Origin of the sequence: Aeromonas genomosp. paramedia (genome assembly GCF_023093515.1) — a bacterium.
Taxonomy (GTDB): Bacteria; Pseudomonadota; Gammaproteobacteria; order Enterobacterales; family Aeromonadaceae; genus Aeromonas.
This window is the reverse complement of sequence record NZ_JAAROG010000017.1, coordinates 1-57,671: the sequence shown is the minus strand read 5'-3', so window position 1 is coordinate 57,671 and position 57,671 is coordinate 1. Positions and strand designations below refer to the sequence as shown.

Below are 57,671 nucleotides of genomic sequence, written 5' to 3'. Positions count from 1 at the left end.
ACCGGCGTCTGGGCCCAGAGCGCCGTGGATGAGGCCCAGAAATACGGGGAGATCCAGACCTTCCAGGGGGTGGCAAAGAACGAGCAGGGGATAAGCCACCTGCTGCCGACCCCGGCGTTTCGCGCCGACGCGGCCTATGTGCACTACTGCCCGAACGAGACCATCGACGGCATAGAGATGTTCGACATCCCGGCCACCGGCGATGTCCCCCTGGTGGCGGATCTCTCCTCCACCATCCTCTCCCGTCCCATCGACGTGAGCCGCTTCGGCATCCTCTACGCCGGTGCCCAGAAGAACATAGGCCCGTCGGGCCTGGCCATCGCCATAGTGCGGGACGACCTGCTGAACCAGGCCCGTGCCGACGTGCCCTCGATCTTCGACTACCAGCTCACCGCCAAGAACGACTCCATGTTCAACACCCCGCCCACCTACGCCTGGTATCTGGCTGGTCTGGTGTTCGAGTGGCTCAAAGAGCAGGGCGGGCTGGAGGCGATGGAGGCGCGCAACAAGGCGAAGGCCGACTTCCTCTACGGCTACCTCGACGACTCCAGCTTCTACGGCAACAAGGTGGACGCGGCCTGCCGCTCCCGCATGAACGTGCCGTTCCAGCTGAAAAACGAGGCCCTGGACAAGCAGTTCCTGGCGGAGTCGGAAGCGGCCGGTCTGCTGGCGCTCAAGGGGCACCGCATCGTCGGCGGCATGCGCGCCAGCCTCTACAACGCCATGCCGCTGGAAGGGGTCAAGGCCCTGGTCAGCTTCATGGATGGCTTTGCCAAGCGCCACGGCTGAGGCCTGTTCCCCCGATAGCAAGGCGCCGGGGACTCCCCGGCGTCTGTTTTTCCAGAAGATCCTGACCGCCAGCCCGGTTGCCCCGGTTTTGTGCCACAGACGGTCTTGCCGCGCGGGGCGCGGGCTGTTAACGTCCGGTCAGGTGATTTACTTGAGATTGTACAGGAAGTCTATGAATTCGTTGCGTTTGGAACCCATTTCTAGCGTGGCCGGGGTGGTCAATCTGCCTGGCTCCAAAAGTGTCTCTAATCGTGCCCTGCTGCTGGCAGCCCTGGCACGGGGCACTACCCGGCTGACCAACCTGCTCGACAGCGATGACATCCGCCACATGCTGGCGGCGCTGACCCAGCTCGGGGTCAAGTACAAGCTCTCCGCCGACAAGACGGAGTGCACAGTGCATGGCCTGGGTCGCAGCTTTGCGGTATCGGCACCGGTCAACCTCTTCCTCGGCAACGCAGGCACCGCCATGCGCCCGCTCTGTGCGGCGCTCTGTCTGGGCTCCGGTGAGTACATGCTGGGGGGCGAGCCGCGCATGGAGGAGCGTCCCATCGGTCATCTGGTGGATGCCCTGCGCGAAGCGGGTGCCCATATCCAGTACCTGAAGAAAGATGGCTATCCGCCCCTGGTGGTAGACGCCAAGGGGCTGTGGGGCGGCGACGTGCACGTCGACGGCTCCGTCTCCAGCCAGTTCCTGACCGCCTTCCTGATGGCGGCCCCCATGGCGGCGGGCGACACCCGCATCCACATCAAGGGGGAGCTGGTCTCCAAGCCCTACATCGACATCACCCTGCACATCATGAAGCAGTTCGGGGTGGTCATCGAGCACGACGACTACAAGGTGTTCTACATCAAGGGCAACCAGACCTATGTCAGCCCCGGTGACTTCCTGGTGGAAGGGGATGCCTCCAGCGCCTCCTACTTCCTCGCGGCGGGTGCCATCAAGGGCAAGGTGCGGGTCACCGGCATCGGCAAGCACAGCATCCAGGGGGACATCCACTTCGCCGACGTGCTGGAGAAGATGGGCGCCCGCATCACCTGGGGTGACGACTTCATCGAGGCCGAGCAGGCCCCCCTGCACGGCGTCGACATGGACATGAACCACATCCCGGATGCGGCCATGACCATCGCCGTGGCTGCGCTGTTTGCGAAGGGGCCCACCGCCATTCGCAACATTTACAACTGGCGGGTGAAGGAGACGGATCGCCTGCACGCCATGGCGACCGAGCTGCGCAAGCTGGGGGTGGACGTGGAGGAGGGGCACGACTTCATCGCCGTTACCCCGCCGGAGCAGCTCAAGCATGCGGCCATCGATACCTACAACGATCACCGCATCGCCATGTGCTTCTCCCTGGTGGCGCTCTCCGATACCGCGGTCACCATCAATGATCCGGGTTGTACCTCCAAGACCTTCCCGGACTACTTCACCAAGCTGGCCAGCATCAGCCAGGCCTGAGTCCGTCGGGCCCGCCTTGTGCGGGCCCGTTCGTTTATGCCTCCCGTCTTCTCCCCGGTTTGCCAGCGCCCCTAGCAGCATTATCTAAACTTGCAAGGTGTGCAGATAAAATTCCTTGTCCAAGAATGTAATTTTCTATTTACACCGTCCCGGTCGCGGGCTAGATTGAAGTTTCTTCATCGCAGTCATTTAGCAGGAAACTTGGTCATGCAGCATCAAACCGACGACGTTCGTATCAGTGAAATCAAAGAGTTATTGCCCCCGGTTGCGGTGCTTGAGAAGTTTCCGGCGACCGAGACCGCATCAAATACCGTGTTTGAATCCCGTCAGGCCATCCACAACATCCTGGCCGGTGACGATCAGCGCCTGCTGGTGGTGATAGGTCCCTGCTCCATCCACGATCCGGTGGCCGCCCTGGAATACGGCAAGCGCCTCAAGACCCTGCGCGACGAGCTGAAAGATCAGCTGGAGATCGTGATGCGGGTCTACTTCGAGAAGCCGCGCACCACGGTCGGCTGGAAGGGGCTGATCAACGACCCCTACCTCGACAACAGCTGCCAGATCAATGACGGCCTGCGCCTGGGTCGCAAGCTCTTGCTGGATCTCAACGACATGGGGCTGCCGACCGCCTCCGAGTTCCTCGACATGATCACCCCGCAATACGTGGCGGATCTGATGAGCTGGGGCGCCATCGGTGCCCGTACCACCGAGTCCCAGGTGCACCGCGAGCTGGCCTCCGGCCTCTCCTGCCCGGTGGGCTTCAAGAACGGCACCGACGGCACCATCAAGGTGGCCATCGATGCCATCGGCGCCGCCAGCGCCCCGCACCACTTCCTGTCGGTGACCAAGTACGGCCACTCCGCCATCGTCTCGACCGCCGGCAACCCGGATTGTCACATCATATTGCGCGGCGGCCGCGAGCCGAACTACAGCGCCGCCCACGTGGATGAGGTGGTGAAGGGGCTGGACAAGGCGGGTCTGCCGCAGAAGGTGATGATCGACTTCAGCCATGCCAACAGCAGCAAGCAGTTCAAGAACCAGATGCTGGTGGCCGAGGACGTGGCCGGTCAGCTGCGCGCCGGCAGCAAGGCGGTGTTCGGTGTCATGGTGGAGAGCCACCTGGTGGAAGGTCGTCAGGATCTGGTGGAAGGGTGCGAGCTCACCTTCGGCCAGAGCATCACCGATGCCTGCATCGGCTGGGCCGATACCGAGGTGCTGCTGCGCAATCTGGCCGATGCCGTCGCCACCCGCAACGCACTCTGAAACCGGGGCGGGGATGCCCCGCTCACGGCAATAAAAAAGCGCGACTTCGGTCGCGCTTTTTGTTGGCTCGGGAAGAGGGCTTACTTGGCCCGCTCCTGGTGGCCACGCAGGCGGATGTTGATCATCTCCACCACCAGCGAGAAGGCCATGGCGAAGTAGATGTAACCCTTCGGAATGTGCAGATCCAGCCCTTCGGCCATCAGGGCGACCCCGACCAGGATCAGGAAGGAGAGGGCCAGCATCTTGATGGTGGGGTGGGTGTCGACGAAGTCGCCGATGGCCTTGGCGGCAAACATCATGACGCCGACGGCGATGACGATGGCCAGCACCATGACAGGCACGTGGTCCGCCATGCCGACGGCGGTGATGACGGAGTCCAGGCTGAAGATGATGTCGAGGATGGCGATCTGCACCAGTGTCGACATGAAACCGGCGGTCTTGCTCACCATGCCGGGCTCCTCGGCGGCGCCCTCCAGGCTCTGGTGGATCTCGTGGGTGCTCTTGGCGATGAGGAACAGGCCCCCCACCAGCAGGATCAGATCCCGGCCGGAGATGGCTTCATTCAGCACGCTGAACAGCGGCTCGGTGAGACGCATCACCCAGGCGAGGGAGAGCAGCAGCAGGATGCGGGTGCCCATGGCGAGCCCGAGTCCCAGAATGCGCGCCTTCTGGCGCTGGGCTTCCGGCAGGCGCCCCACCAGGATGGAGATGAAGATGATGTTGTCGATGCCCAGCACGATCTCGAGCAGGGTCAGGGTGGCGAGCGCGACCCAGGCGGAGGGGTCAGCAATCCATTCCAGCATGATAGAACCTTGGTTGAACTTTGATTGAGGGGTGAAGTCGCGCATTCTAGCAGGGGGTTATGGCTTGTCCCAGTGGCGGGAAAAGATAAAAATGGCAGCCATCCAACGGGAGGAAAACATGTTTCGATTAGGGCTCATCATCAACCCCATCGCCGGCATCGGCGGGGCCGTCGGTCTCAAGGGCAGTGACGGCATGGTGGCCGAGGCGCTGGCGCGGGGCGCCGTCCCCAAGGCCCGGGAGCGGGCCCGCCAGGCCCTGCTGCCCCTGTGCGAGCTGTCCACGCCGTTCGAGCTGCTGACGGTGGCGGGGGAGATGGGGGAGACACTCGCCGCCGAGCTGCATCTGCCTCATCGCATCCTCTACCAGCCAGCCGGGGCCCAGACGTGCGCCGAGGACACCCGGGCCGCCGCCCTGGCCCTGCGGGAGGCGGGGGTGGATCTGCTGCTGTTCGCCGGTGGCGACGGCACAGCCCGGGACATCTGCGCGGCTGTGGGGGAGTCCTGCCATGTGCTCGGCATCCCGGCGGGGTGCAAGATCCACTCCGGGGTCTACGGGGTGACCCCGGCGGCGAGCGGCCGGGTGGTGGCGCGGATGATAGCGGGTGAGCTCCTGAGTCTGGTGGATGCGGAGGTGATGGACATCGACGAGGAGGCGTTTCGCGCCGGCAAGGTGCGTGCCCGCCACTACGGCCAGCTGCTGGTGCCCGGGGATCTGCGCTATGTCCAGGCGGTCAAGCAGGGCGGGCGGGAGTCCGAGGAGCTGGTGCTCGCCGATCTCGCCGCCGGGGTGGTGGAGCAGATGGAGCCCGATACCCTCTACCTGATGGGGTCGGGGAGCACGGTGGCCGCCTGCATGGCCGAGCTCGGTCTCGAAAATACCTTGCTCGGTGTGGATCTGGTGGAAAATGGCCGGCTTATCGGGCAGGATCTCTCCGCCGCCGAGATCCTGACCCGGATCCGCGGCCGTCGCTGCCGCTTGATCATCACCCTGATCGGTGGCCAGGGACATCTGTTCGGGCGCGGAAATCAGCAATTGAGTCCAGAGGTGATCCGGGCCGTCGGGCGAGACCATATCCAGGTGCTCGCCACCAAGTCCAAGCTGGCGGCTCTCGAGGGCCGTCCGCTGCTGGTGGATACCGACGATCCGGCACTGAACCGGTCGTTACGTGGTTATCTGCGCATCACCACGGGATACAAGGAGCAGGTCATCTACCCGGTGGCCAACCCGGAATAGGACATCAAGGATGCGGCTGGCCTGGCGCCAGAGAGCCGCGATCAACCGGATCGCGGTTCCACTCCCCCGAATTTTTTGCCGGCAATCCCGGAAATGAGGCTGCGTTAAATGACGATTCACGATTTTGAACACAAGTTGTTGGGACTGATCGACGCCATGGTCGCCACGGCCAGCGAGGACGAGCTGTTTGCGGGCGGCTACCTGCGGGGTCATATCTCCCTCGCGGTGGCGCGCGCCGAGCTGGAGGGCAAGACGCTGGTGCGGGACGTAAAGAGCTATGTGCTGCGCAGCCTGAACGAGGCCATCCTGCAGGGGGAGCTCTCCGAGCAGGACGAGGTGCTGGTGCAGGAGATGTGGAAGCGGCTGCAGCAGCAGGCGGAAGCTTGATCCCATTCGCAATTCAAACAGAAGTTTAAGTAATCTGCTTCCCTGAGTGTTATCAAAAGGTTAATAATGAGGCTCGCCTTTTGTTTCAGGGATTAAACTATGGCCTCCACCTCACGCATTGCCACCAAACTGCCGCTCGAGATGCTCTATCACTGGGAGCGGCAGTGTCCCGACCGGATCTACCTTCGCCAGACCATCCACCGCGAATACGTCGACTTCACCTGGGGTGAGGTCGCCGACGAGGCGCGCCGCATGGTGACGGCACTGCGTCATCTGGGGCTGGTGCCGGGGGACAAGGTGGCCCTGCTCTCCAAGAATTGTGCCCAGTGGTTCATCGCCGATCTGGCGATGCAGATGGGGGGCTACGTGAGCGTGCCCATCTACCCGACCGCCAACGTCGACACCATCGAATACGTGCTGCGCCACAGCGAGGCCAAGGCGATCTTCGTCGGCAAGCTGGACGACTGGAAGAGCCAGGAGGCGGGGGTGCCCGCGGATCTGCTGCGCATCGCCCTGCCGTACGACACCATGCCGGCCGCCCATCAGTGGGACGCGCTGCTCGATGCCCATGAGCCCATCCCGGACAGCCCGGTGCAGGCGCCGGACGCCCTGCTGAGCCTGGTCTACACCTCCGGCAGCACCGGCAAGCCCAAGGGCGCCATGCTGAGCGTGGAGCGCTACGCCTGGTCCTGCGAGAAGCTGGTGGAGGCGGTCTCCCTGACGGCGGCGGATCGCGGCTTCTCCTACCTGCCGCTCGCCCACATCACGGAGCGGGTCTACATCTACGGCGGCAGCCTGTTCAGCGGCGCCACCATCGCCTTCCCCGAATCCCTCGACACCTTCATCGAGGACGTCAAGCGCTGCCGACCCACCGTCTTCATCTCGGTGCCGCGGCTGTGGGCCATGTTCCGCATCAAGATCCACGAGAAGCTGCCCCAGAAAAAGCTGGCGCTGCTGCTCAAGATCCCCCTCGTCTCCAGCCTCATCAAGAGCAAGCTGCAGAAGGGGCTGGGGCTGGATCAGGCGCGGGTGCTGGGCTGCGGCTCGGCCCCGGTGGCCCCGGCCCTGCTGGAGTGGTATCACAGCATAGGGCTCGAGATCACCGAGGCCTGGGGCATGACCGAGAACCACGCCTACTCCACCCTCAACTTCCCGTTCCGGGCCGACAAGATAGGCACAGTCGGCAAGGCCGGGCCCGGGGTGACCATCAAGATCTCCGACGAGGGGGAGATCCTCTGCCGCTGCGACGGCATGATGCTGGGCTACTACAAGGATCCCGAGCACAGCCGCGAGGCCATCGATGACGACGGCTGGCTCCACACCGGCGACATGGGCAAGCTGGACCGGGAGGGCTACCTCACCATCACGGGCCGGATGAAGGACGTGTTCAAGACCGCCAAGGGCAAGTACGTGGCGCCGGTACCCATCGAGGGGCTGCTGGGGCAGGAGCCCATCATAGAGCAGCTGTGCGTCATCGGTTACGGCATGCCGCAGCCGGTCGCCCTGGTGCAGCTGGCCGAGAGTGCCATGAAGGGGGACAGGGGAGCGGTCGACGCCCAGCTGGAGGCTGCCCTGACCCGGGTCAACGGCCAGCTCGAATCCCATGCCCGCCTGCGCGGCATCCTGGTGGTCAAGAGCCCCTGGAATATCGAGAACGGGGTGCTGACCCCCACCATGAAGATCCGCCGCCACCTGCTGGAGCAACAATACGCGGACATCGGGGAACGCTGGTCCGGTGTCAGGACCATCATCTGGGAGTCCTGACAGGGCCGACGAGGGGCCTCCCGGGCCCCTCTGGGCATTTGGCAAATCAATGCAAAGCGCCACACCATTAAAAAATCAAATGACAAAGGGGAGCCAGTGGCTCCCCTTTTTGCACTCAACGAACCGGTCTAGACGGCCTGGTACTCCAGCTCCACCAGTCCCAGCGCCTTGAGGGTCGACTGGGCCGAATCCCGCTGGCTGATCTGGCCATCCTTGCTCTCCAGCAGCACGGCGCGGCGCACTGTGGTGAGCTCCTCGCCATTCAGTACTGCGTGGGCACAGGCCATCTGCATGGGGGGCAGGCTGGGGTTGAAGGCGGCGTTCTCGGCGTAGCGGCCGCAGAAGATACGCCCGTCCTCGAACTGCAGCGCCACCGCGGCATAGCCCTGGCTGTAGGGGGCATAGCTCTGGCGGGCGGCGGCGAGCGCAGCCTGCCACAGGGGGTCGTCGCTCTCGAGCTTGAGCTCGTCGTGAGCCTGGGGGCTCATCAGGGCATCGGTGATGTCGAGATCGGCGGGGCCGAAGGAGTGGGGCAGGAAGGATTGCAGCTCGCTCAAGTCATCCGGCAGGGAGACTTTGAGGGTCTTGGCGGTGCTCAGCTCGTTCATGAACTGGCGGCAGTGACCGCAAGGGGTGTAGTTGACGGTGATCTCACTGATCCCGGTCTCGCCGCCGAGCCAGGCGTTGGAGATGGCGGACTGCTCGGCGTGCACCGAGTGGAACAGCCCCTGGCCCGCAAACTCCATGTTGGCGCCAAAATACCAGGCGCCGCTCAGGCCGCAGGCGATGGCGCCGACGAAGAACCTGGAGATGGGGGCCACCGAGCAGGCGGCCGCCAGCGGCAGCAGGGCCAGGCGCAGGGCCCGATCGTCGAGCCCGGTGGCGGCTTTCAGGGTCGCCACTTGCTCAGGGGTGAAACGGGCCTGGAAATCGTCCCCCAGCATGGGCAGCAGGGCGGCCTGGAGCGGGGCGGAAAGGGTCTCGAATGGCTTGGCAAAGCGGGGATGCATACTGTGTCCTCAAAGGCCAATTGGGGGGCCATTGTAGGGAGCAAGCGCGGCGAAATGTGTGAGCGCGCTCACGCCTTGATGGGCAAAGGGGCGGGGATGGTAAAGGAAACGTTTGTCTTTCGCAATCTGTGCGCTTGCTCGCAGCATCAGGGGAGTGGCTGTGTCCTATGGCTGTGATTGAAGGGCAAGGAGGCATGGCCGCAGGGGCGGCCATGGCAGGGGGGCGCCGGGCTCAGGTCAGCCAGTGATAGAGGGCAAACAGCAGGGGGGCGACGGCGGCGGTCAGCACGCCGCATACCACCATGGCCAGCGACGAGAAGGCCCCCTGGGTGACCCCCTGCTCGGCGGAGGCGGCGGTGCCGATGGCGTGGGCGCAGGCCCCCATGGCGAGTCCCTGGGCCTCGGGGTCGGTCACTCGCATCAGCCTGAGCAGGGGATAGCCTATCAGGGCCCCCAGTATCCCCACCACCACCACCACGGCGGCGGCGATGGCGGGAATGCCGCCGAGGGACTGGCTGACGCTCATGGCGAGCGGCGTGGTGATGGACTTGGTGGCGATGGAGGCGAGCAGCGCCGGATCCGCCCCCATCAGGTGGCCAATGCCCAGGGTAGTGCAGACCGAGATGAGCACAGAGGTGAGGGTGCAGAGGACGATGGGCTTGAGCTTGTCGCGGATCTGGCGGGCCTGCTGGTAGAGGGGCAGCGCCAGCGCCACCACGGCGGGCTCCAGCAGGGCCGTGATGGGGGCGGTGCCGCGCTGGTACTGATCCAGCGGCAGGTCCAGCCAGAGCAGCAGGCCTATGATGGCGGCGGTGGGGATCAGCACCGGATTGATGACGGGCCAGGGCAGGCGGCGGTAGAGGGCCCGGGTCATGAAATAGAGGGCCAGGGTGAGGGGCAGGGCGAACCAGAACATCATTCTCTGTTCATCCTCTGGTAGAGGTGGCCGACCGCCCCCAGGATCAGCACTATGCCGAGCACGACGCAGAGCATGATGAGGCCAAACGACTGGCGCAGGGGCTCGAGCCAGGCCACCAGACCGACGGCGACCGGCACGAACAGCACCCCCATGTGACGCAGCAGCAGGCCGCCCCCCTGCTCGACCCAGGAGAAGCGGATGAGCTGCAGGGAGAGCAGCACGAACAGCAGCAGCATGCCGAGGATGCTGCCGGGGAAGACGAAGGGCAGCAGGGCGGCCAGGGCCTTGCCCGCCAGCAGGCAGGCGATGATGACCAGAAAATCACGAAGGTAGCGCAAGGCGCGTTGCAACAACACGGGGGCCTCATCTTGGCAACTGTGAGCGAGGTCGCAGTTTAACAGGCACGGGGGGCATGGAACAGGGTCAACTGACCCGCAGGGGATACAATGGCCCCGGCATCATCCCCATTCACCAGAAGGAGTTCCCATGTCGTACACCTCTCTCCTGGCCAGGTTGCGCCAGTTGCCCGCCGATCCCGCCCTCCCTGACACCCTGCTGCAAACCCGTCAGTGGGACGGCCCCCTGTGCCGGGTGAGGCTGGACAACAGGGGGGCCAGCCCCGAGGCCGTTCGTCACTGGCGGCTGTTTGAGGGGAAGCTCGGTCTCTCTCCCGAGGCGGCCATCTACGGAGAGGGGTTCCAGATGCTGGCCCAGACCCTGGGTAGCTGGCAGGCCCCCGAGCCGGTGGGCCGCTGCCCCGACGCCGGCGTCTATCGCATCACCGACGACGACGGCTATCACACCGTGCACAACCTGCTGCTGGTGGCCTGCGAGGGGGGCTGGCTGCTGCTGGCGTTCGCGAGCTGCCAGCGCTTTGGCGGGGAGTTTCGCCTCTACCCGGACGGGCGCCTCGAGATAGTGATGAACGCCGAAGGGCGCACCCTTGCACCGGGAGAGCACTGGCAGAGCGAGGCGCTGATCTGCCTGGAGGGGCCGGACAGGGAGGCCCTGCTGGGGTCGCTGGCGGACTATATCGAGGCCGAACACCCTTCGCTGGTGAACGAGGTGCCCGCGCGCCCGAGTGGCTGGTGCTCCTGGTATCACTACTATGCGGACGTGAGCGCCGCCGACATTCGCGAGAACCTGGCGGTGCGGGCGATGCGTTTCCCGGCCCTGCGCTACGTGCAGATAGACGACGGCTATCAGGCGAAAATGGGGGACTGGCTCACCCCTTCCCCCAAGTTCGAGCAGGGGGTGGCAACCCTGGCCGGGGAGATCCGCGCCGCCGGCTGCGAGCCCGCGCTCTGGGTCGCCCCCTTTATCGCCGAGCCGGGCTCCCAGGTATTCCAGCAGCACCCGGAGTGGTTCGTGAAGGGGGAGGATGACCTGCCGCTCCCCTCGGAGCGGGTCACCTACGGCGGCTGGCGCTGCACCCCCTGGTATGTGCTGGACGGCACCCATCCCGAGGTGCAGGCCCACCTCGAGCAGGTGTTTCGCACCCTGCGCGAGCAGTGGGGCATCCACTACTTCAAGCTCGATGCGAACTTCTGGGGCGCCATCCACGGCGGGCGCTTCCATGACCCCGCCGCCACCCGGGTCGAGGCCTATAGACGCGGCATGGCCGCCGTGCTGCGCGGGGCCGGGGAGGGCGCCTTCCTGCTCGGCTGCAACGCCCCCATCTGGCCAAGCCTTGGCCTGGTGCACGGCATGCGGGTGAGCGATGACGTGGAGCGCCAGGGCCGGCGTTTTCGCCAGATAGCGCGGGAAGCCTTCTGCCGCGCCTGGCAAAACGACAGGCTCTGGGCGCTGGATCCCGACTGCGTCTGCCTGCGGGATATCCCGGGCCAGCACGCCAGCCGCGCCGAGTACGACTTCCACCTGGCCGCCCTGGTGGCGAGCGGTGGCATGGTGCTGGCGGGGGACCGATTGCAGGATCTGGACGAGGGGCAGGGGGCGCACCTTGGCAAGCTGCTGGCCCTGTGCGCGGCGCGCACCCCGGCGGCCCGCTTCGATGACATGGGGTTTGGCCGTGGTCGGGTGGCCCTGCCCGGGGGCGGCGAGCTGTTCTGTCTGTTCAACTGGGGCGAGCAAGCCACAAAGATGGCGCTGCCGGCGGGGGGCAGGGATTTCTGGAACGACACCCCCCTGGGAGAGACGCTGGAACTGGCGGGGGGCCAGGGGGCGGTGATCCGCTACTCCTGAATGCCGCGCGAAGCAAAAAGGCTCCCTCGGGAGCCTTTTTATCGGGTGGGGTTGACCCCTAGAAGTGCCACTCCATCCCGATGGCGTAGTTGGCGGAGCCATAGCCCGGGATCTCGTTGCTGGAGGCGAGCGCCTTGAGGGTCAGGCGGGCGCTGAGGGGAATGCCGAGCCCCATGCCGATGGCGACCTCGTCGCTCTGATCCCCCATCATGTCCACCCGCAGGGTGCGGTAGAGGGAGAGATCCTGGCTCATCTGGGCATAGATCTGGGACGACTTGTTGTAGAGCTGGCCGAAGATCTCCATCTGGAAGCCGTTCTGGGGCGTGATGGCCAGGGGAATGCCGGCGAAGCGATAGAGATCCGAGTGGTTGAAATAGCTGTTGGTGATCTGGGGGGTGAAGTCGGTCTGCTGGTAGAGGGTATTGAAGTTGCGCTCGATGAGCCGATAGGTCTGCTCCGGCAGACGCAGCAGATAGTCCGGCACTTCGAAACGTACCCCGGCCAGGGTGCTCTGGGGCAGCAAGGCACAGGCGACAAGGGTGAGAGCAGGCAGTACTGAGCGCATAAAACGTGAGATCCCCAACAGTCGAGGCGCGGCATCCATGCCGGCAGCGCATGTAATTATCAAACTATCAGGAGCTTGGCTCCCCTGCTCATTATGTCGCGAGCGCGGGGAGCCGACAGGGTTTTATGTGTGAAACGCCTCACATCTCATAGATCTTCCAGGTAGTGATAGAGACTCTTCAGAATCGCAAAGTTCCGTTCGTTACCCTGATTCTGCTCCGCCAGCGCCTCGAGACGGGGCACATAGTCCGGCAGACGGCGGCTGAAGTAGTCGCTGCAGTGCAGGCGCCAGCGCTTCTGCTCCGCCTCGCTCAGGGTGTGGGGCCAGTTGCGGGCGCGGTAGCGGAACAGCATCTGGGGCAGGCGCGGGTCGCTGAAGGCAAACTCCCGCTCACCCAGCAGCTCCGCCGGGGTGGCGCGCACCAGATCCATGGTGGCCTTGTCGCCGTGGCCGAAGAAACCGGCGTAGAGCTGGGTATCGGGATCGCTGTCGTTGCTGCCGGCAAACTCCTGATTGAACACCTCCACCAGTTTCTCCCGCACCTCGGGATGGGCCCGCAGCAGATCCAGGCTCTTGCGACACTGCTCCCGGTCGATGCCAAGCTGATCGGCCCGCTCCGGGGTCAGGGTGGCGGCCGGCGCCAGCACCGGGCACTTGTTGATGTGCACCAGCTTCACCGGAATACCCGCCAGATCCCCCAGCTCCTCTTTCCTGGTATAAAGGCGCTCGCGGATCTCCTCGCTGGTGAGCTCGATGAGCGGGGTGGGGTCACGGGTCAGATCCACCATGATCACCGCGTTCTGGTTGCTGGGGTGCCAGGCGAGCGGCGACACCCAGCTTGCGCACCCCTGCCAGGGGGAGAACATGCCGGAGACGTGGACCAGGGGCTTCATGGTCACCACGTCGATGAGGGCCTTCACCTTGTTCTTGTTGCGCAGGGCAAACAGGTAGTCAAACAGCTTGGGCTGGGCCTTTTTCACCAGCCTGGCCATCTCTATGGTGGCCAGCACGTCCGAGAGCGCATCGTGGGCGTTGGCGTGGGCCACCCCGTTGGCCACCGTCAGCCTCTCCAGCTTGAAGCTCGGCTTGCCCTCGTCGTCGAGGGCCCACTCTATCCCCTCCGGACGCAGGGCATAGCAGGCCCGCAGCATGTCGAGGATGTCCCAGCGGGAGTTGCCGTTTTGCCAGCTGTAGGCATAGGGGTCATAGAAGTTGCGATAGAGGGTGTAGCGGGTCACCTCGTCATCGAAGCGGATGCTGTTGTAGCCCAGCACGCAGGTATTCGGGGTGGCGAACTGCTCGTGGATCTGGCGAATGAAGTCCGCCTCGCACAGGCCATCCTTCATCGCCTTCTGCGGCGTGATGCCGGTGATGAGGCAGGCTTCCGGCTCCGGCAGGTAGTCCGCGGGCGGCTTGCAATAGATCACCAGCGGCTCGCCGATGAGGTTGAAATCGGCGTCGGTGCGAATGCCCGCAAACTGCGACGGCCTGTCCCTGGCTGGGCTGATGCCGAAGGTCTCGTAGTCGTGGAAATAGAAGGTAGGCTTTGTCTGCTGGCTCATTTCGTGGTTCTGAATTGTGTTTATATGCTTGAAAAACAAGTCGTTATACGGAGTGTCATCTCAGATTGTCTCACTTTGTCCGATCTTGATTCAGTCCGTTTCAGACCAGTTTGGTACGTATCTGTGTACACGTCAGGGCGCGTTAATGTGTCAGTGAAAAATCAGATGACCAGTCACAGGAGAGTCATATGCCACTTACTGATGCGAAGCTACGGGCCCTGTATGGTAAGCCCTACTTTGGCAAGACGGAATTGTCAGATCGTGATGGATTGTCTGCTCGGGTCACCGAACGAGGCACGATCTCGTGGCAGTATCGCTATCGCAGGCAAGGAAAGGCGGCAAGACTCAAAATTGGACGCTATCCCGACCTTAAACTCGCTGATGCCAGGGCGTTGATCCCTGCTATCCGTGGTGCACTTGAGCGTAATGAACACCCCAGAGTTTTCTGGGATAAGCTCCACCAGAAGCATGATGTCACACTGAAACAGTGCTGCGCACATTTTCGTGAGCATCATCTACCCAAGCTGCGGCCCCGTACGGTCATGCTCTATGAGCATACCATGCAGCGCTATTTCGAACCTCTGTTTATTGGTATTCCGGTTGAACAGATCCCGTTTTCCAGCTGGCTGGAGTGGTTTGATAAAATTGGCAAGAAACAGCCCAAAAATGCCGGTCATTTATTACGCAGATTAAAGTCCATTCTTAGTTTTTGTATTAGGCGTAATCTTATTGGTGGCTCACCGGTATTGAATTTACGTACCGAGGATGTGGGCTCTCAACCTGAGAGAGGTACTCGTGTGCTGACCATGCGTGAACTCGCTCAGATTTGGATTGCATTTGAACAGAGCAGGGCCAGCCGCGGATTAAAATTGGCAGCCAAACTGGTGATCCTGCTGGGCTGTCGCAGTGGCGAGGCATTGGGGGCGCAGTGGAGTGAGTTTAATCTGGAGGAGCGAATTTGGACGGTTCCCGCTGCTCGTGCCAAAAGCGGGGCGCCAATACGTCGGCCTATTCCTACCCGGGTGATGATGTTGCTGCAAGAAGCGGCGGCGAAATCTCGGCTAAAGGGCAGCCCTGTATGTCGCTCACCTGTGAATCCAAAAATGCCATTAAGTAGTGCATCTCTCATCGCCCAGATACAATTTCATATTTTTTCTCCTAGTCACTACAGGCTCATCAGTCATGACATATTTTCTGCAATAGGCGAACAACACCGCGATTAGCCCCATCAACAATCTGCTCACCGGGAAACGGCAGTCGGGATGACAACCCGGGGTCGGGATCGATGTAATAGACAGATGCGCCTGGGTTGATGTTTTGCAGCAAAGAGAATGCAGGTTCAACCAGCAAACTGGAGCCGATAATTATCACAATATCGGCCTCGCAGAGCCAGCGACGAGCGTGTTGATACTCATAAACCGTCTCACCAAACAGCACGATATCAGGGCGAAATTGTGAGCGGGTACATGGGCAGCACTCGCCCATCTTTACATCCTTGTACCACGGCTGCCGGTATTTTGGATTACGAAAGCCTTTGAGTACCAAAAACCGGATTGAACCATGCAGATGAATAACACCATGGCTACCTGCCCTCTCATGTAAGTTATCAATATTCTGGGTGATGATCTCGACACGATATTTCGGCTGTAGCCTGGCGATCAGATAGTGGGCTTGCGAGGGGGATGCTCCCAATATGGTTTGACGCCGCTGGTTGTGAAAGGCCAGGAAACCAGCCAGATCCGTGTCCAGGCTGCTCGCTTGGGAATTGCGCCAGTTTTCATCGTGATGCCAAATACCCTCCTTGCCTCTGAACGTGGGCACTCTGCTTTCCGCTGACAAGCCAGCCCCGGTGAAGAAGATGATATTGGGGCGATAACCTTGACCTGTAGTAAGGGCTTGCGCTCGTTTTTTTCGATGACGGCGCTGATGTCTTCGTGCTCGGGAAGAAATTGGTTGCATAAGATTACCTTTGGTCAGCATCGGCTGAAATTGACAAATTTGTTGGCTTCATCCCACTCGCGTAAGGGCAATTTAGAAGCCTTGCGACAATGCCTGTTTGGGCAACAAAGGGGAGCTGTGATGGGATGTGGGCAGTTTGCTACTTATCCGCCTGAAAACACGACATGTGCAAAACCCCAGTATCGAACCGGCACAGTCCGCTCGGTATAGTCAGTCGAGCTCACATCCAGAGGAGACATGCGATGAGTGTCCACCCCAGCTTTTGGTCAATGTTCCGGTCGCCCTGTCTAGCCGTTTTCTTGCTCGGTGCGTTCCCGCAACTTGGGATCGCGGGCGATTGCACCTACCGCAAGGACAGCCTCGGCCACACCCGCTATCAATGCCAGGATGGCCGCCATGGTTCGCTGCGCACCGACAGCCTTGGCACCGTCAGGGATTCAGGCACCGGCGTCACTTGGCGCAAAGACACGTTGGGCAATGTCAGAGGCAGCGATGGCACCACCTATCGGCAAGATAGCCTGGGCAATGTGCGCGCCAGCAATGGCAAGAGTGGCCTGAACGTCACCTGGCGCAAAGACAGCCTCGGCAACCTGCGCGCCTACGATGGCACCCTGTGCCGCAGCGACTCATTAGGCACGCTGCATTGCGACGGTGGCAGCCCGCCGCCCGCCGTTCTTCAACCCGAGTGAGGGTTTTATAGGCAACTGCACCATCAGACGAAGGTTCTGAGGCGCAAGCCATAGTCTGCCCAATCTCAACTGGATACACTAACCCGCATTAACACGCTGTTTTAGCGCGACCTTTATCGTTTCAAAGACCGGATTCACCATGGCTATCAAGAAGAACGAACTCTACTCCTCCCTCTGGGCTGGCTGCGATGAGCTGCGCGGCGGCATGGATGCCTCCCAGTACAAGGACTATGTGCTGACCCTGCTGTTTGTGAAATACGTCTCCGACAAGGCCAAGGGCAACCCGTACGCCATGATCGAGGTGCCGGCCGGGGCGAGCTTTGACGACATGGTGGCGCTCAAGGGCAGCAAGGAGATAGGCGAGGGGATCAACACCATCATCAGTGCGCTGGCGACCGCCAACGATCTGCAAGGGGTGATCACCATTGCCGACTTCAACGACGAGGACAAACTCGGCAAGGGCAAGGAGATGATCGACCGCCTCTCCAAGCTGGTGGCCATCTTCGAGGGGCTGGATCTGTCGGCCAACCGTACCGAAGGGGATGACCTGCTGGGTGATGCCTATGAATACCTGATGCGCCACTTCGCCACCGAGTCGGGCAAGTCCAAGGGGCAGTTCTACACCCCGGCCGAGGTGTCGCGTATTCTGGCCAAGGTGATTGGCATCAGCCGTCAGACCCCGCAAGATGCCACCGTCTACGATCCCACCTGTGGTTCTGGCTCCTTACTGCTCAAGGCGAGCGACGAGGCCGGCCCCAAGGGGCTGACCATCTACGGGCAGGAGATGGACAACGCCACCAGTGCGCTGGCGCGGATGAACATGATCCTGCACGACAATCCCACCGCAGCAATCTGGAAGGGTAACACCCTGGCCGCGCCCCAATGGAAGGAGGGCAACAACCAGCTCAAGACCTTTGACTTTGCCGTGGCCAACCCGCCGTTCTCCAACAAGAACTGGACTAGCGGCCTCGATGCCGAACACGACGAATTCGGCCGCTTTGCCTGGGGTGTGCCGCCAGAGAAAAACGGCGATTACGCCTTCTTGCTGCATATCATCAAGAGCCTGAAGAGCACCGGCAAGGGGGCAGTGATCCTGCCCCACGGTGTGCTGTTTCGTGGCAATGCCGAGGCGCGTATCCGCGAGAACCTGCTGAAGCAAGGCTATATCAAGGGGATCATCGGTCTGCCCGCCAACCTCTTCTACGGCACCGGTATTCCCGCCTGCATCATCGTCATCGACAAAGAGAGCGCCCACACCCGCGCCCTTTCTGTTCAGGTTGAAGGCGCATTGGCTGACCATGAGCAAGGGCTGTTTATGATCGATGCCAGCAAAGGCTTTATCAAAGATGGCAACAAGAACCGGCTGCGCGAGCAGGACATCCACAAGATTGTCGATACCTTCACCCGTGGTCTGACCCTGGAGGGGTACAGCCGCTGGGTACCGCTTAGCGAGATCGCCCGCAACGACTACAACCTCAATATCCCGCGTTATATCGATGGCAGCGAAGGGGAAGATCTGCACGATCTGGCCGGTCACCTGCAAGGGGGGATCCCCGAGCGCGATATTGCGGCACTTGGCCCCTACTGGCGGGTATTCCCGACCCTCAAGGCGACCCTGTTTGCACCGCTGCGACCCGGCTACAGTGAGGCGCGGGTAGCCGCCGCCAAGGTGAAGGGCACCATACTGGCCTGTGAGGAGTTTGCCCGCTTCAAACAGGTGGCCCTGGCGCCGTTTGATAAGTGGTTTAGCGATTGCCAGTTCGGCGAGTTTGCCAAGGGGGACTCGCCCAAGGCGCTGATCGACGAGGTGAGTGAAGCGCTGCTGGAGCAATACCGCGCGAGTGCCGAGGCGACCGGCGAGCTGCTCGACCCCTACGCCATCTATCAGCTGCTGATGGACTACTGGCAGAGTCAGCTGCAAGACGATCTCTATGTGCTCTCCCAGGATGGCTGGCCAGCGGGGCGGGTACTGCGCGAGCTGATTGCCGACAAGGGCGAAAAGATCAAAGAGAGCCCGGATCTGGTGATTGGCAAGGCCAAGTACAAGGCTGAGCTGATCCCACCCGCCTTGCTGGTGGCCCGCTTCTTTGCCAATGAACAAAAAGAGCTCGATACCCTGCAAGCCGCGCTGGATGAGGCCAGCCAGGCACTGGAGAGCTTTATCGAGGAGCAGAGCGGGGAAGAGGGCGGACTGGTCGAGGCGATGAACGACAAGGAGAAGGTGACCGCTGCCAGCGTCAAGGCCCGCATCAAGGCCGCCACCGACAAGGAGGAGCTGGCTGTGCTCAAGCAGGTGCAGCAGCTGTTCGACGCCGAGACCCGCGCCAAGAAGGCCCATAAAGAGGCCAGCGACACTCTCGATAAGGCGGTGTTTGCTCACTACCCCAAGCTGCAGGATAACGAGATTAAAACCCTGCTGGTTGAAGATAAATGGCAGGCGAGCCTGCGTGCAGCCTTGGAATCCGAGATTGAGCGGGTCACCCAGCAACTGGCTAATCGGGTCAAGGAGCTGGAGGAGCGCTATAGCCACTCCCTGCCACAACTCACCAAAAACGTCAGCGAGCTGGAGGCCAAGGTGGCGGCCCATCTTAAGGCTATGGGGCTGGAGTGGGCATAATGGCGGAACAGATGATGCAAGACGCAGCAGGTAAGGCGATTCCGGCAGGCTATAAGCAAACGGAAGTGGGGGTTATCCCTCATGAATGGAATGTGATTTCTATACAAAACTTATTAACAGAGAAATACATTCTCGATCAAATGGATGGGAATCATGGAGAGCTTTACCCGAAGAGTCATGAGTTTTCATCTTTTGGTGTGCCGTATATTGGTGCGACTGATTTCTCTAATGGTGATGTTGATTTTAAAGGCTGTAAATTTATCTCTCTAGCGAGAGCTAAAAAGTTCAAAAAAGGAATTGCGAGAAACGGTGATGTTTTATTTGCACATAACGCAACCGTTGGTCCGGTTTGTCTATTGGACAGTGATTTTGATTTTGTCATTCTGAGTACGACGGCGACATATTACCGCTGCAATAATGATTTATTAAAAAACAAATATCTTGCTAAGTATTTTTGTTCTGATTTTTTTGTCAGCCAATATAAGGCTGTGATGTCTCAGTCAACTAGAAATCAGGTTCCTATTCTGGCACAGAGAAAGTTTTTAATCGTTGTGCCATCAAAAGACGAACAAACCGCCATTGCCAATGTGTTGTCGGATACCGATGCGCTGATTGCAGGTTTGGAGCAGTTAATCGCCAAGAAACATGCCATCAAGACCGCTACCATGCAGCAACTGCTGACCGGCCGCACCCGCTTGCCCGCCTTCGCCCTGCGCCCCGATGGCACCCCAAAAGGTTATATAACCAGCGAGCTGGGACAAATCCCTGAGGATTGGATTACCCCAACGCTTAAAGGTATTACGAGTAATATCATTGACTATCGTGGACGTACGCCAAGGAAGCTGGGATTAGAGTGGGGCGGTGGTAATATTCTTGCACTATCAGCAGGTAACGTAAAGAAAGGTTTCATTGATTATGAAGCTGAATGCTATTTCGGTTCAGATGAGCTATATAAAAAATGGATGACATCTGGCGATGCAAGCAAAGGTGATATTGTTTTTACCATGGAGGCTCCACTAGGGAATGTCGCTTTGATTCCTAATGAGGATAAATACATTCTTAGCCAAAGAACCATATTACTTCAGCTTGAACGCTCTAAATTTTTACCAACGTTCATTATTCAAGTTTTTCTGTCTGATATGTTTCAATCATACATTTCTGAAAGTGCGACAGGTTCAACAGCACAGGGTATTAAAAGAGCAACATTTGAGAAAATGTTTGTAGCGGTCCCCTCTTGCCTTGAAGAACAAACCGCCATCGCAACCATCCTTTCCGATATGGAGAGCGAACTGACCACGTTGGAGCAGAAGCTGGCCAAGGCCCGTGATGTGAAGCAGGGGATGATGCAGCAGTTGTTGACCGGCCGTATCCGCCTGCCGCTATCGAAGGAGGCGTGATGGAGAGCATCAACAATCAGGTGCGGTCGGTACGCCAGTTGCTGGCCATTCCCCAACTGGCCATCCCAAGCTATCAGCGACCGTACCGCTGGGGCGCCAAGAATATTTCGGATCTCTTCACCGATCTGGCGACCCATCAGGACAAGAGCGCCTATCGGCTGGGCTCGGTGGTGCTTCATCAGCACACCGATAGTGAGCAGGGCGAAATGCTCGACATCGTCGATGGCCAGCAACGCACCCTGACCCTGATGTTGACTGTCAAGGCGCTGAACGAGGTGCTGGATGGCGAAACTCGCAGTGGTAAAGAGAAGAGTATCCGCTTCCAACGTCAGGATCTGCGTGAGCAGTTGCAGGCCTTACGGGGACCTATCGATGCGTTTATGCAGCGCCAGCGCTTCCCCAGCCGGGATTCGGAGTTCAACCTCAGACGCAACTATCTGGAACTGCGTCGGCTGGTGGCCCGCCCTGAGTTTGACGAGCAGCAAATCGACTTTCTGCTCAACCGCTGTCAGGTAGTCTGCTTTGTGCTGCAGGATATCTCGGAGGCGTTCCAGTTCTTCGATTCGCAAAATGCCCGGGGGCGCGATCTGGCTCCTCACGATCTGCTCAAGGCATTTCACCTGCGCGAGTTTGCCGGTCATGAGGCCAACCTCAAGGCCGAGGCGGTCGCCCATTGGGAGCGCCTGCCAAGCGACGAGCTGGCCAATCTGTTCGCCCTCTATCTCTATCGGGTACGCCAGTGGGCCGAGGGCAAGTCGGCCCGCTACTTTGGCAAGGGGGAGGTGGATCTCTTCAAGGGGGTCAACCTCGACCGGGTGGGGCACTATCCCTACGTGGAGTCGCTGCGTATCGCCCACCACTTTGTCGATGAGTACAACGGTCAGTACCAGCGCAAGATAGATGGCCAGCGCATGACGTTTCCCTTTCATCTCGACCAGATGATCATCAATGGCCGGCGTTTTTTCGAGATGGCCGAGTACTACCAGACGCGGGTCGCCGCCATCGTGGCCGAGGAGTCTGATTCCGGCAAGACCCAATCTGCCACCCTGCTCGGCGAAACGCTGACGCCGATGGCCAGCAAGGTGCTCTCGACCCTGGGCAGCTACGAGCGCCGCCACCGCACCGGGGATCGTTATGTGAGGGCCATGTTCGACTGCGCCCTGATCTTCTATATCGACAAGTTCGGCAGCCAGGGGCTGTCACTGGCCATCGAGAAGTGCTTTATCTGGGCCTATCGCTGCCGCATTCGCCAGCAGGTGGTGCAACTGGCGACCATGGATAACTACGTGCTGGAGCACAATCTGATCCGTGCTATTCGTGATGCCCGCCTGCCGGGAGACCTGCACGGCTTCCCTTTGCCGAGCATGAGCAGCCGAGAGAACAAGAACAATCGCAACGGCGCCGAAGATGAACTGGTCGGGCTGTTTCGGGAGATGAAATATTATGAGTGATGCAGGCGTTCGCCCCTTTTCCATCCGTGCACTGCTCGAAGACAGCGCCCGCTATCTGGTGCCCATGTACCAGCGCAACTACGCCTGGGGCGAGGGAGAGATCACCCAGCTGCTGCAGGATGTACTGGATTATCAGGGCAAGCGAAACAGCAAAGATAAATACCAGCCCTACTATATCGGCACCCTGGTGGTCTTTGCCCGGGGCGATGATAGTTTCGAGGTGATCGATGGCCAGCAGCGTTTTACTACTCTCTCTCTGCTGGCCAATTGGCTCAAACACTACGCGAAAGATGCAGTGGATTTAAGCTGGTATCGTGCTATCAACCTCGCTTTTGAAAGTCGTCCGATATCGAGCCATACCTTCGAGCGCTTATGGCAGGGGGTGGCACCCCACGACTTGCGGGGAAGTGCCTTCAATGAAGGTCTGGTGAACGGTTTTGAACTGATTGGCAAGGCATTGGCTGATCTTGGTCTGGTAGGTGATAGATTGACGGCCTTTTGCGACTACCTCTTCAAGCATGTGCAGATCTCTCGCATCGAGGTACCCAAGGATACCGATCTCAATCACTTCTTCGAAGCGATGAACAATCGCGGTGAGCAGCTGGAAAAGCATGAGGTGATCAAGGCGCGGCTGATGGCGACGCTAAACAAGATCCCCGAGGATGAGACTCGTCGCCAAAGTCTGCATGTACTTACCCGGGTATGGGATGCCTGCGCCAATATGGAGCGCTATATCCAGTACGGTTTTACCCCAGAGGAGCGTCATCGCCTGTTCGGTGAGAAGGACTGGGGTCAGTTTGTTCCCCGGGATTTTGCCCATCTACTTGTTCTGCTGGCACCCTCTTATTGCCCCCCTTCTGCAGATAAAAGTGATGATGATGTGATTGACGCCAGCCAGGGGCGCACCTTGTTGGCCATTTTGCAGGATGACAATCTCGATGGAGAGCAGAAGGTGGAGGAGGAGAGTGCAGGCTCCGAGCGCTTTAATAGCGTCATCAACTTCTCCAACTTTTTGCTCCATGTGCTGCGACTCGTTAGCCGAGACTCCATGGATACAGAAGGGGTGCCGCTCGATGATAAACAACTGGTTGATCAGTTTGAGCTGCGGGTGATCGGGGAGACTGACCCGGTAGCGGCAGTTCAACGTTTTATCTATGGCCTGTTAAAGAGCAAGTATCTGTTTGATCAGTTCATCATCAAGCGCGAATTTGCCGGCGGCAAAGATGGCTGGAGTCTGAAACGGCTACGTTGGCATGAGGAGAGCGCCAGTTACCCCAATTCCTTTGGTAAGCACGAAGATGGTTTTGCTGGCGTCAACCGCCAGATCCTGATGTTGCTGTCGGCGTTTCATGTGTCGACCCCGACTCTGGTTTACAAACACTGGCTCAATGGTGCACTGCGATATCTGTTCGACAATTGTCACCCTGAGCAACCGGTGGAGGCTGGGGCTTATCTGTCCTATCTGGAGAGTCAGGCTCGCCGCTTTGTCTTCCAGCGCTTTTTGGCGCCGGGTGAAGGGGCTTCCTATTACCAGATGCTCTACCTTGATAACGCCCTGTTGCCCGCCATCAAGGTGGATGAGAGCTGGCACGAGGTGATTACATCCAAACTTCGCTTCAGTCATATCGAGAACAACTTTGTCTTCAATTTCCTCGACTACCTGCTGTGGGTACGGGACCGAAGTCGTGACAAAGTGGCCTATTCTTTTGAGTTCACGTTTCGCAGTTCAGTGGAGCATTTTGCCCCTCAGCACCCTATTCATAAAGCGCACAAGGTTTCGGAGAAGTCACTCCATTCATTTGGCAACCTTTGCCTTATCAGCCACAGCAAGAACTCGCGCCTGAGTAACTTCCAGCCCCAACAGAAGCAGGAACACTTTGAAGCGAGCCTTGCTAACAACCAGATTGATAGCCTCAAGTTGCTCGCAATGATCAGGTTGATGAAAGAGAAAGGTCGCTGGCAGGAGGATGAGATAGCTGAGCATCAAAAGCAGATGTTAGAAGTACTGGCCGCTGAGGCAGCCAAGCTGAGAGGTAATCCATGAGTGCGGTTGGACAGCGAGAACATGCAGCCCAAGATTGGATGGCCCGGTTTATGTGAGCGGTATGGGGTTCACTGTCTGTGGCACTGGAACGCCATTCAGAAAAACCTCAATATCGAGACCTTGTTGTTGATGGCTGTGTTATCAGTGGCGATCATGCGCCGCTAAGTGTTACTGAAAAATAAACTCAGCGAGGACTCAAGGTGGTCTGCTTATTAGCCTGGGTTGAGAGTTTAAAAAATAATTGGAGAGCTGTATGTCGGTTGTAGAAGCATCATCCACAGGTGGAGTGATAGAGGGGGTGGATCCTTTTGTATTGACCTCCCTTGAGGCGATGCGAAAGAAGTTATTGGATCTAACCTCTCGCAATCGCCTGCTCAACTTTCCCCTCACCAATAAAGGGTCCGCACTGCGCATTGTCGATGAGTTGCCGGATCAGCTCTATGAAACACTCTGTGCGGAAGTCGCAATGGAGTTTGCGCCAGTCCCTGAACCAACCCGCCAGCAACTGCTGGAGCATGGTTATCTGAAAGTTGGTGAGGATGGTAAGGATGTCCAGCTAAGGGCCCTTCCGACGGCCAAGGAGTGGGCACAGGTTTTGGGGATCAGCACCGAATTCGATTTACCCACTGAACAGCGGGTTCCTGCCTCAGAAGTAAACCGGCCACTGCTGGAGCAGGCCCATGAGTTTATCTATCAATATGGCCAGGCCCAGGATGGGAAGCTGACCGGGATACGGGCTCAGTACACCAGGCAAGGGCTTAGCCTGCCAGAATTGACCGCTGCCTGCAGCCTTGCTGGTTATGAAGGACTCGAGGATTTTGAGCGTCAGGCCAAGGCGGGAAAGACGCTCACTATATCGTCATCGTACCCTGGTCATGATGATACACGGATACAAGTTCTGCTCTTCCCCGGAGAGCTCGAGGCGCGTCTGCGGGCCATCCACAATAAGGCTCAAACGGCCATAGAAGAGAGTGGCGCCAATATCCTGTATCTGGCGCTGGGATTCCTCGAATGGTACGAGAGCGATACTTCGGATAAAGCACGCGTTGCCCCCTTGTTCACCATTCCTGTGCGATGTGAGCGTGGCAAGCTGGATCCCAAGGATGGCCTCTACAAATACCAGATCCATTACACGGGTGAAGATATCCTGCCCAATCTCTCCTTGAAGGAGAAATTACAGGCTGACTTTGGGCTGGCTCTTCCTCTGTTTGACGAAGAGCCGACACCTGAGTCCTATCTCGCTGCTGTGACCAAAGTCGTTGGCAAGCATAAACCCAGGTGGTCGGTGAAACGCTACGGGGCGCTGAGCTTGCTCAACTTTGGCAAGATGATGATGTATCTGGATCTCGATCCTGCTCGTTGGCCTCAGGACAAACGCAACATCTTGTCTCATGAGGTGATCCGTCGCTTTTTCACCAGTCAGGGGGGCGGCGAAAACAATGCCGACTCAGCGGGTGGATTAAGCCAACATGAGTATTGCATCGATAGTTACCCTGAGATCCATGACCGGATCCCACTGATCGATGATGCGGATAGTTCGCAACACAGTGCGTTGATCGATGCCATCCATGGGAAAAATCTGGTCATTGAAGGCCCTCCCGGCAGCGGCAAATCACAGACGATTACCAACTTGATTGCTGCGGCCCTGCTCAATGGCAAGAAGGTGCTGTTCGTAGCAGAGAAAATGGCGGCCTTGGAGGTCGTCAAGCGTCGTCTGGATCGTGCCGGTCTGGGTGAGTTCTGCTTGGAGTTGCACAGCCACAAGACGCATAAGCGTAAGGTGCTGGAGGATATTGAAGCCCGCATGATGCGTCAGGCAACGATGCCGACGACGGAGGAAATTGACGCCCAGATTACGCGTTATGAAGAGCTCAAGAGACAGCTCAATGAGTATGCGGCATTGATAAACACCCCTTGGGAGCTCACGGGAAGGACTATCCATCAGATCCTGAGTGGTGCGACACGCTATCGCCACAAATTGGATATCGATGCAACAGCACTCCATATTGAGAACTTTTCTGGTAAAAAACTGGACAAGGTGACTCAGCTACGACTGAGCGACCAAGTGGTGGAGTTTAGCCGTATCTACAAGGAGGTGCGGGAGCAGGTGGGGGCCGATGCAGAAATATATGAGCACCCTTGGAGTGGTGTGAATAACACCCAAATCCAGCTGTTTGACAGCGCTCGTATAGTTGATTTGTTACAAGCTTGGCAGGCGTCTATCCTCCATTTCCATCATCATTATCAAGGCTTTTTAGACAAATGGGTTCTGGAAGGTGAGGGGCTCGATACGCTCTCCCATATTGAGCAACTGGTACAGGATCAGAAGCATCTACCTACCTTGAGCGGATCGGAATTATTCGCCGCACTTCCCGGGATGGATACCTCGGATGCGATAGCACGCGTTCGTCACTATCTGACGAGATTTGACACCCTTCAAGGCTACTATGACGCCTTGAGTCAAGCCATTGAACCCGAGAAACTCCGTCTATTAGAGCGAGGGGAGCAATGCGACTTTCCCCGTGAAGAATTGGCAAAGTACGGTGTTGCTGAACATATCTCTCTTCGTGACTTGATCAAGTGGCTCGAGTCTATTCGATGCATCGAAGATGAGTTGTCATCCCTCTCTGGCCAGCTGAGCGACTTCAAGAGTGCGTTACCTGGCAGCCTCTCTGCACACATCGATGATACCCAGCCTGGCTTAGTATTCTGTTCAGAATTGCTGTCTATTGTGGGGGCCTTGCCTGCAGAACTCATCAGGGTACGTGACCCACTGTTTGATGATGATGGCCTCGATGCTGTACTGCTCGAGCTGGTTCAGCAGATTGAAGAGTTACGTCCCCTCAGGGATAACTTGTCCGAGCTGTATCAGTTGGACAGACTACCGTCCCAAGAGCAACTTGCTCGTGCTGTTGCGATTATTCAGCAGGGTGGTTTCTTCTCATGGTTCAAGAGTGATTGGCGTAAGGCCAAGGCCTTGCTCACAGGGTTGTCTCGGCAGCCAGGAACCAAGTTTGCCGAGTTGAAACGTTGGTCAACTAACCTGGTGAAGTACACGGAGTTACTGCAGCGGTTTGAGCAAAGAGCCTTCGGTAATCAACTCGGCAACGCATACCGTGGACTGGACACGGATTGTGCGCAGTTGATGCAATTGCGCGATTGGTACAAGCAGGTCCGCGCTTGTTACGGCATCGGCTTTGGAAAGCGGGTAGCTATAGGCTCTGATGTGATGGCTCTGGATGGCGAAATCATTAAAGGCGTCCATCAGATCGAGAAGTCACAGTTCAGCGCGAAAATAATGGCCTTGGTGAAGCAGGCAGAAAATGAGACCAAGTTGCTGCCGCGCATTGCCCACCAACTGAAAGATCATCCTGTCTGGCTAGGTGAACAAGGAGCATTGAGACAGGCTTGCCAACAAGTGCAAGCGACGCTGACTGCTTTACAGGGGGGGTTTGTCAATACGGAGGTATCACTGGGTCAGATGACACATTTCTCCGATCTCTTGCAAAAAATGTCTGCCTTGCAGATTGACCTTGAAAATAAGAAACCGGAGTTGGGTGTCCTTGCGCAATCAGTCCCGTTGGCTTTTGGGTTGAATAAAGATAATCGGCAGGCACTAACCATTATCGGCGACACGCTGAATCTGGCTGATCAACTGGTTGGAAACATAAAGTGTGCCTCTTTGGCCACCAGGATCAGGCATCTGGATAATGCGAGCGAGTATGCGTTACTTTGCCGTGATGGTGTTGAAGTTGGCTTGCAATGGCATTACCAGGAGCAACATGCTGCGCGATTTGCACAAGAAACAATGTTGGATAACAGCCAGTGGCTAAAGTCGACAGACAGTTCACTGGGCGCATTGCTAGAGCGGAACGAAAAGGCGATTCAACAGCCTCGCTGGTTGAATGGGTGGGTCAACTTTATCCGTTGCTACGAACAGATGCAGGAACGCGGATTGCAGCGGATCTGGTCTGCAGTCCTTGCCGGAACGCTCCCTGTGGAGAAGGTTGAACTGGGTTTGGCTTTGGCACTCCATGACCAGTTGGCTCGAGAGGTTATTCAGGCTCACCCTGAATTGGTGAGGATCTCCGGTACCCAACGCAATGCCTTGCAAGCATCGTTCAAGGAGTACGACAAAAAGCTTATTACGTTGCAGCGTCAGCGCATTGCTGCGCAGATTGCTCGTCGCCATGTCCCGGAGGGGAACGCGGGAGGTAAGAAGAGTGAATACACCGAACTGGCACTGATCAAAAATGAGCTGGGAAAAAAAGCCAGACATATTCCAATCCGGCAGTTGGTCAACCGAGCCTGCAGTGCTCTGGTTGCTATAAAACCCTGCTTCATGATGGGGCCAATGTCCGCAGCTCATTACCTTGAACCTGGACGGGTGGAATTCGACTTGGTGGTGATGGATGAAGCATCTCAGGTAAAGCCAGAGGATGCGTTGGGAGTTATCGCCAGGGGCAAGCAATTGGTGGTGGTGGGTGATCCCAAGCAGTTGCCGCCAACCAGTTTCTTTGATCGAAGTGTGGATAGTGAGGATGACGATGATGCCGCCGCGCTCAGCGATACGGACAGTATCCTGGATGCCGCATTGCCGCTGTTTCCTATGCGGCGTTTGCGCTGGCACTATCGTTCCCGGCACGAGAAGCTGATCGCCTACTCCAACCGCCATTTTTATAACAGCGACCTGGTGATATTCCCCTCTCCATATGCGGAGTCTCCGGAGTATGGGATCAAATTTACCTATGTCTCGAAAGGACGTTTTTCCAACCAACATAACATCGAAGAGGCACAAGCCGTGGCAGAGGCGGTGCTTCATCATGCGCAGCACAGACCGGGCGAATCACTCGGTGTGGTTGCAATGAGTTCAAAACAGCGCGACCAGATCGAACGCGCTATTGATGAACTGCGTCGCAATAGACCGGAAGTCGATAGGGCCATCGATAGTTTGTATGCCATGGAGGAGCCGCTTTTCATTAAAAACCTTGAGAACGTGCAGGGTGACGAACGTGATGTGATCTTTATTTCCTTTACCTATGGACCTGCTGAACATGGTGGGAAGGTATATCAACGCTTTGGGCCAATAAATTCCGATGTAGGCTGGCGTCGCCTGAACGTACTCTTCACTCGTTCGAAGAAGCGGATGCATGTCTTCAGCTCGATGCGCTCAGAGGATGTTCTGACGAGTGAAACCAGTAAACTTGGAGTCGTTTCTTTGAAAGGCTTCCTTCAGTTTGCTGAAAAAGGAACACTGGACTCACAAATCACCCATACAGGGAAGGCACCAGATACCGACTTCGAAGTAGCCGTAATGGAGGCGCTTAGGAAAGCCGGATTCGAGTGTGAGCCTCAGGTTGGGGTGGCTGGATTCTTTATTGATTTGGCGGTGAAAGACCCTGGTTACCCTGGTCGGTACTTGATGGGGATTGAATGTGATGGTGCTGCCTATCACTCTGCAAAATCGGCCCGAGACAGGGATCGACTGCGTCAAGAGGTACTGGAACGTTTGGGTTGGAGAATTAGCCGTATCTGGTCCACAGACTGGTTCAGTAATCCTGACGAGGTGCTCTCCCCGATTATCCGGAAACTCCACGAGCTCAAGACGTTGGAACCTGAGGCCACAGTGCCTTCATATGAGTATATGGAGGAGAGCGAGCCTTCTGCAGAGGCAGAGGATCACCAAGAGACATCTCCTATACCAGAGCTGGGACTTAAGGAGCAGCTTCGGTATTTTGCTAAGCATGCTATCGAAGTAGCGCTACCGGATGTTGACGATGATCGCCGTTTGTTGCGGCCAGCCATGCTCGAGGCATTGCTTGAGCATCAGCCTCTATCACGCTCCGAATTTGTTGAGCGGATACCACACTACTTACGGCAAGCAACAGATGTACATGAAGCACAACGTTTTCTTGATCAGGTGCTGGCATTAATCGATGGTGCTGATATTGAAGCTGATGATGCTACGTTCGAGCCTGGATTGGCATAAGCAGAGGTAATTAAACAGTGACAGCTGTCGGTCAACGTGAACGCGCCACCCAACAACGAGTAGTCAGGTTTTTTATTGAGGATCTGGGCTATCGCTATTTGGGTAACTGGCACACCCGGCCCAACAATCGTAATGTCGAGCCCGCTCTGCTGACCAGTTGGTTGGCTGGGCGTGGGGTGGATGCCGCGCTTATTCCCCGAGTGTTGCGTCAGCTCGAGCGTGCTGCCAGCTTGGGAGAAGGGCGCCAGCTCTATGATGCCAATAAAGAGGTCTATCGCCTGCTGCGCTACGGTGTAAAGGAAAAGGCCGGGGCAGGTGAGCAGAATCAGACGGTCTGGCTGGTGGACTGGGCCAATCCAGAGGCTAACGACTTTGCTATCGCCGAGGAAGTGACAGTCGCGGGGGAGAATACCAAGCGGCCGGATCTGGTGCTCTACGTTAACGGTATTGCGCTTGGTGTGATCGAACTCAAGCGATCCACCGTCTCTATTGGTGAGGGGATCCGGCAAAACCTCGACAACCAGAAACAGGATTTCATTCGCAACTTTTTCACCACCCAGCAGTTGCTCATGGCAGGCAACGACAGCCAGGGCCTGCGTTACGGCACTATCGAAACCCCTGAGAAATATTATCTGGAGTGGAAAGAGGCCGGCTCGTCGCAGGATGGAAATCCGTTGGATCGCCACCTGGCCCAGCTCTGCGAGAAGGGGCGCTTTCTCGAGTTAATTCACAACTTTATCGTGTTCGATAGTGGGGTGAAGAAGACCTGTCGCCATAACCAGTATTTCGGGATCACGGCGGCCAAGCGTTTTATTGAGCGCCATGAGGGCGGGATCATCTGGCATACCCAGGGCAGCGGCAAGAGCCTGACCATGGTGTGGATGGCCAAGTGGATCCGGGAGAATGTCGCTGACAGTCGGGTCTTGATCATCACTGACCGTACCGAACTCGATGAGCAGATAGAGAAGGTATTTGCTGGGGTTGAAGAGGAGATCCTGCGTACCAAGAGTGGGGCCGATCTGGTACGCCGTCTTAACGAGGCTCACCCTTGGCTGCTTTGCTCTTTGGTACACAAATTTGGCCGACACACGGAAGAAGAAGATGAGACGGCTGAGCGAGATGACGATGAATTTATCGCCGAGCTCAAAGCCAGCCTGCCGGCTGATTTTGCGGCCAAGGGCAAACTCTTTGTTTTTGTGGATGAGTGCCACCGTACCCAGTCGGGCAAGTTGCATGGGGCCATGAAGAGCATATTGCCCGAGGCACTTTTTATTGGCTTCACCGGCACACCCCTGATGAAGAAGGATAAGAAGAAGTCGGTAGAGGTGTTTGGACCCTTCATTCACACCTACAAGTTTGACGAGGCTGTGAGCGATGGGGTGGTGCTGGACTTGCGTTATGAGGCCCGCGACATTGACCAACGGGTCAAGTCCCAGGCCAAGGTGGATGAATGGTTCGAGGTGAAGACCAAGGCGCTCTCCCGACTTGGTCGCCAGCAGTTAAAAGAGAAGTGGGCCTCGATGCAGAAGCTGCTCTCGAGCCGCTCACGACTCGAGCAGATCGTGGCCGATATCCTGCTCGATTTTGACCGTAAACAGCGCCTGGCGGATGGCCGTGGCAATGCCATGCTGGTGTGCTCCAGCGTTTATCAGGCTTGCAAGAGCTATGAGCTGTTCAGTCAGGCAGGATTTGCTGACAAGTGTGCCATCATCACCAGCTATCAGCCCAATGCCAGTAACATCAAAGGACAGACGACCGGTGCTGGGTTGACCGAAAAGCTGGCGAAATACCATATCTATCGCAAGATGCTGGCGAACTTTTTCGGCCAGAGCGAGGATGAGGCCGGTAAGCGGGTGGAGGAGTTTGAGAAAACGGTCAAACAGCGCTTTATCAAGGAACCGGGTCGGATGCGGCTGCTGATTGTCGTGGACAAGCTGTTGACTGGTTTCGATGCGCCGTCGGCGACCTACCTTTACATCGATAAAAAGATGGCCGATCACAACCTTTTTCAGGCTATCTGTCGGGTCAACCGGCTCGATGGTGCCGATAAGGAATATGGCTATATCGTTGATTACAAGGACCTGTTTCGCTCTCTTGAGAAGACCGTCAAGGATTATACCGCCGAGGCCTTTGAAGGCTATGACAAGGATGATGTCGCTGGGTTGCTGAAAGATCGTTTGGCACAAGGGAAGCAAGACCTTGACGATGCCCTGGAGGCGGTGCGAACGCTCTGCGAACCGGTCAAGGCACCCCGCGAAGAGTTGGATTATCAGCACTATTTCTGCTGTGCTCCGGGGGCAGACGAAGATGAACTGCTCGACAAGGAGGCGCTGCGTTTAACCCTCTATCAATACGTCGCCAAGCTGATCCGTGCGTTTACCGCGCTGGCGGGGGAGATGGAAGAGGCCGGTTATAGCGCGAGCCAGGCTGCCACGATCCGCCGTGAGGTGGAGCACTACAGCAAAGTGCGCGACATGATCAAAGTAGCCAGTAGTGATCACGTCGATATGAAGCAGTTCGAGCCGGCGATGCGGCAGATGCTGGATCTCTATATTGATGCTGACCCCAGTGAAACCCTGATGGACTTTGAAGAGCTGGGATTGCTGGAGCTGATCATCGAGCGGGGGGCCGAAGCGCTTGAGGGGGCTCCCGAGGGGCTGCGTAAAGACCCCGAGGCTATGGCTGAGGCGATTGAAAACAACGTGCGACGGACCATCGTCGACGAGAATCCGGTTAACCCCAAGTACTACGAAAAGATGTCGGTGCTGCTCGATGAGCTGATTGAGCTGCGTCGCTCTCAGGCTATCTCTTACCAGGAGTATCTGGAAAAGGTACGCGAGCTGGCCATGAAGGTGAAACGTCCAGCCAGCGGGGGGGCACAGACCTACCCTGCGAGTGTTGATACCTCAGCCAAGCGCGCGCTATATGACAATTTGGGCTGCGATGAAGTGCTGGTGACCAAGATCGATACTGCCGTCAGATATACCAAAAAAGCGGACTGGCTCGGTGATCGCTTCAAAGAGCGGGAGGTTGCCTTTGCTATTGCCGAAGAGATCAAAGAGTGCGATGTGACCGTCGCGGATGTGATGACCCTGGTAAAAGCCCAGCCGGAGTACCATTGATGGCGTTGGTTACCTTTGGTGAGCTGACTGTCGAGTTGCAGCGCAAGGGCATCAAAAACCTGCACATCAATGTATTGCCTCCTGATGGACGGGTGCGTGTATCCGCGCCTGCTTCTTTGTCAGATACCGCCATTCGGGTTGCAGTGGTGCGAAGACTGGCCTGGATCCGACAGCAGCAGGCCGCATTTGCCGCACAACCGCGCCAGAGCGAGCGCAAGATGTGTAGCGGAGAGACCCATTATCTTTGGGGTCGAGGCTACCGGCTGGATGTGATCCAGACCGATGGGGACCATAGCGTCAAGTTACAGGGGGGCTGGATCCGTATGCGGGTGCCTGCACACTATGACGCAGACCGCCGCGAGGTGTTGCTCCTTGAGTGGTACCGCCAGTTGCTACGCCAGCGCTTGCCAGATCTTATCGCCAAGTGGCAGGAGGCGTTAAAGGTGTCACCTTCCTTTGTGGGTATCAAACGCATGAAGACCATGTGGGGTAGCTGCAAAACAGATACTGCTCGCATCTGGATCAATCTCGAGTTGGTCAAGAAGCCCCCTGAATGCCTGGAATTTATTGTTGTTCACGAGATGGTGCATCTTTTAGAGCGAAAACATAACCAGCGATTTATCTCCCTGATGGATTTGCACTTGCCAAATTGGAGAGAGCACCGAGAGAGGCTGAACAAGATGCCGCTGGCGTTTAACCGGTGGGGGTATTAAATGTTTCTTTATGATCCATCGCAGTTTATCGAATGGCTTGGTTTTCCTTCACAAGGGGAGTTTTTTAGGAAAACATTTACTTCTCCGCTCATAAATAAATACAAGCTGCATCCTCCATGTGTAAAAACACTAAATAAATATTTTTTAGTGTCTGGTGATGATCGCTACAGTACTCAATTCGATAAATTCTTTCAAAGATTGGAAAGTATTTCAGTAGCTAGGGGTGTTAGTTCGGATTTTTATGATACATCATCTAAACCCATACTAATATCGCAATTTGCGATTCGTGTGAAATGGCCAAGCATCTTCAAAGGCCTTCAAATCACAGGTTATTATCCACGAACTTGTTCACAAGCAGAACATTTTTTGTGTGAATTGCAAAATTTATTGGATAGCTTAGATGGTCTTGAGGGGAAAAATCGAACCAAGAAAGTTTTAGAGAACGACTGGCTGAGATCTAGTCTAATGGAGTTGAATGTAGAGCTTAGAGTACATGAGAGCGACTTAAATGTAGAGCCTGAACATAGCATAGTTCTATCTAGAATGCTGCATTACATTAATATATATTTTTTCATTAAAACATTGGCAGCGTTTGATGCTGACTTTAACAGCAACATACCAATGGAGCACAAGCAGTCTATATTTAATAAAATGATGCCGACTTATCCACTTGATAAATGGGTGCCTCATAGGTCTGGATTGTTTGAACCTCTTTTGGAACGTTTTGCATCCAAGTCAATAGGCTATCAGGCTTTTGCCAAGTACGCGGATTGTAATGAAGACTCTATCGCAACCAGTTTACGTCAGTTTTATGCAAGAAAACGAAATCTAAAATTTAAAACGGTTAGAGAATGGTTACGTGGGGCACTTGAAGAGTTAGCCAAGACAGAAGATTTTGATGTCGAGGAAGTTCTTCACTATTGTGAGCCGATGTGGTGCGTAGCGGATATATTATCTGGATGGATTCATGTAACGGATGATCCAGAACTGGATCATGACGTAGTCACATGTTTTAGCCATTACAATCGCTTTTATAATGAAGCTATAGGCAGCAGGGAGCCATAGGCTCCCTGAAAAAGTCATTCATCATCTTCATCATCAGGGCGCTCATCGTAGCCCCGACTCTGCCAGTAGGCATCGTGCTCGGGGTTTAATTGACGCGAGCGGTTATCGTCGTCATCTTTTTTAGACATGTGATTTCCTTACTATTTCGTTGTTGGTTTTAGCGGGGGAACTGCCACAGTTTTTTGTGCACGAGCGGTGAAGCTATCTTTACTCACCCCACCTCCGTTACCCCGAGCTTCAGCACTATGGATACGGGATACGGCTTCTGTGGTCATTGGTTTTTTGTTGTTGCTATCATAGATCTCCTTGTCATCTCCAGTGGATGTACTGGATAGCGACAATGTATGAAAAATGAAGCCATCTGACAGGGGGCAAAAAATGGAAATTTTTCAGAGTTATGGCGTAGAGCGGAGTTGTAGTGGAGAGATGTAGTGGCCGAAAAACTGACCCCGTTTTCAGTCTGTGTTCACCAACTCTCGGTTGCTTTACTCCAGAGTCGCCAAGTTGAATAGGTCTGGATAAGGTGATCACCAGAATACGACATTGATGAGAGCTGTATCTCTTATTAGATTTCAGATTCAAATTTCACTCTAGAGGAAAAGAGGTGTTGTATTTCTTTTTCTCCGCCAGTGAATGAAATTGTAACCCTGTCACTCAGCATTCATCGTATTTAAAATGGTTCTCTATATAAAGCACATTTCATCCTGAAATACAGATTTAGAGTGAGATGTAAATGAAAGCCAGAATGAAAAGATATGATTCTTGAACATCTATAAGATAGCATCAAAGGCTACATAATATGCATAACAAGGCTCGCCCTCAATGTAGACTCGTTTGGGGTTTTCCAGGGGGCCTGGTTATAATTAATGGCATCCCATTGTACTATCTTTGGACAAGATACTGAGATGAGTATAGAAGTGGTTAATATTGCATATTCAGTCACTAAATATTCATATTTTAATGGATTTTCTGAGTTATCTGAGTAGTAAGCAGGTTCATTAAGGGGAGATGTGGGAGTGTCTGCCACAATATGGCAGCGCCAAATGTTAATTGCCATATTTTGGCACGGATTTTTGACATTGAGATAGTAGTCTCATTCACCTAACAGATTGTTTTTTAAAACTCTATTTTTTAATGAGTAGAGTTTGTGTACATGATGAAATCATAGCTGTAAGCATGGAAAAATTTCCGATAAAAATTGCCATGTTATGGCAATAGACCCTTCATATGCCATCAAGCAAACCTTGTCATAAACCTGCATTGAGGATGGTATTTTAATAGTCGTAGCTTAGTTCGTGGATGTTCATAGCGGTATAGCAGTTTGTTGAAATTAGATGCGATATTTAATATTTGTCATGTTGGGGGGGGGCTATATTCCATTATTGACACTAATAGCTAAGTGTTCAAGGGGGTCGTGTTAAGTTTTAGAGGGGACGCATGCTGCGTCGAGAGAGGAGTATCTTTTATTAATCACGAACATAGCGTAAAAAGTTTAAACCTAAAAACAATTCATTGTAAAACTATCGAAAATTATTTGGAGCATTTTTTTGGGCGTTTTATAAAATTGAGCTGATAAATTGTTCCAAACGCGCTTCGTCTCTGTCCCATCATTCTCGGTATCAACACTTGGCCAGCAAGCACAGTGTAGCTGTTAATATATGCAGGAATTCAGTTGTACCCAATATTCTCACTCGTACACATCCCTTTGCACAGTCAGCGGGTTTGGTTTTTTTGCCCATTCGATGAGCGCGACTATTGGCATCTGAATAAAGGTTCAGTGAAGTGTGTCATGATCAGCGTGGACCTATGAGGGTCTATTTTGCTGATCATGACATTGATATGGTAATAAAGGTCAGATATAGCCAGCTCCGGCGGAGGGCTTGCAGATATAGATACTGGGTTGCAAACCACTGAGCAGAGGATAGCGGGCGTTGACTTGCTCGCAGACGACTGGGGTCAGTGCGCGCGGTACCAGCGTAACAACACAGCCACCGAAGCCGCCACCAGTCATTCTGACTCCACCACGACTGCCGATGATCTCTTTGATCATGTCGACCAAGGCGTCGATAGCAGGCACTGTGATGGCAAAATCATCGCGCATCGAGGCATGAGACAGCGCCATTAATTCTGCCATCATGACCATGTCTTCATTTGCAAGCGCATCGGCCGCTGCCAGCGTTCGTTCATTCTCGGAGATGACGTGGCGGGCACGGCTTGCGACTACAGGATCCAGTTCGTTGGCGCCTTCGGTAAACTGCTGCATCGTCAGATCGCGCAGTGCCTTGACCCCAAAATGTCGTGCGGCTTCTTCACACTGTGCCCTGCGGGTATTGTATTCGCTATCTACCAGGCCTCGTCGTACGTTCGAGTTGATGATGACCACATCGATGTCGGCCGGCATGCTCACAGGGCGGGTTTCCAGGCTGCGGCAATCGATCAGCAGGGCATGGTCCTGCTGACCCAGGGCGGAGATAAACTGATCCATGATGCCGCAGTTGCAACCGACGAACCTGTTTTCCGCCAGTTGTCCGTTCAGGGCGAGATCTGCCTGGCTGATGTCGAGGTGATTCATCTCTTTGAAGATCTGTCCTACCGCCACTTCCAGAGAGGCGGAAGAGCTCAGACCGGCTCCCTGCGGTACATTGCCACTGAGCACCAGGTCAGCCCCGGTCAGTTGACAGCCTCGCAATAGCAAATATTTGACGACACCTCGCACATAGTTGGCCCACAGGTATTCCGGGCGCGGCTCTATGGGGTGGCGCAAGTCAAATTCATCCAACTGGTTGTGATAGTCGGCAGCGATCACCCTGATCAGGCTGTCCTTGCGGGGGGCCGCACTGATCACGGTCTGATAGTCAATGGCGCAGGGGAGCACAAAGCCATCATTGTAGTCCGTGTGCTCCCCAATGAGGTTGACACGCCCAGGCGCCTGAATGGCGAGGGTAGGGTGATAACCGTACTGGGTGTAAAAGGTGCGTTCAGTCACGCTGCGTGGCGATTCAATACTCATATCTCAACCTCAAACCTGTTCACGAAAATGGATATCGCTGACGGAGCGCAGGCGTTCGGCCGCCTGTTCTGCCGTCAGGTCGCGCTGTGTTTCCGCCAGCATTTCATAGCCCACCATAAACTTGCGCACGCTCGCAGAGCGCAGCAGGGGTGGGTAGAAGTGGGCATGCAACTGCCAGTGGTCATTCTCATCGCCATTGAAAGGTGCACCATGCCATCCCATCGAATAGGGGAAGGAACATTGAAACAGGTTGTCATAGCGGCTGGTCAGTTTCTTGAGCGCCAGAGCGAGGTCTTCACGCTGTTGCGCTGTCAGTGTCGGTAGACGTGTAACCGCAAACTTGGGAAGCAACAGGGTTTCGAAGGGCCAGGCTGCCCAATAGGGCACCACTGCCAGCCAGTGCTCCGTTTCCACTACGGTGCGGCGGCCGTCAGCCTGTTCGCGCACCGCATAATCGAGCAACATGGCACGACCATGCTTGGCAAAATACTCCCGTTGGGCATCATCTTCCCGCGCGGCTTCGTTGGGCAAGAAGTCGTTGGCCCAGATCTGCCCGTGGGGATGGGGATTGGAGCAACCCATCATGGTACCCTTGTTTTCGAATACTTGGATCCAGGGGTAGTCGCGCCCCAGCTCTGCAGTTTGCTCGCACCAGGTGTTGACCACGGCGGTGAGGGAGGGGACGGACAACTCGGGCAAGGTCTTGCTGTGATCCGGTGAGAAGCAGATTACCCTGCTGGTGCCGCGTGCACTCTCTAGCTGGAAGAGGGGATCCTCGCTGGTTGGGGCCATCGGGGTATCAACCATCAGGGCTGCAAAGTCGTTGGTAAAGACGAAGGTCGACTGATAATCCGGATTTTTGTCACCAGTGACGCGAGTGTTGCCGGCGCAGAGGAAACAATCCGGATCGTGAGCGGATCGCTGGGTGCGATCGGGTTCATCCTGCTGCCCCTGCCAAGGGCGCTTCGCCCTGTGAGGAGAAACTAGAACCCACTGCTGGATCAATGGGTTGTAACGACGGTGGGGGTGATCGGTTGGTTCAAATTGCATAGGAAGGCCTGTCTCGTTCTGTATATTCATGGAAGGGGGTAACCGTTCGGATTTTGGGATTGCCAGCGCCAGGTATCGGCCGTCATCTCATCAAGCGTGCGATGAGCCTTCCACCCCAGCTCGTTGTAAGCCCGTGTTGGATCGGCCCAACACTGCGCTATGTCTCCGGCACGGCGCGGCACGATCTCATAAGGCAGCTCGCGGCCACAGGCCTTGGAGAAGGCGCCATGAATGTCCAGGACGCTGTAGCCATGCCCAGTGCCCAGGTTGTACACATGGACGCCAGCTTGCCCAAGGGTATGTTTCAAGGCTGCGACATGGCCATCGGCTAGATCCATGACATGAATGTAATCCCGCACGCCAGTACCATCCGGTGTCGGGTAGTCATCACCAAAGATGGCGAGTTTGGCACGGCGGCCCACTGCCACCTGGGCAATATAAGGCATCAGGTTATTGGGAATGCCCTGGGGATCTTCGCCCATCATGCCACTGGGATGGGCTCCCACTGGATTGAAATAGCGCAACAGGGTCAATGACCAGTCGGGAGCTGATCGTGCAAAGTCCTTGATGAGGCGCTCCACCATCAGCTTGCTTTGACCATAAGGGTTGGTGGCGCTAAAGGTTGGCGATTCCTCGGTGATGGGCATGGTCTCTGGCTCACCATAAACGGTGGCAGATGAGCTGAATAGTAAGGTCTTGACCCCGGCGCGTCGCATTGACTGCAGCAACACCAGGGTGCCTCTGACATTGTTGTCATAGTACTCGAGAGGCTTTTCTACCGATTCTCCTACGGCCTTGAGGCCTGCGAAGTGGATCACTGCATCTATCGGTTGGTCTGCAAACACACGATCCAGCAGGTCGGCATCCCGCACATCACCGTGATAGTGCAGGGGACGCTGCCCGCTGAGGGTGTGGATACGTTCGAGGACGCTTTCTTTGCTGTTAACCAAATTGTCCAACAAGATGGGGGTCATCCCGGCAGCGATAAGCTGCAAGCAGGTATGACTACCTATGTAACCAGTTCCACCTGTGACGAGTATCTTCAACATGAATCTCTCCTTGGTGCTCGTTTTAATTGGGTTTTATTTAGTGTAACCGATTACCCGCATTCTGCGCTTGTGAAAGCAGGTCGGGAAGATGCACCTCCATTTTGTGTGATTTTTGTCACGTTTTTATCCGCAATGAGCATGATAGTGGAGAACGGTGTATGTAAGATGATTACACGGCGAGGCGCTCGTATTGATAGAATGCTCCCGATTTTGGTATGAAAGCCGTGTCAGGCATTGGAAATGTCGGTAGTATCCTTACCCTGTAAAGCACAGGTTTTTATTTATACCGTTCACCGGAAAAGCTAATTCATGGCAACCATCAAAGATGTAGCACTCCTGTCAGGCGTATCCGTCGCCACAGTCTCACGTGTCATCAATAATTCGCCAAAGGCAAGTCAGGCGTCACGCGATGCCGTCTTCAAGGCGATGCATGAACTCAACTACCACCCCAACGCGAACGCGAGAGCCTTGGCCCATCAGAACAACGAAACGCTGGGGTTGATTGTTGCTGATGTGTCTGACCCCTTCTTTGGCACCATGGTTAAAGCAGTCGAGCAGGTGGCGCAGGCTACGGGGAATTTTCTGCTCATAGGAAATGGCTACCACGACGCAGCCAAAGAGAAGCACGTAATAGAGCAGTTGATAGGGCATCGCTGCTCTGGCTTGGTGGTTCATGCCAAAATGCTGCCAGATGAAGAGCTGATCCAGATGATGAGCTATGTTCCCGGCATGGTGCTAATCAACCGTATTGTTCCAGGGTTCGAGTCCCGTTGTGTGGCGCTGGACGATCGCTATGGTTCCTGGCTTGCAACTCGTCACCTGATCCAGGAAGGGCACAAGAAGATAGGGTTTCTGTGTTCAAATCATCAGATCTCTGACTCTCAGGATCGCCTGCAGGGGTATCTGGATGCGCTGCAAGAGCACAATATCCCGGTCGATGAGCGCCTGATCTCCCGTGGCAGTCCGGATGAGCTGGGAGGTGAAGCCGCGATGACTGAGTTGTTGAGCCGGGGGCAACAGATGACGGCGGTCGTCTGCTATAACGATTCGATGGCGGCAGGAGCTTTGTCCGTGCTTAGCGACAACGGGATCGAAGTTCCCCAGGAGCTATCTCTGGTGGGGTTTGATGATGTACTGATATCCCGCTACTTGCGCCCTCGTCTGACTACGGTGCGTTATCCCATCATCGCCATGGCGACCCAGGCCGCCGAGCTGGCCATTGCTCTGGCAAAAGGTGGTCCCTTGCCCCAGACGACACATATGTTCAGCCCGACTCTGGTTCGCCGTCATTCAGTCCGCAGTATCGATTGATCGACATTCTGGCAACCTGAATTCATCGGCCATCAGGCAAGGTTACCCGTCAGGGGCCTTGCCTTTTTAGTGCCTCATCTTCTTCCTCTCTCTTTTGTCGCTCACCCCTGTGGGGTCGGGAAGGTCTCACGGTGCCTTCCTATGCCCTGCACGAGGAGGTCATGTCTGCTGCGATGAGTCTGGTCGAGCCATGGTTATCTCAGGTGTAGACATTACCATCAAGAGTGTAATCGATAACACGCAACTTATTGTTTAAGTCCCCTTTAATCTCAATTACTTAAGTTGCTAGTGATGTTTTTATCAAGTATTTTTATAGCAATATTTATGTAATAATTACAGTTTTGTGAGTTGCGTCATGTCAGTGATGGCACGGATATTCCTATAATCCCCACCGGACAGTGAAAGCGCTTTCCCTATGGATTGGTAAGCGGTTCATCAAGATAACAATGCAACAGTGGAATAAAGGAATAACTATGAAAGTGAAACTACTGACGACATCCGTTGCCCTCGCTCTGTCAATGACTGCATTGAATGCTAATGCTGTTGATTTTACAGGCTATTTCCGCTCTGGCGTAGGTGTGTCCCAAGACGGTGATATGCAAACCGGTCGACAGAACTTTGTCGGGCGTTTGGGTAACGAAAGCGATACCTATACCGAAATTGGTATTGGTCAGGAGGTTTACAACAAGGATGGCAAGACTTTCTATGTAGACAGCATGTTCAGCATGCAGAGCGATGGCTCCAATGACTATGAAAGTACCACCACTGTGTGTAACTTCGATCAAAAGGAGTGCAAGGACGATGCAACATTTGCTCTGCGCCAATTCAATGTTAAGGCCAAGGGGCTGATTTCCGCTGCGCCCGATGCCGTGGTTTGGGCTGGCAAGCGCTTCTATCAGCGTCACGACCTTCACATCATCGATACCAAATACTGGAATATCTCGGGAGCCGGTGCCGGTATTGAGAACCTCAAGGCAGGTCCAGGCGCCTTCTCACTGGCGTGGATCCGGTCTGATGGTAACGATATCGATAACTCGATTGTCAACAATGACCTCAACGTTAACTTCCTGGACCTGCGCTATGCCGGCTGGGCTCCCTGGGAAGGGGCCTGGACTGAAGCGGGTGTCAGCTATGCCATGCCCAATCCGACCGATGAGCAGGAGAAGGCCGGTAATCTCTATGATCCCCAAAATGGTGTCATGCTGACCGCAGAAATGAGTCAATACTTTGCCGATAGCCGCATCTACGAGAAGTTGGTGCTGCAATATGCTGACAAAGGGCTGGCCCAGAACATGATCTCCCAAGGGGGCGGTTGGTATGATGTTTGGCATCTGACCGATGATGCCAAGGGATACCGGGTGATTCTAACTGGTGACATTCCCATGGGAGAGAAATTCAGTGTGAACCATGTATTCACTTACGGTAAGGGTGAGAAACTTGAAGCATGGCATGACAACACCGAACTGTTTAGCGCTGTCGCGCGAGGCGGTTATGCGTGGACTGACATCATGAAGACACTGGTTGAAGCCGGTACTTATGAGAGCACCAAGACTTGGACAAGCGGCTCTGAAGAAAAATCGAGTGGTCAAAAATATACCTTGGCTCAAGCTTGGTCAGCTGGTCCCAGCATGTTTGCCCGCCCGGAGATCCGTGTTTTTGCCAGCTATCTGAAAGATGGCGAAGGCAAATCCTTCAACGGCGGTGAGGATGATAATACCTGGAACTTCGGCGTGCAGGCCGAAGCCTGGTGGTAAATCCCGACTCGTTACACCGCAGGGAGCCCGCTGGGCTCCCTTTTTTATTTTGCATTGAGGACTCGCCTTGTCGTGCTGACGTCGTCCTAGGAAAACCGATGTTGCGAGTCCCGGCGAAGGAGGCTGCAGTCGGCGAGTCTGTTTGTCTCGGGGAGAGGGTGGTCGTGTTTTCGGTGATGGTGCCGGAGGGCCCCGCGCGACTCGGCTCAGTGGAGCTGCCATCCGCATCCAGAGTCATTACGCGCAGGCAAGTGGCGGGATGATATGCGTTGGTGAGAAAGGGCGAAGAGACGGGTGAAGTCATGTCCAGGTGGCAGCCTGAAGAGGCGCACTACCTACTGCGCCTCTGTGTAACGTTACATATTTACTGCAACAGGAAGGCATCCAGCGCATAAGTGGGTTTGCCGCTGTTGTCCATCAGCCCCAGGCTGTAACCCTGCCAGTTCTTGTAGCTTTGTGGTTCCCAGTAGAGCACTCCGAGCCCCTTGCTATCGGGGATCCACGTCATCTTGTTGAGTAGATCAGCAATGGTGTCGTAACTGTTTTTTGGGTCATCCCATGGCATGCCCACCTCGACAATCATCACCTCCTTGCCATAGCGGGTCACCATATCGGAGAGGTTGTCATAGCAGAGGTTGTTGAGGGTGAACCAGTCGCCGTTGCCACTCTGGGTTGGGTAGATGGAGGCACCAATGACATCCCACTTGGCACCGTTGTTCTTTAGGCCATCAAACATCCAACGATAGAGGCTGTTGTTCTCGCAGTTGGCCAGGTGGACGATGACCTTGGTGCTACTGTTGACCGCCTTGACGGCGTCATAACCGCTGTTGATGAGCCAGGCAAAGTTCTTCATGTTGACCGAGGCGCGCCCCTCTTCCCAGAGCATGCCATTGTTGGTCTCGTTGCCCACCTGTACCCACTTGGGTGTGATGCCTGCGTTTTTCAGGGCTACCAGGGAGTTGTAGGTGTGCCACCATACGTTCGACATCAGCTGATCAAAGGTGTAGCTCTGCCAGGCTGCCGGCTTGGTCTGCTTGCCAGGGTCGGCCCAACTGTCGCTGTAGTGGAAGTCAATCAGCAGATCGAAACCGGCCGCCTTGGCCCGCTTGGCCTTGGTGATGACGTCACTGATGTTGTTCCAGCCATCGGCAGGATTGACCCATACCCTGAGTCGGATGGTGTTCATACCGTGCTCTTTCAGGGTTTTGAACAGATCCTGCGGCTGGCCAGCGTCGTTATAGAACTTGTATCCGGAGTTCTCCATCTGGGTCAACCAGCTGACGTCAGCCCCCTTGACCATGGCTTCTCCCTGGCCATGAAACAGCAGGGCGCTGCCAAGCAGTAGGGTGGTAAGTAGATGTCTCTTCATTGTTGTTATCTCCTGTCTGGATGTGTGCAGGGTGGCGACAGGGATGCAGTCCCGCGCCGGGATGGCGTCGCCGTGCGACGCCATCCCGGCTGAGGCTGGGGCCGCCTTGCGGCGGCCCTGGGATCACCCGGCGGGGGAGACGGTGACCTGGATGTGTTGGGGATCGCGGCGATCCAGGGTGATGCGATACTGGCCGTCGCGGGGCGGGGTGAACTTCATGTCGCTCCACTGCCAGCCGGCCTTGACTACCACCGGTTTGTCCGCCTCGACCTTGACGGCGGGGTCGAACTGGCCATAGCTGGTGTCGGCCTTCCACTTCTCGTCGGCAATCTTGAACTTGTAGGCGCCGTGACTGGCCTGCAACGCCACCTGTACCGACAGCAAGTCTCCTTGCTGGGTCACCAGTTGCTGGTCTGCCGGTGCCTCCCAGTTGTTCATCTCGCCACGCAGGAACAGCGGGCGTGCCAGGGGGTTCTCTTCATTGGCCAGCGCGGGCTGGAGACAGGCGATCAGGGTAGTCAGCAACAGTGTCTTCTTGAACATGGGTAGTCCTCTCTATGGTGTGTGGTCAGGCGCTCTGCAGGGTGAAGCGGCGGGTCAGCGACAGTTGCTGCTGCGACAACTGCTGCAACTGGTCGCTGGTCTGTGCCACCTTGACCAGGGCGACTTGGTTGTCGTCGGCAATTCGGGCGATGTTGGTAATGTTGCGGGCGATCTCGGCGCTGGTCTGCTGTTGCTGCAGGGTCGCGCTGGCGATACGGCTGCTCTGCTCGGCCACCTGCTGCAGCGCCTGGGATAGCTCGGCCAGGGTGGCGCAACCTGCATCGCTGTCGGTGCGGCTCTGGGCCATGGCGTCGTGGCAGCGCAGCATGGTGGCGACCGCGCCGCGGGTGCTCTGCTGCAGATCGTCGATGATCCCCTGGATACGAGTGGTGGAGTCTGCGGTGTGGTGTGCCAGCTGACGCACCTCGTCGGCCACCACGGCAAAGCCACGCCCCTGCTCGCCGGCGCGGGCCGCCTCGATGGCGGCGTTGAGGGCCAGCAGATTGGTCTGCTCCGTGATGCGCCCGATCAGGGCAAGGATGTCACCGATGCTGACGCTCAATGTCTGCACCTGCTCCACACTGCGGCGTGATTGCGCCAACTCGTCAGCCAGTTGCTGCAGCCGTTTGCCGGTCGCAGCCCCACGCAGGCTGGCGGCGTGGGCTGCCGCTGCTATGTTGCCGAGTGTCTGTTCGGTCTGGCCAATACTGCCGGCAACCTCGCGAACCGAGTAGTCCATCTCCTCCATGGCGCTACAGACCCCTGTGGTCTCGTTGCGCTGTTCGCCGATGGCAAGCTGGGCGTGATGCTGGGCTTGCTGGTTCTGGCCGGCCATACGGCCGAGCGCGTCGGCCGCATGAACTATCTGACCGAGCATGCCGCTCATCTCGTCGGCCAGGGCATTGATGCCGATGGCAAGCTGGCCAAACTCGTCGTGGCGCAGCAGCGGTACGCGTTGGCGCATGTCTCCCTGGCTCAGTGCCTTGAGGGTGGTGAGGATATGGTGCAGCGGCTGGCGGATGGCGTGCACCAGGTGCCACAGCACCAGGGCGCCGAGACTGAGAGAGAGCAACAGGCCGGCGCACAGCCCGAGGCGTAGCCAGAGCAGAATTGCGCCGCTGCCGGCGGTGCTCTGGTGAAGCTGCTCGTCGATTGCTCCGTCAAGTTCGCTCAGCTCGCCGAGCAGACTGTCGATGAAACGGCTGGCTTGTGCGCTTTGGTTGCGAAGCATGATGCTTTGCTCGACCAGTGACAGGTGGCGGGCCAGCAAGCTGTCTGGACCACTTAGCTGGGTTGCGAGGGTATCGAGCCGTGCCCCTGTGCTACGTTCCAGGCTTAGGGGCGCGCCGAAAGCATCTTCTTGGCCTGCAAGCTGGCGCTCCAGCTCCTTGCGCAGTTCTGTCATCTGCTTATTGGCCCGTTCATTGATGGCTAAGCGTGCCGCAATAGGAGCCGGGTCTTGCTGCTTGAGGATCTCCTGAGTAGTACTGACTTGCTGTTCCAGGTTCGCCAGCAGACGATTCTTGAGCAATGCGGCAGGATGGCTACCCAGAGGGGCAAGCAGTACATCGAGGGCACTGGCAAATTGGCGCGCCGTGCTGCCGAGGCGGGTGTCGGCCGCCAGCTTGCTCTGTTCGAGGCGGTTGTGGGCATAGTCATCGACCAGTTGCTGGGCCAGTTGCCAGTAGGCGGCCTGTTGCTCGCGTAGGCTATCGACGCGCTTACTCTGCTTTGGTTCCCCTGCTATCTGCCTAGCCAGGATGCTCAGGTCCTGCTCGAAGCGTGCTTGCCATTGCTGCATCTGTTGACGTGCTGCATCCAGATCCTCATCCCTGGTCTGCAGTAATGCGTTGCCAAGATGGCGGTCAAGCGTGAACAGATCGCGAGTCACGGCGCGGCTTTGCACCAGGGTTGGGGCTGTATGGCTGGCAAGTGTCCCAACCTGGTCGGCCAGCCGCTGCCCGGCGTAGAGGGAGAGGGCTACGGAGAGCAGCAGTAGCAGCAGGATGACGGCAAAGCCCAGCGCCAGGCGCTGGATGATGGAAAGGTGATAGGTACGTAATTTCATGGTATCGATTACATGTGGTGTTGAGCCAACCCGGCCTGATGGCAGAAGTGATAAGTCATCTATTATCAGTGCCTTACTTTAGTGAAAAATAAGACTTTGATAAGGCAGGGCACCTTAATCTGATTTTTGTGTAACATTTTCACTATTTTGTGAATCTTTTACACTCTTTCTTGGCACCCTTGTACGGGATTCATCCTAGGTTGCGAGCCCGCTCTCATTTTGTGTCCCGTGCCCGGGAATAAAAAAAGCCCCCGACTGGGCGGGGGCAAAGTGGATCGGGGCATGCAGTAGCCGTATTTAGCGGCTGATCCTGAGCCCTTCGGCATTGAAAACAAGGCAATTTTGCGGGGCAAAGAAAACATCCATCTTCTGGTACGGATGAAACTCCCCATCCCCTGCCAGCAGCAGCTTGAAGCCGTCGGTGCCGCAGCACTGGCCGAACAGATAGGTGCTGTTGCCAAGACGCTCCACCACTTCGCAGGTAAAGGCGAGGTGGATCCCCTCTGCGCCCGGCACCACATGCTCGGGACGCAGGCCAAGGGAGATCTCGCTGCCCGGCTCGAGTCGTTCGGTGAGGATGGGCAGGGTGAGCTCCTGCTGGCCGGCAACCCTGACCCGGATCTGCTCCGGGCTCCAGGCCAGTACGCTGGCTGGCAGGAAGTTCATCTTGGGTGAGCCGATGAAACCGGCCACGAAGCGGTTGCAGGGTTTGTAGTAGAGCTCCATTGGCGAGCCGACCTGTTCCACCTTGCCATAGTTCATCACCACTATCTTGTCGGCCAGGGTCATGGCCTCCACCTGGTCGTGGGTCACGTAGATCATGGTGGTCTTGAGTTCCTGATGCAGCTTGGCGATGTGCAGGCGCATCTCGACACGCAGCTCGGCATCGAGGTTGGAGAGTGGCTCGTCAAACAGGAACACCTTGGGGTTGCGCACAATGGCGCGGCCGATGGCGACCCGCTGGCGCTGGCCGCCGGAAAGCTGCTTGGGTTTACGGTCGAGCAGATGAGAAAGCTGCAGAGTCTTGGCCACCATGCTGACCTGGTGGGCAATTTCCTCTTTTGGCACCCCATTGACCCGCAGGCCATAGCCCATGTTCTCCGCCACCGTCATGTGGGGATAAAGCGCATAAGACTGGAACACCATGGCCACCCCGCGATGAGCTGGGGCTACATCGTTGACCACCTGTTCATCAATGGCAATGTGGCCGTCCGATATCTCTTCTAGGCCTGCGATCATTCGCAGCAGGGTGGATTTGCCACAACCGGAAGGACCGACGAAGACGGTGAACTCACCGTCTTCTACATCCAGGTTGACGTTATGTAAGGTCACGTTGCGGCCAAAACGCTTGACCACATTGTTCAATCTGATACTCGCCATGAGCTTTAACTCCTTGATAGTAAATGCATTAGCTGCAGAGTCTCGAAGTGGTCAGCCCCTGCTGCGGCTTTTTTGCCCTGGGAGGGATAAGGGGTTTCACACCGTTTCACTCTGTGGCTTTAAGGGGACTATATCAGTCAGGTGTAAGCGGTTGCACAAAATGCTGTTTCTTTTGTGCATGAGATCACAGCCTTGATATGTGCTACTGGCAGGCAGGACAAGCACCGCTTACCGTAGAGTCATTCGGTGTAATCGTTACCTTTTTTCTGTTTAAGAGCGCACTTGGAAGGCGTGCCAAGCAAGAATCAGGAGATAGAGCGAGTTGCTCCGGATCTGATGTATAGGGTTAAAGCATTTATTTATCATGATCTTAGTTAAGTTGGTGTGTGCGACTGCGATTTCCGACTTAACCGGTATGTAATCAAGATGAATTCTTAATTACACAATAACCGGTAAAAAACGCCACAAGTTACACTGGCTTGATGAAATTGTAACATTCACCTCACCTAGATGCTCGGCTAAGGCCTGTTTTCACCTGAGTTAGGGACAAGGAAATCATATGAAAATCAATAAATTGACCGTTTCAATGCTGTTGTCTTTGGGCGTGATGGGGCTGGGGCAGGTTGCCCGTGCTGCCGATGGTGAGCTGCTGGTGTGGGAAGACATCAAGAAATCCAATGGCATCGAAGAAGCGGTCAAGGCATTTGAAGCCAAGCACAACGTCAAGGTGAAAATCCTCGAAACGCCCTATGCCCAGCAAATAGAGAAGCTGCGCCTGGATGGGCCGGCCGGTATCGGTCCGGATGTGCTGGTTCTGCCCCATGATCAGGTTGGCACCGCTGTGGTACAGGGGTTGATCAGCGAAATCAAGCCAAGTGCCGACTATCTGGCAGGTTTCACCAAGCCTGCTGTAGACGCCCAGACTTATGAAGGCAAGCTCTATGGCCTGCCCAAGGCAGTCGAGACCATCGTCATGGTCTACAACAAGGATCTGCTGCCCAAGGCACCGGAAAGCTTCGACGAGCTGATCAAGGCTTCCCAGACCCTGCGCGCAGAAAACAAATATGGCCTGCTCGCCAAGTTTGACGAGATCTATTACTCCTACGGCGTAGTGGCAGCGATGGGGGGCTACATCTTCGGCCAGAACCCTAACGGTTCACTCAACGTCAAGGATGTTGGCTTGGCTAACCAGGGTGCAGTCGACGGGGTCACCTTCCTTAAGCGCTTCTATACCGAAGGGCTTTTCCCTGCTGGCATAGTCGGTGAGACCGGTGCAAACGCCATCGATTCTCTGTTTACCGAAAAGAAGGCGGCGGCTGTTATCACGGGACCTTGGTCGTTCCAACCTTACAAGGATGCTGGTGTGAATTATGGCGTCGCCCCGCTGCCGGCACTGCCCAATGGCGAACACATGCGTTCCTTCCTCGGCGTGAAGGGGTACAGCATCTCAACCTATTCCAAGCAGAAAGAGCTGGCACAGCAGTTCATCGAGTTCATCAATCAGCCTGAGTACGCCAAGGTTCGCTTCGAGAAGACCGGTGAGATCCCGCCGCTCAAGGCGTTGATCGACGATCCGCTCATCAAGGACGATGAGAAATCCCGGGCCGTGGCCATTCAGGCTGGCTTCGCCATCCCGATGCCAAGTGTGCCCGAGATGCAGGAGGTGTGGACCCCGGCCAACAGCGCACTGCAGCTCGGCGTGACTGGCAAGCAGGATGTCAAGGCGGCTCTGGACGGCGCGGTCAAGAACATCAACATGCAGATCGAAGTCAATCACGCACAGCAATAACAACAGTCGAGCTCCGGCTCGATTCGGGCCGGGCGGCATCAGTGGTCGCCCGGGCTCTAAATGAAAAGGAGGTAAATTGTGGTTGTCGATTCCGAATCGTTCACCCAGATCGGTACAAGAACCCATCATGCCAAGGTTGCCGCGCTGCTCTCGCTGATACCGGGACTTGGACAGTGGTATAACCGGCAGTGGGTCAAGGGCACCCTGTTTTTCATCGTCATGGTTTGCTTCTTCGGCGTATTCCATGACTTCCTGTCCCAGGGCTTCTGGGGCCTGTTCACCCTCGGCACCGAGTTGCCGCGGGACAACTCCGTGTTCCTCCTGGCCAAGGGAGTCATCAGCGTACTGGTGGCCATCTTTGGTTGTGCTTTCTACTACTGGAGTATCCGCGACGCCTATATCAACGGTGATCGCCGCGATCGTGGCGTGGCCCTGACCAGTGTGCGCAAGCAATACCAGTTGCTGCTGAACGAAGGGTTCCCCTACCTGATGATCACCCCGGGCTTCATCCTGCTGGTGTTCGTGGTGGTGTTCCCCATCATCTTCGGCTTCTCCATCGCCTTCACCAACTACGATCTCTACCACACCCCACCAGCCAAGTTGGTGGACTGGGTGGGGATGAAGAACTTCATCAACATTTTCAAGCTCGATCTGTGGCGATCGACCTTGCTCGATGTGCTGCAGTGGACCGTGATCTGGACGCTGATTGCCACAACGTTGCAATGCTCGGTCGGGGTGCTGCTGGCGATCCTGGTCAATCAGAAGGATCTGCGCTTCAAGCCGCTCATCCGCACCATCCTGATCCTGCCGTGGGCCGTGCCCGGTTTTGTCACCATTCTGGTGTTCGCCGGCATGTTCAACGAAACCTTTGGCGTCATCAACAACGGTATTCTGGCTTCTCTGGGTATCGACCCCAAGGCATGGATGACAGATCCCTTCTGGACCAAGACGGCCCTCATCCTGATGCAGACCTGGCTGGGCTTCCCGTTCGTCTTCGCCATGACCACTGGGGTGTTGCAGGCTATCCCGGATGATCTCTACGAAGCGGCCACCATCGATGGTGCCAGCACATGGCACAAGCTGACCACCATTACGCTGCCCCTGGTGCTGTATTCGATCGCCCCGATCCTCATCACCCAGTACACCTTCAACTTCAACAACTTCAACATTATTTACCTGTTCAACAACGGGGGACCTGCGGTGGCCGGTTCCAATGCCGGCGGCACCGACATCCTGGTCTCCTGGATCTACAAGCTGACCATGTCGTCATCCCAGTATGCGATTGCGGCGAGCATCACCATTCTGCTCTCAATCTTCGTGGTCGGCATCGCCTTGTGGCAGTTCCGTGCGACCAATTCGTTCAAACAAGACGACATGGTGTAAGGAGACCCAGCCATGAGTGTCAAACACAGTCTGAAAAAGAGTAATGCCATCCGCCTGACCCTAAGCTATTTGCTGCTGGCTATGGTTGCGGTGGTCATCATTTACCCCCTCATCTGGACGGTGGGGGCATCCCTCAACCCGGGCAGCAGTCTGCTCAACACCTCGATCATCCCGGAAAACTTCTCCTTTATTCACTACCAGGAGCTGTTTGATGGACGCATCGACTATGCCGCCTGGTACTGGAACTCGATGAAGATCAGCTTCCTGACCATGGTGCTGACCCTCATCAGTGTCAGTTTCACCGCCTATGCCTTCTCGCGCTTTCGTTTCCGCGGGCGGCAAAACGGCCTGATGCTGTTCCTGCTGCTGCAGATGGTGCCCCAGTTCTCGGCCCTCATCGCCATCTTCGTGCTGGCCCAGATGCTCGGCCTGGTCAACAGCCACCTGGCGTTGGTGCTGGTCTATGTGGGTGGAATGATCCCGATGAACACCTATTTGATGAAGGGTTACCTCGACGCCATCCCCAAGGATCTCGACGAGTCGGCGCGCATGGATGGTGCTGGCAACTTCCGCATCTTCATCGAGATCATCATGCCGCTCTCCAAGCCCATCATCGCGGTGGTAGCACTGTTCTCCTTCACTGGTCCGCTCGGCGATTTCATCCTGGCCAGCACCATATTGCGTACCCCGGATCAATTCACTCTGCCTATTGGTCTTTACAACCTGGTCGCCCAGAAGATGGGAGCCAGCTACACCACCTACGCGGCGGGGGCTGTGCTCATCGCGGTACCGGTGGCCATCTTGTACCTCTCCTTGCAGAAGTACTTCGTTTCCGGTCTTACCGCAGGTGGGACCAAGGGTTAATTCGTTAAACAGGACGTTCGACATGAAAATCAAGAAGACGCTGGTGATGGCGGCGCTGCTCGCCACCGGCATGTTGGGCATGCAGGCCCAAGTCATAGCCGCCGAGAGTGCAGTGGTGCAGCCAGTGGCGGTACCGCAAGCCTTCATCAAGGGGGCCGATGTATCCATGCTGGCCGAGGTGGAGAAGTTTGGCGGCAAGTTCTTCGATGCCAGCGGCAAGCAACAGGACGCCATGGCCATCCTCAAGCAGAACGGTTTTAACTACATTCGCCTACGCCTGTGGGTGGATCCCAAGGATGCCGACGGTAAGCCTTACGGCGGTGGCAACAACGATCTGGCTGCAACGATAGAACTTGCCAAGCGTGCCAAGGCGCACGGCATGAAGTTCCTGCTCGATTTCCACTACAGCGACTTCTGGACCGATCCGGGTCGTCAGAACAAGCCCAAGGCGTGGCGTGATATGTCGGTCGAGCAGTTGGCGGATGCGGTCTATGCCCACACCAAGGAGAGCATGGATGCCTTGGCCAAGGCCGGCGTGGTGCCTGACATGGTGCAGGTCGGCAACGAGATCAACGGCGGCATGCTGTGGCCAGAGGGCAAGAGCTGGGGCCAAAACGGTGGCGAGTTTGATCGCCTGGCCACTTTGCTCAAGGCCGGCGTGCGTGCGGTGAAAGAGCACGGCAAGGATATCAAGGTGATGTTGCACCTGGCTGAGGGTACCAAGAATGACACCTTCGTCTGGTGGTTTGACGAGATCGCCAAGCGCGAGGTGCCCTTCGATATCATCGGGCTCTCCTTCTACACCTATTGGAATGGTCCCATCAGCACCCTCAAAGCCAACATGGATGACATCAGTAAGCGCTATGGCAAGGATGTGATCGTGGTCGAGGCCGCCTACGGCTACACCACGGACAACTGCGACAACGCCGAGAATAACTTTACCGCCAAAGAGGCGAGCGACGGTGGTTACCCGGCCAGTGTACAGGGTCAGGCCGATTTCCTTCGCGATCTTATCAAAAGCGTGGTGGCGGTACCGGATGGGCGTGGCAAGGGCGTCTTCTACTGGGAGCCTGCCTGGCTGCCGACGCAGGGCGCCACCTGGGCAACCAAGGCCGGTATGAAGTACAACAACGACGACTGGAAAGAGGGCAATGCCCGGGAGAACCAGGCGCTGTTTGACTGCTCCGGCCATGTGCTTCCCTCGATCAAAGTATTCAACTGACCCGGTTTCAACCGATAGGGCGGCCGGCCATGGCCGTCGCCCTCGTCTTAGGAGATGTGTGATGTTCAAGTTTCCCCCGCTCAGTGAACGGGTGCCCGCCCTGCTGCATGGTGCTGACTACAACCCGGATCAGTGGCTGGATGACCCTCAGGTGTTCGAGCGCGATCTCGAGATGATGAAGCAGACCCATTCCAATGTGATGTCGGTCGGTATCTTCAGCTGGTCTTCCCTGGAGCCGGAGGAGGGGCGCTATGAGTTTGGCTGGCTCGATACGGTGATCAATCGCCTGCACGAGAATGGTGTGTCAGTCTTCCTCGCCACCCCGAGCGGTGCGCGCCCGGCCTGGCTTTCTCAACGCTATCCAGAAGTGCTGCGGGTCAGCAAGGAGCGGGTCAAGGCACTGCACGGTGGTCGTCATAATCACTGCATGAGCTCGCCTGTCTATCGTGACAAGGTACGTGCCATCAACGGCGCCCTGGCCGAACGCTACGGTCGTCATCCCGGTGTCATCGCCTGGCACATCTCCAACGAGTATGGCGGTGAGTGCCACTGCGAGCTATGCCAGGGGCGCTTCCGTGACTGGCTCAAGGCGCGCTATGGCAGCATAGAGGCGCTCAACCACGCCTGGTGGAGCAGCTTCTGGAGCCACACCTACACCGACTGGTCACAGATCGAATCCCCGTCACCCATCGGGGAAAGCTCGATCCACGGCCTCAACCTCGACTGGAAGCGTTTCAACACCGCCCAGGTGAGCGACTTCTGCGCCGAGGAGATCAAACCCTTGAAGGCGGCCAACCCGAGCCTGCCGGCCACCACCAACTTCATGGAGTACTTCTACGACTATGACTATTGGCAGTTGGCCAAGGTGATCGATTTCATCTCCTGGGACAGCTACCCCCTGTGGCACAACAGTGGCGATGACTCGACCCTGGCAGCCTACACCGCCATGTATCACGACCTGATGCGCACCCTCAAGGGAGGCAAACCCTTCTTCCTGATGGAGTCGACCCCGAGCCTGACCAACTGGCAGCCCATCAGCAAGCTCAAGAAGCCAGGGATGCACATCCTCACCTCCTTGCAGGCGGTGGCCCACGGCTCCGACTCGGTGCAGTACTTCCAGTGGCGCAAGAGCCGTGGTTCGGTCGAGAAGTTCCACGGAGCCGTGGTCGATCACGTCGGTCACATCGACACCCGGGTCGGCCGCGAGGTGCAGGCTCTCGGCGAGATCCTGGCCAAGTTGCCTGAGGTTGCAGGCAGTCGCATCGAGGCGAAAGTGGCCATCATCTTCGACTGGGAGAGCCGTTGGGCCATGGACAACGCCCAAGGCCCGCGCAATGCCGGTCTCTTCTACGAGAAGACGGTGGCCGAGCACTACCGCCCCTTCTGGGAAGCAGGGGTGGCGGTGGATGTCATCAATGCCGACTGCGCACTCGATGGTTATGACCTGGTTATCGCCCCCATGCTCTACATGGTGCGCGATGGCTTTGCCGAACGGGTCGACGCCTTCGTCAAACGAGGCGGGCAGTTCGTTACCACTTACTGGAGCGGCATCGTCAACGAGACCGATCTCTGTCACCTGGGGGGCTTCCCGGGTCCGCTGCGCCCTGTCCTTGGGATCTGGGCAGAGGAGATAGACGGTCTCTATGACGAGGAACGTAACGCAGTCTCGGGTCTTGCCGGCAACGAGGCCGGACTCTGTGGCCCTTACGAGGTGACCCACCTGTGCGATCTCATCCATTTGGAGGGCGCGAGGTCCTTGGCCAACTATGGCGGCGACTTCTATGCCGGGCGTCCGGCGGTGACGGTCAACGAACACGGGGCAGGGCGTGCCTACTATGTCGCCTCGCGCAACAATCTGGCATTCCAGCGCGACTTCTTCGGACATCTCATCGATACCCTGGCCCTGCCGCGCGCCCTGCCAGCCTTGCCGGAGGGGGTCACCGCCCAGTGTCGCACCGACGGTGAGCAGGTGTTCGTGTTCGTGCAGAACTTCGCCAACGCCGAGCGCCTGGTCACGCTGCCGGGTGGTCACAGCGATATGGTGAGCGGCGAGGTGTTGGGCGACTCGCTGGTGCTGCCGCCGTTTGGCTGCCGGGTGCTGCGTCGCGCCTGTTGATCGCGGGGCGGAGCCAGTGGCTTCGCCCTCTTTTTTCACGTTTAGGAGGTTCAAATGGTCAAGATGCAGGACTTTAAGCGGCTGTTCGCCGCCGCCCTCGGCCACAAGGGGGAGAAATCGGCCGAGGCACCGCTCTCCGGGCTGGACGAAGCGGCCATCACCGCGCTCATCGCTGCCTTTGGCGGGCGCGACAACATCGTGGGCTTTGACGCCTGCCTGACCCGGCTGCGGGTCAGGGTCAATGCCTTGCAGCCGGTCGACAGCGAGGCGCTGCAGCGTCTCGGCGCCATCGGCGTCATCATCATCGGCGACGAGGTGCAGGCCATCTTCGGCAAACGCTCGGACAACCTGCGCCGTGAGCTCGGTCAGTGGTTCGAGCTGCACGAGCCGGAGCAGCACTAGCATGAGCCCCCCGCCGAGCTGGCCACTGCTGGTCATGCTGGGAGCCCTCAGTGCCGGAGCTGGCGCCGCCGCCCACAACTTGGCCATCCGAGGGGCGGATGTCTCCACCCTGGCCGAACTCGAGCGCCTCGGCGTGCGCTATCAGGACGAAACGCGACAGGGGGATCTACTGACCCTGATGCGCGAGCGTGGCCTCAACCTGGTGCGCCTGCGGCTGTGGGTCGACCCCCGCTCGGCCAAGGGAGAGCCCTTTGGTGGTGGCAACAACGATCTGGAAAAGGTGATTGCACTGGCGCAGCGAAGCCGGGCACTCAACCTGCCCTGGTTGCTCGATCTTCATTACAGCGACTTCTGGGCCGACCCCGGCAAGCAGCATACGCCACGCGCCTGGCTGGGCAAGTCGGACGCCGAGCTGGCGGCGATGCTGCACGATTACAGCGCCGCCGTGATGCAACGCCTGCGCGAGGCCGGGGTGCCACCGCAGATGGTGCAGGTAGGCAACGAACTCAATAACGGCATGCTGTGGCCGCAGGGGCGGCTGCACCGGCGGGAAGAGGCCGAGTTCGATCGTCTGGCCCAGCTGCTCAAGGCGGCCATCGCCGGGATCCGTGCCGGCAGCGAGAGGGGGATCCCCCCGCGCCTGATGCTGCATCTGGCCGAAGGGGGCGATGAGGCACAGTGCCTGCGTTGGTTCGGGGCGATGCAGGCGCGGGATGTGCCGTTCGACCTGGTGGGGCTCTCCTTCTACCCCTACTGGCACGGATCCCTGGATGACCTCTCGCGCACCATGAGCAGCCTGGCCACCCAAATCAGGCGCCCACTCCTGGTGGTCGAGACCGCCTATGGCCATGACACCGTCAATCAGGATTCGGTCCGCAATGCCTTCGGCGAGCAAGAAGCCGCGCGCGGCGGGTTTGCCGCGACGCCCGAGGGGCAACTGGCGTTTCTCGATGCTCTGCGTGCCGCTATCGCAGCTGTGCCGGATCGGCTCGGACTCGGTTTTGTCTACTGGGAGCCTGGCTGGATCCGGGTCCCCGGCGACAGCTGGGCCAGTCATGCCGGCATGACATTCCTCGGGATAGACGAACCCCTCGGGAATGGCTGGGAGAATCAGGCCCTGTTTGATCGGGAGGGCAGAGGACTGCCGGCGCTGGCCGCCTTCGCCCGGACCCGCTGACTATTTCACATTAAAGAGATGACAACAGCACCATGAAGACTGACATGAAAAAGACCAAAATCGTCTGCACCATAGGTCCCAAGACCGAATCCAAAGAAATGCTCGGCAAGATGCTGGACGCCGGCATGAACGTCATGCGCCTGAACTTCTCTCACGGTGATTACGAAGAGCACGGCACCCGTATCCG

At 56.9% G+C, this 57,671-nt stretch carries 41 protein-coding genes (1 of these 41 running past the window's edge); 27 read left to right on the top strand and 14 right to left on the bottom strand.

The genetic code is table 11. The features are described 5' to 3' along the window. From serC to aroG, 3 genes are all read left to right on the top strand, one after another. Window positions 1-789 carry the 3' portion of a 3-phosphoserine/phosphohydroxythreonine transaminase gene (gene serC / locus HB860_RS10845; RefSeq protein ID WP_202045254.1) on the top strand. 300 nt of this gene lie to the left of the window's left edge, so only the last 789 of its 1,089 coding nucleotides appear in the window; its start codon lies beyond the left edge, outside the window; it ends in the stop codon at window positions 787-789. 172 nt (window positions 790-961) lie between these two features. Continuing rightward, window positions 962-2,242, top strand: a complete 1,281-nt coding sequence (gene aroA / locus HB860_RS10840) for a 3-phosphoshikimate 1-carboxyvinyltransferase (RefSeq protein WP_162519157.1) — start codon at window positions 962-964, stop codon at window positions 2,240-2,242. Window positions 2,243-2,449: 207 nt separating this feature from the next. Next, complete coding sequence (aroG, locus tag HB860_RS10835) at window positions 2,450-3,505, top strand: 3-deoxy-7-phosphoheptulonate synthase AroG (RefSeq protein ID WP_247626649.1); 1,056 nt, start codon at window positions 2,450-2,452, stop codon at window positions 3,503-3,505. Window positions 3,506-3,585: 80 nt separating this feature from the next. Here aroG and HB860_RS10830 read toward each other — a convergent pair whose 3' ends face one another. Continuing rightward, window positions 3,586-4,308 (bottom strand): TerC family protein, encoded by a 723-nt coding sequence (locus HB860_RS10830; RefSeq protein ID WP_404838290.1) that lies wholly within the window; start codon window positions 4,306-4,308, stop codon window positions 3,586-3,588. Between the two features lie 118 nt (window positions 4,309-4,426). On the opposite strand from HB860_RS10830, the gene HB860_RS10825 reads away from it, so the two are divergent. The 3 genes from HB860_RS10825 (at window position 4,427) to HB860_RS10815 (ending at window position 7,693) form a co-directional block, all read left to right on the top strand. Continuing rightward, on the top strand, window positions 4,427-5,542 hold the full coding sequence (locus HB860_RS10825) for an ATP-NAD kinase family protein (protein ID WP_247626648.1): 1,116 nt from the start codon (window positions 4,427-4,429) through the stop codon (window positions 5,540-5,542). 108 nt (window positions 5,543-5,650) lie between these two features. Continuing rightward, window positions 5,651-5,929, top strand: coding sequence for a YfcL family protein (locus tag HB860_RS10820; RefSeq protein WP_005332956.1), 279 nt, complete (start codon window positions 5,651-5,653; stop codon window positions 5,927-5,929). A 99-nt stretch (window positions 5,930-6,028) separates the two neighbouring features. After that, window positions 6,029-7,693, top strand: coding sequence for an AMP-binding protein (locus HB860_RS10815; RefSeq protein WP_139435321.1), 1,665 nt, complete (start codon window positions 6,029-6,031; stop codon window positions 7,691-7,693). A gap of 128 nt (window positions 7,694-7,821) precedes the next feature. Here the strand turns inward: HB860_RS10815 and cdd are convergent, their stop codons facing one another. From cdd to HB860_RS10800, 3 genes are all read right to left on the bottom strand, one after another. Then, complete coding sequence (gene cdd, locus HB860_RS10810) at window positions 7,822-8,703, bottom strand: cytidine deaminase (protein ID WP_139435323.1); 882 nt, start codon at window positions 8,701-8,703, stop codon at window positions 7,822-7,824. A 232-nt stretch (window positions 8,704-8,935) separates the two neighbouring features. Next, complete coding sequence (locus HB860_RS10805) at window positions 8,936-9,622, bottom strand: LrgB family protein (RefSeq protein WP_247626647.1); 687 nt, start codon at window positions 9,620-9,622, stop codon at window positions 8,936-8,938. Next, entirely contained in the window at window positions 9,619-9,978 is a 360-nt protein-coding gene (locus HB860_RS10800) for a CidA/LrgA family protein (protein ID WP_139435327.1), read from the bottom strand. The genes HB860_RS10805 and HB860_RS10800 overlap by 4 nt, the downstream gene beginning before the upstream one ends. A gap of 130 nt (window positions 9,979-10,108) precedes the next feature. Between HB860_RS10800 and HB860_RS10795 the strand changes: the two genes are divergently transcribed. Beyond that, on the top strand, window positions 10,109-11,824 hold the full coding sequence (locus HB860_RS10795; protein WP_247626646.1) for a glycoside hydrolase family 36 protein: 1,716 nt from the start codon (window positions 10,109-10,111) through the stop codon (window positions 11,822-11,824). A 58-nt stretch (window positions 11,825-11,882) separates the two neighbouring features. Here HB860_RS10795 and HB860_RS10790 read toward each other — a convergent pair whose 3' ends face one another. Then, window positions 11,883-12,389 carry a hypothetical protein gene (locus HB860_RS10790; protein WP_139435331.1) on the bottom strand — a complete coding sequence of 169 codons (507 nt, stop codon included), beginning with the start codon at window positions 12,387-12,389 and terminating at the stop codon, window positions 11,883-11,885. Between the two features lie 146 nt (window positions 12,390-12,535). Continuing rightward, a complete protein-coding gene (gene sbcB, locus HB860_RS10785) occupies window positions 12,536-13,951 on the bottom strand; it encodes an exodeoxyribonuclease I (RefSeq protein WP_247626645.1) in 1,416 nt (471 codons plus the stop codon). A 188-nt stretch (window positions 13,952-14,139) separates the two neighbouring features. Between sbcB and HB860_RS10780 the strand changes: the two genes are divergently transcribed. Continuing rightward, the gene (locus tag HB860_RS10780; protein ID WP_247626644.1) at window positions 14,140-15,174 is read left to right on the top strand and encodes a tyrosine-type recombinase/integrase; all 1,035 of its coding nucleotides are present in this window, start codon (window positions 14,140-14,142) and stop codon (window positions 15,172-15,174) included. Here the strand turns inward: HB860_RS10780 and HB860_RS10775 are convergent. Beyond that, window positions 15,128-15,910 carry an SIR2 family NAD-dependent protein deacylase gene (locus HB860_RS10775; RefSeq protein ID WP_247626643.1) on the bottom strand — a complete coding sequence of 261 codons (783 nt, stop codon included), beginning with the start codon at window positions 15,908-15,910 and terminating at the stop codon, window positions 15,128-15,130. The two genes, HB860_RS10780 and HB860_RS10775, sit on opposite strands and share 47 nt — an antisense overlap. Before the next feature lie 242 nt (window positions 15,911-16,152). On the opposite strand from HB860_RS10775, the gene HB860_RS10770 reads away from it, so the two are divergent. The 9 genes from HB860_RS10770 to HB860_RS10730 all read left to right on the top strand — a co-directional run bounded on the left by HB860_RS10770 (window position 16,153) and on the right by HB860_RS10730 (window position 34,997). Next, window positions 16,153-16,599, top strand: coding sequence for a hypothetical protein (locus HB860_RS10770; protein ID WP_247626642.1), 447 nt, complete (start codon window positions 16,153-16,155; stop codon window positions 16,597-16,599). 139 nt (window positions 16,600-16,738) lie between these two features. Next, entirely contained in the window at window positions 16,739-19,216 is a 2,478-nt protein-coding gene (locus HB860_RS10765; protein WP_247626641.1) for an HsdM family class I SAM-dependent methyltransferase, read from the top strand. Beyond that, entirely contained in the window at window positions 19,216-20,613 is a 1,398-nt protein-coding gene (locus HB860_RS10760; RefSeq protein ID WP_247626640.1) for a restriction endonuclease subunit S, read from the top strand. The genes HB860_RS10765 and HB860_RS10760 overlap by 1 nt, the downstream gene beginning before the upstream one ends. Beyond that, window positions 20,613-22,064: a DUF262 domain-containing protein gene (locus HB860_RS10755; protein WP_247626639.1), complete on the top strand. Its 1,452-nt coding sequence runs from the start codon at window positions 20,613-20,615 to the stop codon at window positions 22,062-22,064. Before HB860_RS10760 ends, HB860_RS10755 begins: the two co-directional genes overlap by 1 nt. Then, window positions 22,057-24,108, top strand: coding sequence for a DUF262 domain-containing protein (locus HB860_RS10750; protein WP_247626638.1), 2,052 nt, complete (start codon window positions 22,057-22,059; stop codon window positions 24,106-24,108). The genes HB860_RS10755 and HB860_RS10750 overlap by 8 nt, the downstream gene beginning before the upstream one ends. 253 nt (window positions 24,109-24,361) lie before the next feature. Continuing rightward, a complete protein-coding gene (gene hhe / locus HB860_RS10745) occupies window positions 24,362-30,097 on the top strand; it encodes a DUF4011 domain-containing anti-phage protein Hhe (RefSeq protein WP_247626637.1) in 5,736 nt (1,911 codons plus the stop codon). Between the two features lie 17 nt (window positions 30,098-30,114). Beyond that, on the top strand, window positions 30,115-33,219 hold the full coding sequence (locus tag HB860_RS10740) for a type I restriction endonuclease subunit R (RefSeq protein ID WP_247626636.1): 3,105 nt from the start codon (window positions 30,115-30,117) through the stop codon (window positions 33,217-33,219). Beyond that, complete coding sequence (locus HB860_RS10735) at window positions 33,219-33,932, top strand: M48 family metallopeptidase (protein WP_247626635.1); 714 nt, start codon at window positions 33,219-33,221, stop codon at window positions 33,930-33,932. Before HB860_RS10740 ends, HB860_RS10735 begins: the two co-directional genes overlap by 1 nt. Beyond that, entirely contained in the window at window positions 33,933-34,997 is a 1,065-nt protein-coding gene (locus HB860_RS10730; protein ID WP_247626634.1) for a hypothetical protein, read from the top strand. 1,852 nt (window positions 34,998-36,849) lie between these two features. Here HB860_RS10730 and galK read toward each other — a convergent pair. The 3 genes from galK to galE are packed head-to-tail and all read right to left on the bottom strand — an operon-like array spanning window position 36,850 to window position 40,103. Beyond that, window positions 36,850-38,007, bottom strand: coding sequence for a galactokinase (gene galK / locus HB860_RS10725; RefSeq protein ID WP_247626633.1), 1,158 nt, complete (start codon window positions 38,005-38,007; stop codon window positions 36,850-36,852). A 9-nt stretch (window positions 38,008-38,016) separates the two neighbouring features. Beyond that, window positions 38,017-39,057 (bottom strand): galactose-1-phosphate uridylyltransferase, encoded by a 1,041-nt coding sequence (gene galT / locus HB860_RS10720; RefSeq protein WP_247626632.1) that lies wholly within the window; start codon window positions 39,055-39,057, stop codon window positions 38,017-38,019. 26 nt (window positions 39,058-39,083) lie between these two features. Further along, complete coding sequence (gene galE / locus HB860_RS10715) at window positions 39,084-40,103, bottom strand: UDP-glucose 4-epimerase GalE (RefSeq protein ID WP_247626934.1); 1,020 nt, start codon at window positions 40,101-40,103, stop codon at window positions 39,084-39,086. 312 nt (window positions 40,104-40,415) lie between these two features. On the opposite strand from galE, the gene galR reads away from it, so the two are divergent. After that, complete coding sequence (gene galR / locus HB860_RS10710; RefSeq protein ID WP_201935657.1) at window positions 40,416-41,417, top strand: HTH-type transcriptional regulator GalR; 1,002 nt, start codon at window positions 40,416-40,418, stop codon at window positions 41,415-41,417. A gap of 467 nt (window positions 41,418-41,884) precedes the next feature. Further along, on the top strand, window positions 41,885-43,171 hold the full coding sequence (locus HB860_RS10705; protein ID WP_247626933.1) for a maltoporin: 1,287 nt from the start codon (window positions 41,885-41,887) through the stop codon (window positions 43,169-43,171). A 364-nt stretch (window positions 43,172-43,535) separates the two neighbouring features. On the opposite strand, the gene HB860_RS10700 is transcribed toward HB860_RS10705, so the two are convergent. The 4 genes from HB860_RS10700 to HB860_RS10685 form a co-directional block, all read right to left on the bottom strand. Beyond that, window positions 43,536-44,540, bottom strand: a complete 1,005-nt coding sequence (locus HB860_RS10700; RefSeq protein WP_247626631.1) for a glycoside hydrolase family 53 protein — start codon at window positions 44,538-44,540, stop codon at window positions 43,536-43,538. Window positions 44,541-44,663: 123 nt separating this feature from the next. Further along, window positions 44,664-45,083 carry a hypothetical protein gene (locus tag HB860_RS10695; RefSeq protein ID WP_247626630.1) on the bottom strand — a complete coding sequence of 140 codons (420 nt, stop codon included), beginning with the start codon at window positions 45,081-45,083 and terminating at the stop codon, window positions 44,664-44,666. Between the two features lie 25 nt (window positions 45,084-45,108). Beyond that, complete coding sequence (locus tag HB860_RS10690; protein WP_247626629.1) at window positions 45,109-47,151, bottom strand: methyl-accepting chemotaxis protein; 2,043 nt, start codon at window positions 47,149-47,151, stop codon at window positions 45,109-45,111. Window positions 47,152-47,448: 297 nt separating this feature from the next. Continuing rightward, complete coding sequence (locus tag HB860_RS10685; protein WP_247626628.1) at window positions 47,449-48,531, bottom strand: ABC transporter ATP-binding protein; 1,083 nt, start codon at window positions 48,529-48,531, stop codon at window positions 47,449-47,451. 559 nt (window positions 48,532-49,090) lie between these two features. On the opposite strand from HB860_RS10685, the gene HB860_RS10680 reads away from it, so the two are divergent. The 8 genes from HB860_RS10680 to HB860_RS22185 form a co-directional block, all read left to right on the top strand. Next, entirely contained in the window at window positions 49,091-50,320 is a 1,230-nt protein-coding gene (locus HB860_RS10680) for an extracellular solute-binding protein (protein ID WP_247626627.1), read from the top strand. Window positions 50,321-50,398: 78 nt separating this feature from the next. Next, window positions 50,399-51,703 (top strand): ABC transporter permease subunit, encoded by a 1,305-nt coding sequence (locus tag HB860_RS22280; protein ID WP_247626626.1) that lies wholly within the window; start codon window positions 50,399-50,401, stop codon window positions 51,701-51,703. Window positions 51,704-51,715: 12 nt separating this feature from the next. Next, a complete protein-coding gene (locus tag HB860_RS10670) occupies window positions 51,716-52,567 on the top strand; it encodes a sugar ABC transporter permease (protein WP_247626625.1) in 852 nt (283 codons plus the stop codon). A 22-nt stretch (window positions 52,568-52,589) separates the two neighbouring features. Continuing rightward, window positions 52,590-53,789: a glycoside hydrolase family 53 protein gene (locus HB860_RS10665; RefSeq protein WP_247626624.1), complete on the top strand. Its 1,200-nt coding sequence runs from the start codon at window positions 52,590-52,592 to the stop codon at window positions 53,787-53,789. A 61-nt stretch (window positions 53,790-53,850) separates the two neighbouring features. Further along, window positions 53,851-55,905, top strand: a complete 2,055-nt coding sequence (locus tag HB860_RS10660; protein ID WP_247626623.1) for a beta-galactosidase — start codon at window positions 53,851-53,853, stop codon at window positions 55,903-55,905. Window positions 55,906-55,959: 54 nt separating this feature from the next. Next, a complete protein-coding gene (locus HB860_RS10655) occupies window positions 55,960-56,307 on the top strand; it encodes a glucose PTS transporter subunit EIIB (RefSeq protein ID WP_068982265.1) in 348 nt (115 codons plus the stop codon). A gap of 1 nt (window position 56,308) precedes the next feature. Then, complete coding sequence (locus HB860_RS10650; RefSeq protein ID WP_247626622.1) at window positions 56,309-57,484, top strand: glycoside hydrolase family 53 protein; 1,176 nt, start codon at window positions 56,309-56,311, stop codon at window positions 57,482-57,484. Window positions 57,485-57,528: 44 nt separating this feature from the next. Beyond that, the coding region (locus HB860_RS22185; RefSeq protein WP_282101213.1) for a pyruvate kinase at window positions 57,529-57,671 on the top strand (143 nt) is incomplete at its 3' end.

Coding starts and splice junctions, on each gene's coding strand:
- HB860_RS10730 (WP_247626634.1), top strand. CDS start 33,933: ATGTTTCTTTATGATCCATCGCAGTTTATCGAATGGCTTGGTTTTCCT.
- HB860_RS10830 (WP_404838290.1), bottom strand. CDS start 4,308: ATGCTGGAATGGATTGCTGACCCCTCCGCCTGGGTCGCGCTCGCCACC.
- HB860_RS10770 (WP_247626642.1), top strand. CDS start 16,153: ATGAGTGTCCACCCCAGCTTTTGGTCAATGTTCCGGTCGCCCTGTCTA.
- HB860_RS10670 (WP_247626625.1), top strand. CDS start 51,716: ATGAGTGTCAAACACAGTCTGAAAAAGAGTAATGCCATCCGCCTGACC.
- HB860_RS10700 (WP_247626631.1), bottom strand. CDS start 44,540: ATGAAGAGACATCTACTTACCACCCTACTGCTTGGCAGCGCCCTGCTG.
- HB860_RS10650 (WP_247626622.1), top strand. CDS start 56,309: ATGAGCCCCCCGCCGAGCTGGCCACTGCTGGTCATGCTGGGAGCCCTC.
- sbcB (WP_247626645.1), bottom strand. CDS start 13,951: ATGAGCCAGCAGACAAAGCCTACCTTCTATTTCCACGACTACGAGACC.
- aroG (WP_247626649.1), top strand. CDS start 2,450: ATGCAGCATCAAACCGACGACGTTCGTATCAGTGAAATCAAAGAGTTA.
- HB860_RS10790 (WP_139435331.1), bottom strand. CDS start 12,389: ATGCGCTCAGTACTGCCTGCTCTCACCCTTGTCGCCTGTGCCTTGCTG.
- HB860_RS10685 (WP_247626628.1), bottom strand. CDS start 48,531: ATGGCGAGTATCAGATTGAACAATGTGGTCAAGCGTTTTGGCCGCAAC.
- HB860_RS10755 (WP_247626639.1), top strand. CDS start 20,613: ATGGAGAGCATCAACAATCAGGTGCGGTCGGTACGCCAGTTGCTGGCC.
- HB860_RS10665 (WP_247626624.1), top strand. CDS start 52,590: ATGAAAATCAAGAAGACGCTGGTGATGGCGGCGCTGCTCGCCACCGGC.
- aroA (WP_162519157.1), top strand. CDS start 962: ATGAATTCGTTGCGTTTGGAACCCATTTCTAGCGTGGCCGGGGTGGTC.
- HB860_RS10765 (WP_247626641.1), top strand. CDS start 16,739: ATGGCTATCAAGAAGAACGAACTCTACTCCTCCCTCTGGGCTGGCTGC.
- HB860_RS10655 (WP_068982265.1), top strand. CDS start 55,960: ATGGTCAAGATGCAGGACTTTAAGCGGCTGTTCGCCGCCGCCCTCGGC.
- HB860_RS10820 (WP_005332956.1), top strand. CDS start 5,651: ATGACGATTCACGATTTTGAACACAAGTTGTTGGGACTGATCGACGCC.
- HB860_RS10775 (WP_247626643.1), bottom strand. CDS start 15,910: ATGCAACCAATTTCTTCCCGAGCACGAAGACATCAGCGCCGTCATCGA.
- HB860_RS10780 (WP_247626644.1), top strand. CDS start 14,140: ATGCCACTTACTGATGCGAAGCTACGGGCCCTGTATGGTAAGCCCTAC.
- HB860_RS10660 (WP_247626623.1), top strand. CDS start 53,851: ATGTTCAAGTTTCCCCCGCTCAGTGAACGGGTGCCCGCCCTGCTGCAT.
- HB860_RS10760 (WP_247626640.1), top strand. CDS start 19,216: ATGGCGGAACAGATGATGCAAGACGCAGCAGGTAAGGCGATTCCGGCA.
- HB860_RS10695 (WP_247626630.1), bottom strand. CDS start 45,083: ATGTTCAAGAAGACACTGTTGCTGACTACCCTGATCGCCTGTCTCCAG.
- HB860_RS10795 (WP_247626646.1), top strand. CDS start 10,109: ATGTCGTACACCTCTCTCCTGGCCAGGTTGCGCCAGTTGCCCGCCGAT.
- HB860_RS10825 (WP_247626648.1), top strand. CDS start 4,427: ATGTTTCGATTAGGGCTCATCATCAACCCCATCGCCGGCATCGGCGGG.
- HB860_RS10690 (WP_247626629.1), bottom strand. CDS start 47,151: ATGAAATTACGTACCTATCACCTTTCCATCATCCAGCGCCTGGCGCTG.
- HB860_RS10735 (WP_247626635.1), top strand. CDS start 33,219: ATGGCGTTGGTTACCTTTGGTGAGCTGACTGTCGAGTTGCAGCGCAAG.
- galT (WP_247626632.1), bottom strand. CDS start 39,057: ATGCAATTTGAACCAACCGATCACCCCCACCGTCGTTACAACCCATTG.
- hhe (WP_247626637.1), top strand. CDS start 24,362: ATGTCGGTTGTAGAAGCATCATCCACAGGTGGAGTGATAGAGGGGGTG.
- galK (WP_247626633.1), bottom strand. CDS start 38,007: ATGAGTATTGAATCGCCACGCAGCGTGACTGAACGCACCTTTTACACC.
- galR (WP_201935657.1), top strand. CDS start 40,416: ATGGCAACCATCAAAGATGTAGCACTCCTGTCAGGCGTATCCGTCGCC.
- HB860_RS10750 (WP_247626638.1), top strand. CDS start 22,057: ATGAGTGATGCAGGCGTTCGCCCCTTTTCCATCCGTGCACTGCTCGAA.
- HB860_RS10805 (WP_247626647.1), bottom strand. CDS start 9,622: ATGATGTTCTGGTTCGCCCTGCCCCTCACCCTGGCCCTCTATTTCATG.
- cdd (WP_139435323.1), bottom strand. CDS start 8,703: ATGCATCCCCGCTTTGCCAAGCCATTCGAGACCCTTTCCGCCCCGCTC.
- HB860_RS10815 (WP_139435321.1), top strand. CDS start 6,029: ATGGCCTCCACCTCACGCATTGCCACCAAACTGCCGCTCGAGATGCTC.
- HB860_RS10680 (WP_247626627.1), top strand. CDS start 49,091: ATGAAAATCAATAAATTGACCGTTTCAATGCTGTTGTCTTTGGGCGTG.